31 protein-coding genes and 1 pseudogene are annotated in these 46,860 nt (G+C 29.2%); 8 read left to right on the top strand and 24 right to left on the bottom strand.

Annotated elements, in window-relative coordinates:
• Window positions 1-227: 227 nt before the first annotated feature.
• The gene (locus CLPUN_RS15975; protein ID WP_077848247.1) at window positions 228-1,982 is read right to left on the bottom strand and encodes an N-acetylmuramoyl-L-alanine amidase family protein; all 1,755 of its coding nucleotides are present in this window, start codon (window positions 1,980-1,982) and stop codon (window positions 228-230) included.
• Window positions 1,983-2,299: 317 nt separating this feature from the next.
• Here CLPUN_RS15975 and CLPUN_RS15970 point away from each other — a divergent pair, with 317 nt between their 5' ends.
• Both CLPUN_RS15970 and CLPUN_RS28795 read left to right on the top strand, forming a co-directional pair.
• A complete protein-coding gene (locus CLPUN_RS15970) occupies window positions 2,300-4,780 on the top strand; it encodes a GH39 family glycosyl hydrolase (RefSeq protein WP_077848246.1) in 2,481 nt (826 codons plus the stop codon).
• Between the two features lie 301 nt (window positions 4,781-5,081).
• Window positions 5,082-5,427: pseudogene (locus CLPUN_RS28795) on the top strand (substrate-binding domain-containing protein); the annotation flags it as partial.
• Between the two features lie 129 nt (window positions 5,428-5,556).
• Here CLPUN_RS28795 and CLPUN_RS15960 read toward each other — a convergent pair.
• Together CLPUN_RS15960 and CLPUN_RS15955 are read right to left on the bottom strand one after the other, a co-directional pair.
• Window positions 5,557-8,259 (bottom strand): alpha-L-rhamnosidase, encoded by a 2,703-nt coding sequence (locus tag CLPUN_RS15960; RefSeq protein WP_077848244.1) that lies wholly within the window; start codon window positions 8,257-8,259, stop codon window positions 5,557-5,559.
• A 342-nt stretch (window positions 8,260-8,601) separates the two neighbouring features.
• The gene (locus tag CLPUN_RS15955; protein ID WP_077848243.1) at window positions 8,602-9,963 is read right to left on the bottom strand and encodes an MFS transporter; all 1,362 of its coding nucleotides are present in this window, start codon (window positions 9,961-9,963) and stop codon (window positions 8,602-8,604) included.
• Window positions 9,964-10,326: 363 nt separating this feature from the next.
• On the opposite strand from CLPUN_RS15955, the gene CLPUN_RS15950 reads away from it, so the two are divergent.
• Complete coding sequence (locus tag CLPUN_RS15950) at window positions 10,327-11,409, top strand: AraC family transcriptional regulator (RefSeq protein ID WP_077848242.1); 1,083 nt, start codon at window positions 10,327-10,329, stop codon at window positions 11,407-11,409.
• Window positions 11,410-11,709: 300 nt separating this feature from the next.
• On the opposite strand, the gene CLPUN_RS15945 is transcribed toward CLPUN_RS15950, so the two are convergent.
• The 8 genes from CLPUN_RS15945 to CLPUN_RS15910 form a co-directional block, all read right to left on the bottom strand.
• Window positions 11,710-13,146 carry a DHA2 family efflux MFS transporter permease subunit gene (locus CLPUN_RS15945; RefSeq protein WP_077848241.1) on the bottom strand — a complete coding sequence of 479 codons (1,437 nt, stop codon included), beginning with the start codon at window positions 13,144-13,146 and terminating at the stop codon, window positions 11,710-11,712.
• Window positions 13,147-13,265: 119 nt separating this feature from the next.
• Window positions 13,266-13,835, bottom strand: coding sequence for a TetR/AcrR family transcriptional regulator (locus CLPUN_RS15940; RefSeq protein WP_077848240.1), 570 nt, complete (start codon window positions 13,833-13,835; stop codon window positions 13,266-13,268).
• A 298-nt stretch (window positions 13,836-14,133) separates the two neighbouring features.
• Window positions 14,134-16,131 carry a methyl-accepting chemotaxis protein gene (locus CLPUN_RS15935; RefSeq protein ID WP_077848239.1) on the bottom strand — a complete coding sequence of 666 codons (1,998 nt, stop codon included), beginning with the start codon at window positions 16,129-16,131 and terminating at the stop codon, window positions 14,134-14,136.
• A gap of 349 nt (window positions 16,132-16,480) precedes the next feature.
• Window positions 16,481-18,829 carry an immune inhibitor A domain-containing protein gene (locus CLPUN_RS15930; RefSeq protein ID WP_077848238.1) on the bottom strand — a complete coding sequence of 783 codons (2,349 nt, stop codon included), beginning with the start codon at window positions 18,827-18,829 and terminating at the stop codon, window positions 16,481-16,483.
• Window positions 18,830-19,504: 675 nt separating this feature from the next.
• A complete protein-coding gene (locus tag CLPUN_RS15925) occupies window positions 19,505-19,966 on the bottom strand; it encodes a MarR family winged helix-turn-helix transcriptional regulator (protein WP_077848237.1) in 462 nt (153 codons plus the stop codon).
• 228 nt (window positions 19,967-20,194) lie between these two features.
• Window positions 20,195-21,493 carry a TolC family protein gene (locus CLPUN_RS15920; protein WP_077848236.1) on the bottom strand — a complete coding sequence of 433 codons (1,299 nt, stop codon included), beginning with the start codon at window positions 21,491-21,493 and terminating at the stop codon, window positions 20,195-20,197.
• Window positions 21,494-21,723: 230 nt separating this feature from the next.
• Window positions 21,724-24,813, bottom strand: coding sequence for an efflux RND transporter permease subunit (locus CLPUN_RS15915; protein ID WP_077848235.1), 3,090 nt, complete (start codon window positions 24,811-24,813; stop codon window positions 21,724-21,726).
• A 12-nt stretch (window positions 24,814-24,825) separates the two neighbouring features.
• Window positions 24,826-26,076 (bottom strand): efflux RND transporter periplasmic adaptor subunit, encoded by a 1,251-nt coding sequence (locus tag CLPUN_RS15910; RefSeq protein ID WP_077848234.1) that lies wholly within the window; start codon window positions 26,074-26,076, stop codon window positions 24,826-24,828.
• Between the two features lie 360 nt (window positions 26,077-26,436).
• Between CLPUN_RS15910 and CLPUN_RS15905 the strand changes: the two genes are divergently transcribed.
• On the top strand, window positions 26,437-27,114 hold the full coding sequence (locus tag CLPUN_RS15905; RefSeq protein ID WP_077848233.1) for a response regulator transcription factor: 678 nt from the start codon (window positions 26,437-26,439) through the stop codon (window positions 27,112-27,114).
• Window positions 27,107-28,138 carry a sensor histidine kinase gene (locus tag CLPUN_RS15900; RefSeq protein ID WP_077848232.1) on the top strand — a complete coding sequence of 344 codons (1,032 nt, stop codon included), beginning with the start codon at window positions 27,107-27,109 and terminating at the stop codon, window positions 28,136-28,138. Before CLPUN_RS15905 ends, CLPUN_RS15900 begins: the two co-directional genes overlap by 8 nt.
• A 203-nt stretch (window positions 28,139-28,341) precedes the next feature.
• On the opposite strand, the gene CLPUN_RS15895 is transcribed toward CLPUN_RS15900, so the two are convergent.
• The 4 genes from CLPUN_RS15895 to CLPUN_RS15880 all read right to left on the bottom strand — a co-directional run bounded on the left by CLPUN_RS15895 (window position 28,342) and on the right by CLPUN_RS15880 (window position 34,757).
• A complete protein-coding gene (locus tag CLPUN_RS15895) occupies window positions 28,342-28,803 on the bottom strand; it encodes a MarR family winged helix-turn-helix transcriptional regulator (RefSeq protein WP_077848231.1) in 462 nt (153 codons plus the stop codon).
• 117 nt (window positions 28,804-28,920) lie between these two features.
• Window positions 28,921-30,201, bottom strand: a complete 1,281-nt coding sequence (locus CLPUN_RS15890) for a TolC family protein (RefSeq protein ID WP_077848230.1) — start codon at window positions 30,199-30,201, stop codon at window positions 28,921-28,923.
• Between the two features lie 212 nt (window positions 30,202-30,413).
• Window positions 30,414-33,494, bottom strand: coding sequence for an efflux RND transporter permease subunit (locus tag CLPUN_RS15885; RefSeq protein WP_077848229.1), 3,081 nt, complete (start codon window positions 33,492-33,494; stop codon window positions 30,414-30,416).
• A 12-nt stretch (window positions 33,495-33,506) separates the two neighbouring features.
• Window positions 33,507-34,757: an efflux RND transporter periplasmic adaptor subunit gene (locus CLPUN_RS15880; RefSeq protein WP_077848228.1), complete on the bottom strand. Its 1,251-nt coding sequence runs from the start codon at window positions 34,755-34,757 to the stop codon at window positions 33,507-33,509.
• Window positions 34,758-35,186: 429 nt separating this feature from the next.
• Here CLPUN_RS15880 and CLPUN_RS15875 point away from each other — a divergent pair, with 429 nt between their 5' ends.
• A complete protein-coding gene (locus CLPUN_RS15875) occupies window positions 35,187-36,155 on the top strand; it encodes a sensor histidine kinase (RefSeq protein ID WP_242954156.1) in 969 nt (322 codons plus the stop codon).
• A gap of 87 nt (window positions 36,156-36,242) precedes the next feature.
• Complete coding sequence (locus CLPUN_RS15870; RefSeq protein ID WP_077848226.1) at window positions 36,243-36,908, top strand: response regulator transcription factor; 666 nt, start codon at window positions 36,243-36,245, stop codon at window positions 36,906-36,908.
• Window positions 36,909-37,102: 194 nt separating this feature from the next.
• On the opposite strand, the gene CLPUN_RS15865 is transcribed toward CLPUN_RS15870, so the two are convergent.
• The 7 genes from CLPUN_RS15865 to CLPUN_RS15840 form a co-directional block, all read right to left on the bottom strand.
• The gene (locus CLPUN_RS15865) at window positions 37,103-37,726 is read right to left on the bottom strand and encodes a 4Fe-4S binding protein (protein WP_077848225.1); all 624 of its coding nucleotides are present in this window, start codon (window positions 37,724-37,726) and stop codon (window positions 37,103-37,105) included.
• A gap of 66 nt (window positions 37,727-37,792) precedes the next feature.
• Window positions 37,793-38,698 carry an SIR2 family NAD-dependent protein deacylase gene (locus tag CLPUN_RS15860; protein ID WP_077848224.1) on the bottom strand — a complete coding sequence of 302 codons (906 nt, stop codon included), beginning with the start codon at window positions 38,696-38,698 and terminating at the stop codon, window positions 37,793-37,795.
• Window positions 38,649-39,458: a protein-ADP-ribose hydrolase gene (locus tag CLPUN_RS15855; protein WP_077848223.1), complete on the bottom strand. Its 810-nt coding sequence runs from the start codon at window positions 39,456-39,458 to the stop codon at window positions 38,649-38,651. The genes CLPUN_RS15860 and CLPUN_RS15855 overlap by 50 nt, the downstream gene beginning before the upstream one ends.
• A 1-nt stretch (window position 39,459) precedes the next feature.
• Window positions 39,460-40,194, bottom strand: coding sequence for an ATP-binding cassette domain-containing protein (locus CLPUN_RS15850; RefSeq protein ID WP_077848222.1), 735 nt, complete (start codon window positions 40,192-40,194; stop codon window positions 39,460-39,462).
• 20 nt (window positions 40,195-40,214) lie between these two features.
• Window positions 40,215-41,123, bottom strand: a complete 909-nt coding sequence (locus CLPUN_RS27165) for a glycine betaine ABC transporter substrate-binding protein (protein ID WP_143329071.1) — start codon at window positions 41,121-41,123, stop codon at window positions 40,215-40,217.
• Entirely contained in the window at window positions 41,123-41,764 is a 642-nt protein-coding gene (locus tag CLPUN_RS27160) for an ABC transporter permease (protein WP_143329070.1), read from the bottom strand. Before CLPUN_RS27160 ends, CLPUN_RS27165 begins: the two co-directional genes overlap by 1 nt.
• A gap of 82 nt (window positions 41,765-41,846) precedes the next feature.
• Window positions 41,847-42,446 (bottom strand): pyridoxamine 5'-phosphate oxidase family protein, encoded by a 600-nt coding sequence (locus tag CLPUN_RS15840; protein ID WP_077848221.1) that lies wholly within the window; start codon window positions 42,444-42,446, stop codon window positions 41,847-41,849.
• Window positions 42,447-42,598: 152 nt separating this feature from the next.
• Between CLPUN_RS15840 and CLPUN_RS15835 the strand changes: the two genes are divergently transcribed.
• Window positions 42,599-42,931: a winged helix-turn-helix transcriptional regulator gene (locus tag CLPUN_RS15835; RefSeq protein WP_077848220.1), complete on the top strand. Its 333-nt coding sequence runs from the start codon at window positions 42,599-42,601 to the stop codon at window positions 42,929-42,931.
• A 187-nt stretch (window positions 42,932-43,118) separates the two neighbouring features.
• Here CLPUN_RS15835 and CLPUN_RS15830 read toward each other — a convergent pair whose 3' ends face one another.
• Together CLPUN_RS15830 and CLPUN_RS15825 are read right to left on the bottom strand one after the other, a co-directional pair.
• The gene (locus CLPUN_RS15830; protein ID WP_077848219.1) at window positions 43,119-44,042 is read right to left on the bottom strand and encodes a nuclear transport factor 2 family protein; all 924 of its coding nucleotides are present in this window, start codon (window positions 44,040-44,042) and stop codon (window positions 43,119-43,121) included.
• A 424-nt stretch (window positions 44,043-44,466) separates the two neighbouring features.
• The gene (locus CLPUN_RS15825; protein ID WP_077848218.1) at window positions 44,467-46,320 is read right to left on the bottom strand and encodes a beta-glucoside-specific PTS transporter subunit IIABC; all 1,854 of its coding nucleotides are present in this window, start codon (window positions 46,318-46,320) and stop codon (window positions 44,467-44,469) included.
• Between the last annotated feature and the right edge of the window lie 540 nt (window positions 46,321-46,860).

Here is a 46,860-nt window from a genome sequence, read left to right as displayed (position 1 = left end):
GGAATATATATTATTGTTTATAAGTATTAATTATCTTATAAGAGAACTAAACCATAAACTATAACTTATCCTTATAATTTATCTTTTAGTATTTATATTGCTCAATAACAAGGATTACTATTTCTCTTATAAAAATATTTATATGCTTTAGATTATTTTCTAATAAAAATAAGTTTTTAAATAACCAATTTTGAAATCGGTATTCAAAAACTTACTTTATATTATATTTAATTATTGCTTATCCAAGCTCCATTATTACCTAAAACATATCCATCAATAGTTGTGTTAGCGAGCATTGCCCCTGATGTATTGCAATAATACCAAGTCCCATTGTCATTAATCCATCCTGTCAACATTAGTCCCGATGCATTTAGGTAATACCAAGCTCCACCATCTTGTAGCCATCCTATAGCTTTATTTCCATCTGCGTTAATATAATTCCAAATTCCATTAATATCTTTATTCCAGCCAATTGCTTTAACTGTTGCTCCAGTTGTTGTGACTTCACTATCTGCATTTACTGCTACATCTTTGTTTTCTTCTGCTAAAGCTTTTGGAGCTATAATTGAATAGCCTTCTTCGCCTTCATCCCAAAGTACTACATCCGTTGGTAAACTAGGATTAAAACTTGTCATGCCACCATCTACTTTATATAATTTTTCAAATGCATTTTCCTTGCAGTTAAATCTTTTAACATATCTGTCTCCTAAAGTCCAAACATCTCCGCAACCTAGGGCAAAACCATCAGAATCTGCTTCGTCATAATCATCTACTTCTATATAATTATATCCATTCTTTGATTTATAATTAAGAGTTTCTGCATATACTTTTTTATTAATAAAATCATATAAAGCACTAACATTATACCCCTGAGTTCCACCAGTTATTACACGCACTCCCATCTTTGTATAAATTTCATCCGAACCATTTCCAAGCCCAAGTAAGTTTTGCTGATTACCGTCTTCATCTGTAATAAAATATGTTTTTACATCTTTAGGGTATCTAATTCCATCAATTGTATCTGATGCTTGTGCTTTAGAAATTTTTTGTAATACAGTTACACTATTTTCATCATTATTTGCTTGGTTATAATGATGAGCTTTTGAACCTAACTCAACTTGATTTGTTACATTTTTATAAGTATCATCAGGTGAACCTTTTTCTTTTTTCCATATTGTAAGTTCTGCAGTTCTAACTATATACTCTGGGCCTTCATCCCAAGTTCTAAGATTTTTAATTTTTGCTTTTAATTCATAAGCTTTGCTATCTTCCTTTATAATATAAGTACTATCCGTATTCTTAATAATTACACTGCTGCCAGTTGTAGTATTTACAGAAATATTTCCCAAGTTATAATCTACATCAATATAGTTTCCTTGATCGTCAAAATAAATTGTATCTTCCTCTTTACTATAGCCCTGAACAATAAAAGGTTTCTCTAAACTATAAAGGTATTGCCTCCACTTACCTGTAATTCCCCACATAGTTTCTTCACCGCTGCCATCACCTCTTACGGTCGTATCTGCTGTAACAAGATTATCATAATTTTCTTCTAAAAATCTTCCATCATCATCTTTTTTAATTTTCTTTCGCAATTCTCTTGCAATTTCTTCATTTTCGGCTTCTCGACTATATTCTTCTGATTCCTTACCAGTTATTATATCTACATAATATACAACTCCACTGCCAGACCTAGTCATTTCTAAATATTTGCCTTGGCATATATCTCCTATTTTATCACCAGTTTCTGCATCCTGTAATTTAGTATATTTACCATCTTTTAAAAGATAAATAGATCTATCCTCATCATCATTTATCTCTCCATCAATAACAAATACTCCACCTCCTTTTGATGATGCACTATAAATAGTTCCTTCCTGCACTTCAATGGCTTTATAGTCCGCTGCCATAGCTGGAACTATTGATATCGCAGATGTACCAGCTATTAACAAGCTGGTAACTTGTGTGGATCTTCTTAACATAATTATTTCCCCCTATTATTTTTCTATAGTTTTCTACTAAAACATTACTTGCTAGTGTATGTAAATGATATCAATCTATTAATTTCCCATAGTACCATATATAAATGTAAATGGTATCATTTTTCTATTTATTATTTGAAAATGTTTTTATATATTAAAAAATAAGACTTTTTTTCGATATTTTTATGCTATAATAAGACATATATTTATTATTTACGATTGTTGTATAATGTACATCTATTTATTGGCTTATTTAAGCAATAATAGTAATATTTATTATTATTTTATAATTTGCTACAGCGATATTGGGAGGAAAAATGAATTATAAACTAATACAACAGACTAGTGATTTACCTTTTAACATTTCAATTAATCCACTTAAAAGCGAAGAATATCATTATCATAAAGAAATAGAACTGATTTTTATCTTAAATGGAAATATATCATGCTTTGTTAACGGTCAAAAATTTAAGTTATCAGAACATGATTTGTTTTGGATAAACAGCCTAGATATGCATTCAATTTTTTCGGAATGTGAAGAAAGTATATTATTAACCCTTCATTTAGATCAGATTTTTTTTGATACATACTATGAAAATTTCTCTAATTTTTACTACAAATATACTGACTCTGTTAATGATAGAAACAACCCTCTTTATAATTCTATAAGCACAAATTTAGCAAAAATAATGCTTTGCATGATTAAATTAGAGTCTGATTATAAGTTAAAATCTATAAATTATGCCATTGATATTATTCTGATATTATTAAATCATTTTAAAATTGAAAATTTTAAAAATGTAAATTCATCCTTATATAAACAAACTAGATTGGCTGATATATTAAAATTCATAGAAAAAAATTATAATACTAATTTGACACTTTCCTCACTTTCTAACGAAATGCATATTAGTCCTCAATACATTTCAAAATTCTTTAAAGATAATTTAGGCATTGGCTTTGTTGATTATATTAATAAATTACGGATAACTAAATCTTTAAATGACTTATTAGAAAATGATAAGAGTATTTTAGATATTGCCTTAGAACATGGTTTTAATGATCATAAAGCTTATAATCGTGCTTTTAAGAAAGAATTTAATATGACTGCTACAGAATATAAAAAAGAAAATAGAATTGTCCGCTCAAATAAAGATCCTTCTAATTCTTACTTTTTTGACAACAATTCAAAAAGTTATTTTAAATACTTATTTGAATTTATTAATAAAGATAAAAATATTTCAAGTAATACACTAGCATCGTCAATTCCGACTAGCATTAATATTGATTTAAATAAATCATATGTTAATAAACTATCTAAATATTGGAGCCAAATTACTTCAATAGGTAGAGCTTCTTTATGTTTAAGACATGAAGTTAGACGTCAAATAGAACTAGCACAAGAAGATATAGGCTACGAATTTATTAGATTCCACGGAATATTTTCTGATGAAATGATGGTTTATAAAGAAGATGACACCGGAAACCCTATTTACAATTGGGTTTATGTTGATGAAATTTTTGATTTTTTTCAAAGAGTAAATTTAAGACCTTTTATTGAATTAGGTTTTATGCCTGAAGCCTTAGCCTCTAAAAGTCAACATGCCTTTCTTTGGAATGCAAATGTCAGTTATCCTAAGTCCTTAAAAAAATGGACTGATTTAGTATGTTCTTTTATAAAACATTGTATTGATAGATATGGTATAGATGAAGTTAAGATGTGGTATTTTCAAATTTGGAATGCCCCTGATTTACCTGAAGTTTTTTGGTTTGAAAGTAAAGATAAATTCTTTCAATTTTTCAAAGCAACCTATACTTCTATAAAAAATATATTTAAGGATGCTAAAATAGGCACTCCAAGCCTTCTTCCACTTAATAAATTTGAATGGATGAATGATTTCTTGAAATTTTGCGAAAGTAATTTTATAGAGCTAGATTTTATTGCTTGCAATATTTATGCTTACACTGACCCTAAAAATAATAGTCTTCCTCTTCAATTATTTAATAAATCAAATGACATAGTAGCTCTAAATCAAGAAAATTTCTTAATGGATTCAATTTTAATAGCAAAAAATTTATTAAAAAAATATTCTATAACTGTACCTATATTTGTAACCGAATGGAATTTAAGCCCATATACAAATGATTATAATAGAGACACTTGTTTTATAAGTTCCTATATCACTTATAATATCATCAATAATATAGATAATATTCCAATTCTATCTTTTTGGTCCTTAAGTGATATTATAGAAGAAGGCTTAACTGAAAGTAAAATTTTTCATGGTGGACTTGGTCTTTTAACTTATAATAGATTAAAAAAACCTTCATATAACGCTTTTTCTCTGTTAAGCAAATTAGGAGATGATATTATTGAAAGAGGAAATGATTATATAGTAACGTCTAAAAACAATAACTATCAAATTTTACTTTATAATTTTGTTTATTTTGATGAATTATTTATGAGCGGTGATAAATCGCTACTAGATTACCATAATAGATACAACATCTTCAAAAATTCAAATGTAAATAAAAATATAAATTTGATTTTATCGCTGCCAAGTGGTCATTATAGAATTAAGCGTTGGAGTTTAAATAGAAATTCAGGCTCTACCTTCGATGCTTGGCAAAACATGGGTTCTCCTGAACAAATTCAACCTGATATTTACGATTATTTAAAATCAAAGGAAATTCCTGAAATAAAAATAAATACAGAAGCTGTAAAAAACGAGTTAATAATATCAGATTCTGTGCCTCCTCATGGAGTAATGCTTATAGAAATAGATAAAATTAATTAAAATAGATGAAATGTTATAAAACTAATTTTTATAAATGAAAACCATGCATATAAGAGATTTTTTCTTTATGCATGGTTTTCAATTTTATATAAAATTTTAATACTGAATCAAAAATACCAAGTAATATATTTTTTTATAAAAACACATACTAAAAAATATACTTTATTATATAAATCTATGACTCTAATAATTATGGGGAGGAGTTAAAGTGAATTCATTAAAGAAATTAACAGCCCTTACTCTAATTTTAGCTGCAATAACCACTTCCATAAACTGTTACAATATAAAAATAATAAATGCTATAGATAAAAATGGTGATAATATAATACAATATATTATGCTAAAGGGTAATGCTGAAAGTTTAACTACTATTGCAAGAACAAAGTATTCTATTGAAACAATTAATAATGCGGGAATACAAACTGAGGAAATTGCAGCGATAAATTCTAACTGGGACGAGGAACTAGCTAAAAATTCTATTAATGCATTATTCTAATAAAATTGAAGCAATAATTGCAAATAATGATGTTATGGCAATAGGTGCTATTTAAGCCTTACAAAAATATGGCTATAACACAGGAGATAAATCAAGAACTATTCCTATTGTTGGTGTTGATGGAATACCAGAAGCTAAAAAGTTAATTAATTTTAAGCAATGAAGTTTGTACTTAACTCCATTGCTTTTGTTAATCAAAAATGAGCAAGCAAGCTAGATTTACAACTTAAGAGAAATACTAATTGCTTATCTACTGAATTTTAGTTATATATAAATATTATTAATTTATAGCGTATATAAATGTGTATTTCCCAGAACCAACCTCAAATGATAAACTACCATCTTTAGATAAACTAAATCCAAAATCTGTATCAATATAATTCTGTGAAAACCCATTACCTGCTAAATTAAATTGCAATTTTTTTTCACTATAACCTTCTATAATATCCTTCTTTACCTTTTCTGCATCCTTAACATTAGGAAGAGTAATAACAGCTGTTGTGTTATGAGGGATTTCTACTTTTAAATTAATATTTTTATCTACTACTTGCCACTTTACAGCTATTTTACCATACATTGTTTCTAGTGAAGCCTCTGTAAAGCTTAGACATTCTGATAACTTTGGAGCTATTTTAGATTTCTTATATCCAGGTTCTAACATATCAATACCACCAATGCTTTGATACATCCATGCTCCCACTGAACCATAAGCATAATGGTTAAATGAGTTCATTCCTATATCCCAGAAGGATCCATCAACTTTAATACCATCCCAATGTTCCCACATTGTTGTAGCTCCTCTTTCTACTTGGTATAACCATGATGGATAATCTTTATTAAACAACAGTTTATAAGCTACATCTTTATAACCATTATCAGATAAGACATGACAAAGATATGGTGTGCCTAAAAATCCAGTATCTAAATGCACATCCTTCTTTTCAATTAGCTGAACTAATTTTTTTACAACCTTTTCTTTATACTCTTCTGGTACTAAGTCAAAATATAAAGATATTACTTGTGCAGTTTGTGTTTCACTAGTTAAATTACCTTGTGAATCAAAAAAACTATTTATATAAGCTTCCTTAATAGAATCATATAAATGACTATATAACTTATAATCATCTAAATTGCCTAATATCTTGGCAACTTTTGCAAATATTCCTGTAGAATAAGCATAATAAGCAGTTGCAACTAAGTATCCATCTGTCGCTCCAAAGAAACCACCTTCTTCATTATCAAGTGCCAACCAATCTGCAAGTTGAAGTCCAGTATCCCAAAGATATTCATTATCTCCTTGGCATCTAATATAATTAATCCATTTTTTCATACTATCATACTGCTGTTTTAGTATATTGTCGTCTCCATAACACTGATAAATTGTCCAAGGACAAATTACAGCTGCATCGCCCCAGCCAGCAGTAGTTAGACCCATTCCGTCTGCAAAGGTACCTTTTAAAATATCTGGAACAACAAATGGCACTGCACCATCTGGCATTTGGTTATATGAAAGATCCTTTAACCATTTACTAAAAAATGGAGCCACATTCATATTAAAACAAGCAGTTCTTGCAAAGATTTGTGCATCGCCCGTCCATCCTAAACGTTCATCTCTTTGAGGACAATCCGTTGGTACATCAACAAAATTTCCTTTTTGACCCCATAAAATATTATGCTGAAGTTGATTAATTGTTTTATCAGAAGTTTCAAAAGTTCCTATTGACTTCATATCAGAATGCAATACAACACCTGTAAAATCAGAAGGTTTTATATCACCTTTAAATCCTTCAAGTTTTACATAGCGGAAACCTTGAAATGTGAAATGTGGCTGATAAACTTCTTCTCTATTACCATTACAAATATAAGTTATTTCCTGAGCTGCCGTTCTAATATTATCTCTGTAAAAATTTCCTTCCTTATCTAAAACCTCTCCATGAGTTAATGTTACCTTTTGTCCTTTATCTCCATTAACTTTAAAGCGAACAAAGCCTGCCATATTTTGACCCATATCTAAAATAAGTTCATCTTTTGGTGTTTTGAAAATTGATAGTGGTTTAAGTTCCTCTTGTATTCTAATCGGCTCATTTTCTTGAGCAACTAAGTGAGTTTTAGGATAAGACAAGGCTACTACATTGTTTGTTTCATTAACTTCCTCTTCTTTTCTTGCATCATATATCTCACCATTATATATGTCTGACATAAGAATATTACATTTTTCTTCTTTCCAGGATTCATCAGAACAAATAACTTCATAACTTCCATCTTCATAATAAATATACATTTGAAGAATTAGTGCATTTTTACTTCCATAGGTATCTTTTCTCTTAGTCCACCCAAGATAACCGCTATACCACCCTTCCCCAACTGTAGTATTAAGCTTATTTTCATCAGTTTTTATTAAATCTGATACATCATAGGTCTGATATTGGATACGATAATTGTAGTCTGTCCAACCTGGAGTTAAATAGTCTTCTCCAACTCTTTTTCCATTTAACTGCAACTCATATAAACCAAGACTAGTAACATAAATTGTGGCCTTTTTAATCGTCTTACTTATAGAAAAAGTCTTAAAGCAGCAAAAAGGTGCTCTTGTATTAAATTCAGTATTTATTTTCTGCTCTTTTACGGAAATCCACTTTGCCGTCCACTCAGAACTATTTAATAATCCCATTTCCCAAAAGTTAACTTCGCTCCATTCAGATTCTTCTTCAGCACTGATCCATACTTTTACTCGATAGAAATAACGTTCACTAGATTGAAGCGGTGCCCCTTTATAAGGAATATGAATAGACTTTTCTGAAAAGGTGTGAACATTCCAAACAATGTTATTAAATTCTCTATCTGTTGCAACTTGTATTTGAAATTGCTGCTGCTTTACATTTCTTTTATCAGAAATAATCTCCCAACTTAGCCTAGGATTTACTACATCTATTCCTATGGGATTTTTTAAATATTCACATTTTAAATTTTTAACAACTAACATGCTGAAACTCCTCCTAGCTATTTATATAAGTTTAATATTTTTCTTCTTTCTTTTACTATTTCCACTAATAATAGAACTTTTATAATATAATGCTTTTACCTCTAAACATAAATATTTACGTAATTTAATACAAGCTTTTATGATAAGACGCCATCACGACTTGATAAAAAATATTCATGGCATATTTGGACTTGTTATCTTATTTCATGTATCTAACATAATTAGGCATCGATTAAAATTTAATCTAATGCCTAATTTAAATACTAATCAAGTGAAACTTGATTTATATGAAATTTGATTCATATATTAATTTGAGAATTATGTTATATATCAAAATTGTTCCTAAGCTTTATTACTTCTTTCTTTTAATTCTGCAACAATTTTAGGATATATTTTATCTAAGTCATAAAAGTAAAGTAATACTGCTGTAATTATAGCTAGAATTATTGGTGCATAAGCAAATGAAACTTTCATTGCGAAAATTGCTGAAGCACTTTGAGTCGCTTGTCCACCAATATATCCACCAACTCCTAAAATTGCGCCTAACACTGCTCCACCTAAGCCTGTACCTACTTTTTCTGCAAAACCTTCTGCTGCAAAAGTTAAACCTTCAATACGAATCCCATGTTTCCATTGTCCATATTCAACAGTATCACCAAGCATAGCAAATGCTGCTACTAAAAAACCTGCTGATCCTAAGCCTTTAACAACTAAACCTACTATTATAACAGTAATAACAGTTGGCGCTATAGCCATAAATAATGAACCAACTACTGTTAATATCATTCCTCCTAAAGCAGTGTTTCTCTTTCCAAATTTCTTAAGAACTGGTGCCGCAAGGAATGATCCAACTATTATAGGTGCGAAAGATGCCGTTCCAATTAATCCAACCAAATTAGCATCTCCAAGTACATATTGAGCATAATAAACGTTCACTCCACCCAGTCCTGAAGATATAAATATTATTATTATACTTACAACAAGTATTGCCCAATATTTATTCTTAAACAAAGTTTTTAACCCATCTTTTATAGAAAAACTAGCATCTTCTACTGGTGCCGCTACTCTTTCTTTTGTGTTCTTAAAGCATATAAAATATAATAATGCAGATGCTATACCATATATAATTGCAAGAATAATCCAGCCTTTTTTTCCATCACCAAAGCTCTTTACTAAAGGCATTGTAATAATACTAAGTATTAATGCACCCAAAAATCCAAAAATACTTCTAAATGAACTTAATTGTGATCTGTCATTTTGATCTTGGCTTATTAAGGCGCTTAAGACATTATATGGAGTAGCTGTACCTGTGAACATAAGCATAGCAAAAATATATGTAACGAATGCATAAGCTATTTTACCATTGCTACTTAAATCTGGTGCTGTAAACATAAGCACTAATGAAGCAGCATAAGGTATTGCTAACCACAAAAGCCACGGACGAGCTTTTCCATGCTTAGTTTTTGTTTTATCAACAATTGCACCCATAGTTAAATCCGCAACTCCATCAAGAATTCTTCCAGCAAGTAAAATAAATCCAACTGTTGCCACTGCTATCCCAGCAATATCTGTATAGAAAAAACTTATAAACGTGTTTGCTGTTGTTAATAAAAGATTTCCTGCTAAATTTCCAAACCCATAAGATACTTTTTCTCCAAAACCTATTTTATCATTAGTATTGTTAGTCGAAGAATTATTATTCATATTTACTTTTATCCTCCTCTAAAATCTATTATTCATATGTTAATTATTCATCAGTTATCGATTACAAATTGAGCTCAATCTTTTCATTAATCAAATACCATACATATATAATATTTTAAATGCATATATAAACCAATAACATAACTTAATTAATATAACTGACATTTTTTAATCTTTCCATATTAATTATCTATATATATTTTTCCTTTAATTAGTATTTAAGCCTCTAAAACACATATTCTTTTCGTATTATCGAAAAAATACTAATATTTATTAACAAAACTTAATTAATATAATTGACATTTTTTAATCTAACTATTATAGTCTTTACATAATGATTTTTTAATAATTGTAGGTGAGAAAATGAAAATAAGTGAATTGGATAAACTATTAAAAGAATATACTGAAGATGAGCTGTATTATGAAAATTATTATCTTGCTAAGCAAAATCTACATACGTATAAAGCTTTTATGGAGCATTTAGATATCGACTATATTAAAAAGAAGCGTCTTCTTATTCCTGGAATTGATCATGGTGTTGATCCTTCTTTCATGCCAGAAGATATTCTTTTTGTAGAGAGAAAAAATCATAATGTTATAGCTTTGAAACATTATAGATATACTCCAGAATTCATTCATAAACATAGTTTTTTTGAAATGAGTTATGTATATTCTGGAAGATTCAAACAAAAAATTGCTGGAGATGAGATTGTTTTTAATGAAGGGGATATATGTATTCTGCCACCTAATGTAGAACATTCTGTTGGAATTTTTAATGATACAATTGTAATAAACTTTTTAATAAGAAGAAGTACCTTTAATGATACTTTTTTAGAAGTGCTTAGTGATGAAAATATTTTATCATCTTTCTTTACAAAAATTTTGTATACCAAAAATTACAATAACTATATTATATTTCGTACTAATAATAACCCTATAATTAAAAAAATTCTTTGTGACATAATTATTGAGGATATTGAAAATAAAAAGTATAGTAATAAAATTTTAGACAATCTTATAATGATTCTTTTTGCTAATTTGCTGAGAGATGATATTAATAAAGTAGAATTGCCACAAGAATTACAGAAAACTAATAAACAGCTTGCATCAATACTTTCATATATTCAAGGAAATTATAAAACTGTAACACTAGATGATTTATCAAAACAATTTCACTTTTCAATTCCATATCTAAGTAAACTTGTAAAAGTTACGACTGGACATACTTTTAAAGAAATGATTCAAACATTAAAACTAAATAAAGCTATTGAACTTTTATCTTCATCAGATTTAAAGATTTGTGATATAAGCGAAACTATTGGATATGAAAATGATACCCATTTTATTAGAACCTTTAAAAAAATCTATGGAGTGTCACCTAATCAATATAGATATCAATTAAATAATAATAATAATAATAATAATAATAATAATAATGTAGATTAAAAACATTCTCGATGTGGTTAATTTTAGTATATGAGTTGTAATTAATAAAATTCATAGTTTGTAAAATTAACTTGATTACATAGGTAAAATATACAGTGATTTTAAATTAATAAACTTTTTTAGAAGATATATACCTTGCAATTAGTTGATCAAATCATATATTTAGTCATTTATTGAGCGCATAACCTTTTTGAATGTAACTTTGTTATTGAAACATATATAAATAAAAGATGCACTAAATTTAAAACGGCTGCATCTTTTATTCAAATTATTTATCGAGTTTGTTTAAGTAATGATTTATTATAAAATTACTTCTTTGTTACTTTCTATTTCCTTACTTTCACGTCCAAAAGCAAAAGCTAAAATAAAACCAACAATAGCAATACTGCAGGCCACCATTACTGCACTTGAAAATCCTGTAGCTACTGCTGCTTCATTTACAACATTTCCTGCTGCTAAAGTTTTAAGTTGAACTGCTGACATTATTCCAATAAATAATGATGAACCTATTGCCGCAGAAATTTGCTGAAGTGTATTTACTATTGCTACTCCATGAGGATAATATTCTTTTGGCAACTGTTTTAATGAATGTGTTTGAGCTGGTGACATAGTGAATCCAACACCTATACAAACACATATATAAGTCATTATTATCTTAATTAATGATGTTTTATCATTAAAATTTGCTAAAATGAATACAAATACAGCTATTATAGCCATACCAATTGGCATTAACCATTTTACGCCATACTTATCATATATTTTTCCACCTATTGATGTAGCAATTGCCATGAATACTACAGCTGGCAATAATGCCATAGCTGCTATAAAACTTGTCTTTCCAAGTGATCCTTCGATAAACATTGGCAGCATTACATTCATATTAAAGCTTATCATCATTGATATCATTACCAATAATACTCCAACTACGAATTTAAAATATCTAAATGGTGATAAATTTAACATTGGTTCTCTCAAATTTAATTGACGTTTTATGAATATTGTCATACAAATTATTCCTATTATAAAGTTTAATAAAGTGATTTTAATATTACCTTCACTAATACTGCTTATTCCATATATTATAGTTCCTACACCTATTGTTGATAGAAAAATTGATAAATAGTCTATTTTAGGTTTTGTGATTTCACCTACATCTGCTAATACTAATTTTCCTACAATCATAGCTACTATTATAATTGGAATTAAAATTATAAATAATGCATGCCAGCTAAAATATTGTAATATAACACCTGCAAAGGTTGGACCAAATGCAGGTCCAAGAGAAATTGCACATCCACATATTGCCATTACTGAACCTATTTTATTTTTTGGAGCTACTAATAATACTGTATTCATCATAACTGGTATCATCATACCTGTTCCAGAAGCTTGTACCATTCTTGAAATTACTAAAATCATAAAAGAGCCTGAAAATGCTGCACATATTGTTCCAACTAATAACAGTCCTAATGCACCTAAAAACAATTGCTTAGTTCTAAATGTTTGAATAAGAAAGGCTGTAACAGGAACCATAACTGATGTTACTATCATATACGCTGTAATTAGCCATTGAGCAGTTCCTGCTGTAACATTCATTTCTTTCATTATTCCTGATAGCGCTACATTTAATATAGTTTCATTAAAAGTAGCTATAAATGCACTAAATACTAGTACCGCTATAATTGCTGTCCCGTTTATCTTCTTTGAAGTTTCTAATTTGTTCGTTTCTTTCATTTATTCTCCTCCATTTCCTAGACCAGTCTATATATAAAATCTTAAAAATTAGAGCACCTTAAAATAAGCTATAACTTCACCAGCCTTTGATTAATTTTAAGATAACTCAACTCATCACTCTATATATTAATTAATACTTTTACCTGCTTTCCAGCCTGCCTTAAAGCTTCGCCATTTTGTCTAGTTAAACTAAGAAGAATAGCTCCTTCTGTCATAGCAGAAATAGATACTGCTAATTCTTTTGCTTTATTCTTATTAAATCCATACTCAATTAATTTTTCAAAGTGTAAATCTTCTATTTCTTCAAAAACTTTTTCACAAGCCATTCTTAAAATTTCACTACAATCATATGTTTCTAAAGCTATTAAACTTATAGACATATCATGCATTTTTTTATTTTTATCTATTATTTCTGCAATATTATTAATGTTAGATACAATACCATCAATAGGATTATTAAATTTATCTAAGGTTCTTTTTAAATTAGCTATTATTTTTTCACCTGCTAACTTAATTGATTCTAAAGCAAGCTCCTCTTTTCCATTTGGAAAATGATAATATAATGAACCTTTTGGTGCCCCACTCTCTTTTAAAATTTCATTTAATCCAGTTCCATTATATCCTTTAACCTCAAAAAGCTTATATGCAGTTTCAATAAATTTCTCTTTTGCATTTGTATTATTTCCCATAAACTTATACCTTCCAATTTAATTATAGTGACTGGTCTACATTGATTATAAAGCTAATTTCTATTTAATTCAACACTAAATTAAAAATATTATCAATCATATATGTTCTAAAAAATTTTGTTCATTAAGATTTAATTTCTATATTAGAGTGATTGGATAAAACAACCAACTAAATTATGAACTTATATATTAATAAATAAGAGAATAGAATGCCAACTATATAAGATGCATTTTATTCCCTTTTAGCAAACAACTTGTCTTAATAAAGTTTTATAAACATCAATTTATCATTTATATACTATATTTTAAATCTATTAACATGTTCAATCATTTCTTTTGTTACATCATTTAAAACTTCTGCTGATAAAGCAACCTCTGATGACGCAGATTTCATTTCCCCAGTTGAAGCTGCGATTTCTTCTGATGAAGCTGAAACTTCTTCTGCTACAGCAGATGCATTTTCTATTTTTTCTGAAATCATATTTTTTTCAGAGTTTATTTCTGTAACTGCATGGTTTGCTGCTTTAATCTTTGTAACAATACCACTTACCTCAGATATTATGTTTTCATAAGATTTAAGTGCTGCATTTATTACTCCAACTTGACTATCTAATTCATTATTAAGTGTATCTGTATTTTTTATGATTCCATTTGCTTCATTGGATATTCCATTAATCAATATATCTATATTTTTTGAAGATTCTTGTGACTGCTCTGCAAGTGTTCTAATTTCATCAGCAACTACTGCAAAGCCTCTACCTGCTTCCCCTGCTCTTGCAGCTTCTATAGCTGCATTTAATGCCAATAAATTGGTTTGTTCTGATATATCATTTATTAATGTTGCTATTTCAGATATCTGAATTATATTACTATTTAAGGTTTCAATCTTCTTAATAAACTCTTTAAAAGAAGAACCTACTATGTTAACAGAATCTATTAGAATTTTCATATTTTCATTACTACTGCCAGCCATTGTATTAATACCATTTGATTTTAAATTTATATCTTCAATTTCTCGACCTACAGTATCTAACTTATTCCCAAATTCAGCTAATATATTTGTAATATCCATTAAATTCATTGCTTGATCACTCACTCCAGTTGCGGTTTCATGAGTTGCAATAGATATATTTTTAGCTGTATGAGTCAATTGTTCCGAAACATTGGATAAATTGTTAGCCTTTGAATCAATATTAATTGAATTTTCCTTTATAGTTGCAATAATATCCACTATGGATTCTTGCATGATTTTTATTGACTTAAACGCTTCCCCTATTTCATCATTATATTTTAATCCTTTTTCAGAAACTGGATTTGTAAAGTCTCCTTTTGAAATAACTTGCAAATGCGATGAAATATTACTAATTCCAGAAGAAATTAATCTAGATACCATATAAACTGATACTAATCCAATTAAAACAATAATTAGTGAAGCTATTAAAATAGATATTTTTAGTAAATTTAATTGAGACAAAACTTCACTCTTAGGTACAGCAATCCCTATAATCCAATTAGTACCCTTTATAGGAGCATATCCCATATATTTTGTATCGCCTTGGTATATATATTCTCCAGTACCAGCATTTCCTTTTATCATTTCTTTTTGAATATCTGCTAATGCTTGAAGTGATGGATCATTTTTAGCTTCTTCAATAACATTTTCACTTTTGGTTACTGACTCCTTATTATAATGTGCCACAGTAACCCCTGAATTATTAATAATAAAGCTCTTTCCTGTTTTTCCAACTGTAATATCACTTATAATTTTACTTATTTCATCCGCATCTCTGCTTCCAATTAATACACCAACGACTTTTCCATCCTTATCTTTAATCGGTACTGCCATGTTTATTATTAAGCTTCCATCTGCCTTACTAATTATCGGATCTGTAATCCCTCTTTTTCCTTTTGCAGCTTCTTGATAATAAGGCCTCTCCCCTAATTCAATATGAGCGAGTGTCATAGTATAGGCATCCCCATTTACATCTCCAAAGCCAATGTTTGTAAAACCTGTTCTCTTTGCTTCTGCTTGCAATAATTCTGCTTTCTTTTCAAACGAAAAATTGAAATCTCTTATTTCTTCCCTTTGACTTAGGGTTTCTAAAACATTATAGTCTGCATCAAGACGACTTTCCATTACCCTTGAAGACTCTAATGAAGTGCTAGCTAACATTTCCTTTGCATTATTTGACAATGCATAATTTGATGAATAGTATGCAATTCCCCCTAAAGCTAAGCATACAATAATAATTAAAATTCCAAAATACACAGATAATTTTATTTTAATACTCTTCATAACAAATTCCCTCTCCTCATAGTTATACTAAATAATTTTTATTACTGTAACCAACATTTGCCTTTACATAACAACTGTAAAATAATTATCTTTGGTTATTAATCACAAATTTTCTATAATTACATTATACTACATATTTTTTCTTCTCATATAATTTCACAGCAACAAATTTACATTTATAGGCATATAATTCTATTTACGAAATCAATTTTTTATTTTCTTACCTATATATGTTGTAATTTTGATTATTCAAGAAAATTAAGTCACATAACTAATTCTGATGAAGATTAATATATATAAATGCAGAATGGCTCGGACATTTATCCAAGCCATTTATATTTAAAAGGAATTATTTCAACTTAATTACTATATTTCCTTCTTTACTATCATCTGTTTGATCAATTACATTTACCTTTATATTGTATTGTGGTAAAACAACACCTGCATCTGGAATTTCCTTATTAATATAAGTTTTGCCATCCTCAAAGGTAGGATTTTTTGAATTTGCTTCATCTGTCAAAGTAAGTGGTTTTACTTCCGAACTATAATCGATGAACATATTTTCATCTTTATTTGTGCTAAAGGTTGCATCATGCATTTGATATTTAGTTGCTGCTACAGAGCCATCACTCCATTTTAACAATTTTTGATCTCCATCTATAATGCTTAAGTAACCATAGCCTGGATGAACTCCTGTCCAGTTATCGCTATATAACTCATCTGCATACCATATTAATAAACCTGGTTCATAAGACATAAAGCTTGAACCACGTTTAATATGATTAAGTCCTTTATCAACGCCTGAATGATTTCTAAGTTCAATTAAATAATAGTGATCTGTAAGCTTATTACCATCATTTTTATCGAAACCATCCATTTCAAGGTTAGTAGTAGTTTCAGCATCATCAAAGAATGAATCTTTTCCATCAATGTTAAGTCTTATATCATCTACATATAAACCAGGCATTTCTGCTGCCACATCCGTCCAATAGTTTATTTTTAATTTAATCTTTTTGCCAATGTATTCATTAAGATCAAAGCTTGCATCGACCCATCCATTAGATTTTCCCGTAATACCATTTCCAGGGTTTTGTTTATTGGGATTTGAAGTTGTAGTAATATTTCCTGGAATACTTGTCCAAGTATCACTGCCATCTACTTGTACTAAAACAGATCCATAGTCCCAATCTTTTTCTATATCATACCAAGCTTTGAAGCTAAAAGTTGCAGCAGCACCAGTTGTTAAATCTATTGCTGTTGAAATAGAATTATCTAAGTTATTACCTTTACCACTAAAGTATAAATACTTACCACTAAAAGGTTTAGTTATTACAGTAGATTTCTTTGGAAGCGTAACTTTAACCACATCATTATTTTCTGCTTTTATGCTAGACGCATCTAAAGTATATTTTTTACCTTTTGTAGTTAATTCTGATAAGTCTACTGTATTACCATGAAGCCAATTTCCACCATAAGTTTTTTGGAAAAATTGTTTTGCATATGGGCTAAAGCCTACTGGCTCTGTCCCCGGTATAGTTCCTGCCCAGCTTCCACTTGACATAATAGACCAGTAGCCTATTGGCTCACCTTGCCCAGTATATTCTGTATCATATTCATCAGGAAGTCCTAAATCATGGCCAAATTCATGGGCAAATACACCTGCTGCACCATCCTCTGGCATTACAGTATATGGATAAGCAGACATATTTGTATCTGGTATTTTCCATGGACTAGAAGAACCATTTACTATTTCAGTAACCTTTCCACTATGAGACCATATTGAATCAGTTCCTATTACTCCTCCTCCGGCTTCTTGACCCATTCCTGAATGAATAACCATAAGATGATCAATGATTCCATCAGGTTCATTAAGATCTCCATCACCATCTAAATCATAAGGATCCTTTAAATCATAATCCTTAAGATTTACATCTTTAGAAGCATCAATCAATCCTTCTTGAATAAGCTCCCGAATTTTCACATTTTTATTGCTTCCACTATCTGCACCATAATAAGCTGCTGGATGCTTAGCTTTGTACCAACCTAAGACATTTCCTTCAACATCATAGCTTTTTCCTGACTGCTCGTCATAATATTGTTTTAAAGAAACAAGGTTTTCACCATTAGGACCAACATAACCATTGTTTCCAAATATCATATCTTGAAAATGTGACGTGTTATAATCTTTATAATACATTTCTGTGTCTTTTGAAGTTAATGTATTATGCAGTAAATCTGGGAATTCTATTAAAAGTACAAGTGCTTTATCTTTAGTTACACTTCCATCCCAAGTAGTTTGAGGCTCATTTTTCTTCTTCTTTTTTTCCTTATTCGTACTATCCTGCAATAATCCCCTCTTAATTGCTTCTTTACCATACCCCTTTAATCCTTGAAGCGCTTTTACATCTGACTGAATAGTATTTTTAGTGTCTGGATTCTCATTTTCACTTAAATATTCCCTAAGAATTTTGTCAGCTTCCTCAGACGTTGCATCCTTTGGAATAGTTCCATTTTTCTTTAGCATCTCAAGTAATTTTTCATCGTTAGCAATTGCTAAGTCTATATTTGTCTGGATGCTTAGTATCTCCTCATTGCTTTGGGATGTAGAATCTGCTACATAAGCTTTAACACTTAAACCTGTTGTACTAAATGTTATTGCCGCAGCTGTTACTAATCCTATTAATTTTAATTTTGTCAAAATATTTGCCCCCTTTTTCGTCATTATTTTTAATATGCATTAGCTAGTGCAAAATGCATTCTATGTAGTAGAATTATTTCATTTGTCTACTGCATAGAATGCATTTTACTTCATTGTAAATTATAGATTATATATAAATTAATAAAGCAACTATTAAATTATGTATGTTTGTTTTCTGTATCATGGAGAATGAATCTAATAGCTACTTATAATTATATTTGCATAATATTTTATTTAAGTAAATATCAATTACCTAAGACACATAAATTGATTCCTAAATGTAAATTAATGTATATATTTTAAATAAAAATTTCTTTTATGTCAGAATTTATACTTTTTATGCTCAAAACGTTGACTTTTATTATATACACTTCTCTTACCTTCATATTTCTTGTAAATATATCTACATAATATTCTTTATATCAAAATTATCTATTTAGAACACACCTCCTTGCATCTTAGCTTTGTCGATAAACTTACTACTATTTTGCAATAACTATTTTTTCTCCTTATAGTTAAAAGCTTTTTATAATCACAGCTCTAATCCGTGACACAAAAAAACTGATAAAAATATTAATAAATTTGATATTTTTATCAGCAATATCTATTATATCCATTCACTAATTATCTAAAATTTAAATACTTGCATAACCTTATAACTATTAAATAAATAGTTTATACCTTGTTTTCCAGCTTTTCTTTTACTTTAATTATTAGGTTACATAAAAACTCTTTTTCGTCTTGTTGTATAAAATCTAACACACATATTTTAAAAATCCCATTATTTTGAAATATATCATTCATAATTTCATTTCCTTTTTTTGTTATAATAACATTCATGATTCTTCTATCGTCTAAGTCTGGACGTCTTTTAACTAATCCTGCCAATGATAGTTTATCAACTAAAACTGTTACTCCTGATTTTACAATTTCTAGCTCATCACTCAATAAAGACATTTTTACACCTTTATCTTTACTTATATAAATTAAATATAATGCTTGAAATTCTATTTCCTTCATCTTTAACTTTTTACATAATTTAATATAATACTTATTTGTTAACTTAAAGACACTAAATATGTCTTTAAGTATATCTAAATCATTTTTTAATTTATCATTGCTATTCTCTTTTTCCATAAAAACTAACTCCTAATAAACTTACTATAGTTTTACATAAAGTGAAAATTTGTTTCATCCTTACTGCCTAAACAATTGTCTATTATGCTGCTATCCAAAATTACTAAATTACTTTCACTTGATCTAATATCTTTCATAAATATTTAAAATTAATTTCAACTAACGTTTTATATCTATGTTTTTGAAGGTTTTCTTTTTTTTAATCTTATGAACAGCACTCTTCGACCGCTAATTAAGCAACCAAGGTTTTTGAATTTTATTTCTTAATGTATTATACTTATTAATTGAATTTCTTAATTCAGTTTCTAGATCCTTATTGTCTAAAACTAATGTATTATATTCATTTTCAATTATCAATCCTTCATCATACCTTAATCTGGCAATACTAAGTTCTTTATTCTTCACCTCAATATTAGATTTAGCAACAATAATACCATTTTCCATATCTAGCAGACTGGCATAACTTTCTTTTAATCCATTTTTAAGATTTTTCTTATTATCTTCCAATGAAACTTTACTACTTCTGTAGTCATATTTACTTTCTAAATAAGTTCCATAATCAGCCCACTCCTTTACATAAGCTACCTTTGCTGCTGCATATCCAGTCGAATCGAATTCCTTACTTGTAGTTCCATTTCCATTATCTACAGTATGTGTATAATCATCTTCATCAGGTTCGTCAGAAGTATTTGGTCTATCAACTTTATTATCTTCCAAGTTATCCTTAATTAGTTCAATAAGCTTTTTATCATATTTATAATATTTATCTATAATTTCATCAAAATATTTATCTTGAGACCCCTCTATCCTAAATGCTTTAAATTCTTCTTGTTGTTGTAATTCATAATTATTTAAGTCTTTGTCGGTTAATACTTTAAAGTAATCTTTAGCATTTTTTAGCTGATCTTCTTTTGCTTTTTCACTATTTTTTAATTTCTGAAATTCAACTTCAGCATTTTTTACTGCTATATCAGTTACTATTCCTAAATCTTTTTTTAGCTTCAAATATTCATTTTCTGTAGTTTTAATTTCAATTCGCTTTTTTATTTTACTTATTTCATTTTCTCTTGTAATCAAGTCATTATATTTATTAGTAATATCTTGTGCTATCTGATCTTCCATATATTTTTTCTGTTCTTTACTTTGGTCAACCATTAGTTCAATTTTATCGTAAGGAAAATCATTATCTTCATCATTAACCTCATCAATTTCATCTTGAATATCTAGTTTATCTTCATATAATTCTATTTCTTTAGCCTTTAAAGAAAATTTATCACTATTACTAATATCTGCATCAATAGATTCTTGCAAGGTAAGAACTGGCTTGTGCTTCACTTGACTTTGTGCATATATTGCACCAGTACTACCATCATTAGTAGTAGTAATAGTCACCGCTGATGTTGCTACATTTATAGTATTAGTACTATTATTTTGAACATTTTCTGCCGCAAATGCTGGTATAGCACTTCCGCTTATAACACTCATTCCAATTGCAAAAGCAATTAATTTATTTATATTTTTTCTCATATATATCCTCCTTAAATAATTAATAATTAATAGTTAATTATTAATAATGAATAATTGATGTTAAACTACCCTGTAATTTCTTAAATTTATATTATTTTTAAAATTCCGTTGGAAAAATGAATATTTAAATTCTATACTTTTCTATATATAATTTTAAAGGGACTATATCTAAAATTAACATTGTTTAAATTTTAGTATAGCCTCTTTAAATTCCTATAATATATTAATTTCTATAAATTTGAATTCAATTCACCATTAACTTTTGATGATTTTTTATGAGCTAATTTCTCAAATTTATTTTTCAAATCATCAAGTATTGTGTATGCAATTGGCACTACAAATAAGGTTAAAATTGTAGCAGTAATTAAGCCTCCAATTACAACTTGTGCCATTGGTGCAGTTATCTCTGCACCTAAGCTTGTAGAAACAGCTGAAGGTAACATACCAAATATCATAGCTAAAGTTGTCATAATTATTGGACGTAATCTTTTGAGTCCTGCTTCTTTTAAAGCTTCATTTCTAGGTATTCCTTCTTTAATCCTTTCCTTAGCTGCATCAATAAGCAATATTCCATTTTTCGAAACTAATCCCATAAGCATTACTATACCAAGTAATGCTGTCATACTTATTTCACTTCCGAAAACAAATAGTCCTAGCATTGCTCCAATAATTGCAAGTGGTAAAGCAAATAGTATAGATACTGGATCAATAAAGCTTTCAAATTGTGCTGCCATAACTAAATACAAGAAAATAATTGCTAACACTATTGCTTGCATTAAACTTGCCACACTTTTTTGCATCATCTGATTCATTCCACCAAGTGATAATGAAATTCCTTCTGGTAGCTCACTTTTGATTTTTTCAAGATATTGATTTTGGAAAGTACCTGTTGAAACTCCTGAAACATTACAAGAAATTTCAACTTGTGCTTGTTTACCATATCTGTGTAATTCTGATGAGGTTGTTCCAATAACTTTCTTAGTTACTTGTGTTAATGGAATTTGAGTATTATTCGAACCTGAAACGTAAATTCCATTAAGATCATTAAGATTTTTACGCTGATCTTCATCAAGAGACACTTTAACATCATATCTATCTTTTCCACCATCATATTTTGTTACAGTTGACCCATTAAATAGTGTATACAAAGTACTTGCAACATCTGAACTATTAACACCTAAATCTGCAGCTTTGTCACGATCTACATCTATCTTTGCTTCAGGTGCACCAGATTTATTATTGCTGCTTACATCTCTTGCATTAGGATCCTCCGCCATTTCTTTCTTTATTTTTTCTGCGAATACTTGAAGCTTTTCTCTATCTTCACTTACAAGATTATAAGTTATATCTTTTGAGGCTCCTCCTCCGCCTCCCATTGAAGCAGCTGATACTGTAACCTCAGTTCCTGGAATTCCGCTTAAATCTGTTCTAAGCTTTTCAGCTATTTCTCTTGAACTATTCTTACGCTCTTTTTTATCTACTAACTCAAGTTTAATTGATGTTTTGCTTTTACTTACAGTTGAATACATTCCTTCTACTTCTGGATACTTACTTTTAATTATTTCCTCAAGTTGTTTATTTTTTTGCGATGCTGCATCTAAAGTCATTCCAGAATCAAAATCTGCACTAACTGTTACTTGACCTTTATCACTGGAAGGCAGCATAGAAAAACCTAAATTTGTACCTACTCCAATACTACCTATAAACATAACTGCACAAATAATTAAAACTAGTAATCTGTAATTAAGAGTCTTCAGTAACAAATGTGAATATTTTTCAGCCAAGCTATCAAATTTCTCATTGAACCACTCAAAAAACTTACCAACAAATGTTTTACTTTCCTTTTTCCCCTCTTTAAGCATTTTAGATGACATCATAGGCACAAGGGTAAAAGATACAAACAATGAAACTACCATACTAAAAACAATAGTCAAAGCAAATTCAATAAAGTATTTTCCAAGCATTCCTTCTATCATTGCTATAGGTAAGAATACTGCAATAACAGCTGAAGTTGTTGCTATTACTGCAAATCCAATTTCAGAGGTAGCTTCTCTTGCTGCTTCTATTGGACCTTTTCCCATATGCAAATGTGTTACAATATTTTCAATAACAACTATGGCATCATCAATTAAAAGCCCTACGGCCAGTGATAACCCTGTTAAAGACATTGTATTTAATGAAAAGTTCGTCATTTTCATACAAATGAAAGTAGTTACAATTGATATTGGTAGAGATAATGCACTTATAAGAGTACTTTCCCATTCATGTAAGAACAAGAATACAATAATAACTGCGAGTACACATCCCTCTATAATAGTATGATTAACGCCTTCTACTGTGGCTTGAATTGATTCTGAATTATCACTAACAATATCAACATGTACACCATCTGGTAAAGATGCTTTAATCTCATTTAATTTTGATTTAACACCTTCTGCTACTTCAACAGTATTAGCACCAGATTGCTTAACTACATCTATACCAATTGATTGTTTCCCTTGATAAAAAGCAAGACTTGTCTTATCTTCAACTGTATCTTCAACTTTTGCGATATCTTTTAATCTGATTTCTGTTCCATTTTTCTTAGTTATTAAAATATTCTTAAAGTCTTCAATTTTTTGTATCTTACTATTTGTAGTAATAGAAATCTCATTATCTGCATCAGTAACTTTTCCGCTTGATTGGTCAATATTATCAATTCTAATACTGTTTACTACTTGACTTGATGTAAGACCGTACTGTAATAATTTATTATTATCTAGCTTTATATGAATTTCTCTTGTATCCTGACCAGATACGTCTACTGATCCAATACCAGAAACTGTATATAGCTTTGGTTTTATAGTTTCATCTACAATGTCTGATAATTCTTGATTATCATCCAATCCATAAACAGCAATAGATACTATAGATGATGCTGACATATCAAATTTAGAAATAACCGGATCATTAGCATCAGTTGGTAATTCCCCTCTAATACTTGAAACCTTATCTCTAACCTCTTGTGCTGCCACATCAGAATCTTTACTTAATTCAAATCCTATAGTAGTTTGTGAAACCCCTTCTGTTACAGTAGATGTTATAGTGTCAACTCCTGAAATTTTTTGAACTGCATCTTCAACTTTTTTTGTTACCTTTGTTTCAAGTTCTTGTGGTGTTGCCCCTTGTTGTGTAACAACAACTGAAACATAAGGCATATCTGCATCTGGCATATCATTAAGTACTAACTTTTGATAATTTGTATAACCTAAAATAGTGAGGGCAATCATTATAACTGTTATAAATACTGGTCTTTTAATACTAATATTTGCTATATTCATTTGTTATCCCTCCTATTTAGAAACTTCTTCTGCAGAATCACCATTTTGTTTAGTATTTGTTTCTAATGAATTTTCATCTTTGCTAGAAGCTACGTCTATTTCATTACCATCTTGTAATGTACTTGTATTAGTACAGATTATTTGCTCCCCATCCTTTATACCCTCTGTTATTTCTATATTTTTTTCATCAGTTTCTCCAATTTTTACTTTTTGCTTTTTAGCTTTTCCATTATCATTTATGAAAACTGAATAATCACCCTCATTTCCAACTAAAACATTAATTGGCACAGCTATCACTTGAGTTTTTTCTGAGTTTAAAAGTTTCGCTTTTGCATAAATACCTGGATACAGTGATTTATCACTGTTATCTATTTTTATCTTGCAACTAAATACTCTAGCCGCAGTATCAGCTGACAAATCTATTTTTTGAACAGTTCCATCATAGACTCTGTCACTTCCCTCAACAGTGGCTGTAGCTGCTTGTCCAATTTTTGTGCTACTTATTTTTTCTTGCGGTATTTGTATTGTTGCATATACAGCTGATATATCATTAACCTTTGCAAGTGCTGCACTAGGAGCTGCCATTTGTCCTATATTTATAGCCTTATCACTTATTACGCCACTTATGGGAGCTGTAATTACTGTATTCTTCAAATTATCTTGTAGATTAGCTATACTTACTTTTTGTGCTTCTATATTTGCTTGGGCTGATTGAATACTCACGTTTCCTGCCTCATAATCAGCTTCTGCTGTATTTACAGCCTTCTCAGCAGCTTCAAAATCAGCCTTTGATATACCACCCTTTTCATAAAGATTTTTTTGTCTGTCATAGTTGCGCTTAGCATCATCTAAATTAAGCTTAAGCTTTTTAAGAGTTACTTGTGCAGAATTTAATTGCTCTTCAATTACCTTTAATTGACTTTCTGAAGATCTTATATTATTTTCTATATCTTGAGCATCTAGAGTAGCTATTGTGTCACCTGCATTTACATATTGCCCATTTTCAATTGATACGGATATAATTCTTGCTGATATCTTACTGTTTATAATCCCTTGCTCAGTTGCTTCTAAAGTAGCTTTATATGTATCACCAGAATTTTTTTGTGTTGCCTTTGCACTTTGTACTTCAACTGCAGTTTTCTTCACAACAACTGCAACATTTTCATTTTTTTTGTTTGCTGATAAGTTATTTTTAACTACTATCACTCCTATTACTGCTACAATAACAACTGCAAATATAACTATTTTTTTTATATTTTTCATTTTTGCCCTCCTATTTTTTAACACAAAATATTTCTTCTATTAATCCGATAATTATAAAATACCATTCTATTTCTAGAGTGATACTTCCTACTTATAACCTTAATCGGATACTATTTCATTTTTGACTCATATCTACCATTAACAAATATTTAATACGGAGTTTAGCATAGAATTATTAACTCAATTTAAACTTTTTAGTTAATTTTCATTTTAATAATTGAATCTTTTTCAAAAATCCTACAAGTATGAGTTTATATTCAATTTATATTTGTTAGTTATAATTGATGTAAGCTTTATATTATGGCGCAAAAAAACAGTTAAAATATTATATAATTAATACAATTGAAGGAGGTTGTTGAAATGTTTCATATTTTAATCGTAGAGGATGATGTAGAACTTTGTGAATTATTCAGTACTGTCTTGGTCAAAAATGGATATAAAACTACTAGTGCAAAGGATGGTGTTGAAGCACTTAATGTTTTAGATAGAGAATATATTGACTTAATTCTTTCTGACATTATGATGCCTAATATGGATGGTTTTGAACTAATTCAATCTATTCGAGATGCACAATTTAATCTTCCGGTATTAATGATTACAGCTAAGGAAAGCTTTCAAGATATTAAGCGTGGTTTTCTACTTGGAATTGATGATTATATGATCAAGCCCATTAATGTTAATGAAATGGTGCTAAGAGTTGGAGCATTGCTAAGAAGAGCACAAATTATTAATGAAAAAAAACAATGTATTGGCGAAACTTTATTGGAATACGATTCTTTGTCCGTATATCAAAATAGTGAAGCAACAGTACTTCCACAAAAAGAATTCTATATTTTATATAAACTTGCCTCTTACCCTAATCGTATATTTACCAGACAAGAACTTATGGATGAATTTTGGGGCCTTGATTCAGAGACAGATATCCGAACTGTAGATGTACATATTAATCGTCTGAGAGATCGTTTTAAAAGTAATAATGATTTTGAAATAATAACTGTAAGAGGACTTGGATATAAGGTGGTAAAGAAACATGAATAAAAATAATACCTTAAAACCAATATTTTTTTCTTCATTAATCATTTTTTTTATTATGTTAGTATCAGCAGTAATTTCTTTCACTATAAATATCTACTTTAATATAGTTCCTATACCAACTTCAAGCTCCATACTCTTTCCACTTATTAATTTATATATTATTAGTTTGCTTGTAGGAACAATTATTGCAGCTATCATAGGAAAGATAATATTACCTCCAATTATAAAAATTAGTGAAGCGTTAATTGAAGTCGCAAAAGGTAATTTTAATATTAAAATAAATCAAGAAAAGCATCCTGTCAAAGAACTAGAAAAAATGTTACACAATTTTAATATTATGGTGAATGAACTCAATAATATTGAAACTTTTCGTAATGACTTTATTGACAATGTTTCTCATGAATTCAAAACGCCTATTGCCTCTATAGATGGATATACAATGCTGCTTCAGGACAGTAATCTGACAGAAGAAGAAAGAAATAAATATATTGAAAAAATACTTAACAATACAAAAAGATTGTCTAATTTGATCCATACTATTCTACAAATTTCAAAACTTGAAAATCAAGGAATCATAGCAGAAAAAAGAAACTTTAAACTAGATGAGCAATTTAGACAAACTTTATTATTTCTTGAACCAAAATGGTCTGACAAAAATATTGACTTAGATATTAATTTAGATGAAATTACTTTCTATGGAAGTGAAGAATTATTATCACAAGTATGGGTAAATATATTAGATAACGCAATAAAATTCACACCAGATAATGGAATAATTGCATGCACCTTAAAACAATCTTCTGGCTGGATTACAGCAATCATTTCGGATACTGGTGTTGGTATCACCGAAGATGTGCAAAAACATATCTTTGACAAGTTTTATCAGGGAGATAAATCCCATTCTTCTGAAGGCAATGGCTTAGGACTAGCCCTTGTAAAAAGAATTATCAATTTATGTGGAGGGATAATAGAAGTGGATAGCCAGTTAGGGAAAGGATCTATTTTTACTATTAAATTACCATGTTAAACAGAGAGGTGCTTAGCGAGGTCACTGATAAACTGAAAATATTTAATATTTTATATCTAAAAATATTAAAGAGAGCCTTTAGAAATGGTTCTAATGGCTCTCTTATTTTACCAATTCAAACAGTGAAAATTTAAGGGTGCTTTTTCAGTGGCCTCGTGCTTAGCCCCCCTGTTTAACATATAAATTATAAATATATTTATAATTTATATGTTACTTTCCAGCTTTTCTTTCACTTTAATTATTAAGTTACATAAAAGCTCTTTTTCGTCTTGTTGTATAAAATCTAACACAGACACTTTAAAAATTCCATTATTTCGAAATACATCATTCATAATTTCATTTCCTTTTTCTGTTATAATCACATTCATGATTCTTCTATCTTCTAAATCTGGACGTCTTTTAACTAATCCTGCCAATGATAGTCTATCAACTAAAACTGTTACTCCTGATTTTACAATTTCTAGCTCATCACCCAATAAAGACATTTTTACACCTTTATCTTTACTTATATAAATTAAATATAATGCTTGAAATTCTATTTCCTTCATATTTAACTTTTTACATAATTTAATATAATACTTATTTGTTAACTTAAAGACACTAAATATGTCTTTAAGTATATTAAAATCATTTTGGAATTTATTATTAAGATTCTCTTTTTTCATAAAAACTAACTCCTAAGAAACACACTGCAATTTGAAAAAATTTAAACCATGTCTTTAAATTTTTTCAAATTTTATTTTTTTAAATCTTATCCATCATCAATACTTTAGCTTAGGCCACTAACTAAGCAGCCAAGGCTTTTGAATTTGATTTTTTAATGTATTGTAGTCATTAATGGAAGTTCTTAAATCTGTTTCTAAAGTATCGTTATCTATAACTTGTTTATCATATGCTATTTTAGTTATTAACCCTTGATCATATTTTAGCTTTGCAATACTAAGTTCATTATTCTTTACCTCTATGTTAGATTTGGCTACATTGATACTATTTTCCATATCTATGAGCTTCGCATAACTTTCCTTTAATCCTTTTTTAAGATTTTTTTTGTTTTCCTCTAAAGAAACTTTACTACTGCTTAAATTATATTTATTTTGTAGATAGGTTCCATAATCAGTAAATGAATTTTCATATTCTCGTTCTGCTTTTGCATATCCCTCTGAATCAAAAACTTGATTTCCATTTTCATCAGATGATTTAAAATCATCTTTATCAGGTTTATCACTGCTACTTGGTCGATGTACTTTATTATCATCTAAATTGTCCTTAGTTAATTCAAAAATCTTCTTGTCATATTTGTAATATTTATCTATAACATTATCAAAATATTCATCTTGAGATTTATTTATCTTAAATGCTTCAAACTCTTGCTCCTCTTGTAAAGAATAATTATTTAAGTCTTTTTCCGTTAATATTTTAAAATAATCTTGAGCATTTTTTAATTGATCTTCTTTAGCTTTTTCACTATTTTTTAGCTTTTGAAACTCAACGTCTGCATTTTTTATTTCTATTTCAGTTGCTAATCCTAAGTCTTTTTTTAGCTTCACATATCCATTTTCTATAGTCTTAATTTCTAACTGCTTTTTTATCTGATCAATTTCATTGTTCCTTGTAATTAAATCATTATATTTATTTGTGATATCTTGTGCTATTTGATCTTCCATATAATCTTTTTGTTCTTTAGTTTGATCAACTGTTAATTCAAGTTTATCATAAGGAAAGTCGTTATCATCATTATCTTGAATATCATCAAGTTCATCTTGAATATCTAGTTTATCCTCATATAATTTTATCTCTTTAGACTTTAAAGCAAGTTTATCACTATTGTTAATGGCTGCATCTATAGATTCCTGTAAAGTAAGAACTGGCTTTTGCGTTACCTGATCTTTTTTCACTTGATTTTGTACATATATAACTCCAGTATTAGTAGTATCCGCTGTTGTTTCATTAATAGTAGTAGTGTTATTTTGTACATCCTCTTCTCCAAATGCTGTGATAGCATTTCCGCTTATAACACTTATTCCAATTGCAAAGGCAATTAATTTATTAATATTTTTTCTCATATGTATCCTCCTCTTAAATGCTTATTTAAAAACTAGCTCTTTTTATAATTAATGTAGGTTTTGCTTTTATTTTTTTAATAAATAATCTATACTATCAAATTAAAATTCATTTCATTAATTAAAATATATTCCAGTTAAATAAAAGGACTATATCTAAAATTAAATCCAACTAAATTAAATTTTAGTATAGTCTCTTTAACTGTCTATAATATCTATAAATTTGAGTTTAATTCATCATCAATTTTTGATGATTTTTTATGAACTAACTTATTAAATTTATTTTTCAAATCATCAAGTATTGTATATGCGATTGGTACTACAAATAGCGTTAAAACTGAAGATGTAATTAATCCACCAATTATTGCCTGCGCCATAGGTGCACGTGATTCTGAACCTGATCCTGTTGCTATAGCCGCTGGAATCATACCAAATATCATGGCCAAAGTAGTCATTACTATAGGACGCAATCTTACATATCCTGCTTCTCTTAAAGCTTCTTTTATAGGAATACCCTCTTTCATTTTTTCCTTTGCAGAGTCAATAAGAAGAATTCCATTTTTTGCAACTAATCCCATAAGCATAATAATACCTACCATACAAATCATACTTATAGAGCTTCCAAAAACGAATAATCCAATTACAGCTCCAATAATTGCAAGTGGCAAGGCAAACATTATAGAAATAGGATCAATAAAACTTTCAAATTGCGCTGCCATAACTAAATACAAGAAAAGTATTGCTAGAAATATAGCTTGCATTAAGCTCTGCATACCTTCCGCCATCATCCCACTAGTTCCTCCTACAGATAATGAAACTCCATCTGGAAGTTGACTTTGAATCTTTGCCTTGTAATTACTTTCAAAAGTACCTGAAGATATTCCTGTAACATTAGCAGAAACCTCAACTTGTGGCTGCTTATTATATCTGTGTAACGATGAAGAAGTTGTTTCAACGACCTTTTTAGTTACTTGACTTAAAGGAACTTGTTGACCTTTTGTTCCTAAAACATAAATATTGTTAAGATCATTAAGGTTTTTACGTTCGCTATCATCTATAGATATTTTTACATCATATCTATCTTTCCCACCATCATATTTACTTACAGTTGAACCATTAAATAATGTTGATAGCATACTTGCAACATCTGAACTACTAACCCCTAAATCTGCTGCTTTATCACGATCCACCTCGATCCTTACTTGTGGTGTCCCAGATTTACTATTTGTACTAACATCTCTTGCGTTAGGATCTTTAGACATTTCTTCTGCCATCTTATTTGCAAAGGCTTGAAGCTTTGTTCTATCATCTCCAACAATATTGTAAGCTACATCTTTTGAACCTCCACCAGCACCTGATGCAGCAGTTACTGTGACTTGAGCCCCTGAAATACCTTGCAGATCGCTTCTAAGCTTTTCTGCTATTGCTTTTGAACTATCCTTACGCTGCTTTTTATCAACTAACGAAATCTTAATTGATGTTTTACTCTTACTTACTGTTGAATACATAAACTTTACTTCTGGATATTTACTAATAACAGCTTCAAACTGCTTAGTTTTTTCTGATGCATTATCTAGCGTTATTCCTGAATCAAATGCTGCACTAACATTAACCTGACCATTATCAGTGGCAACCTGTGATTCAAAGCCTAATGTTGAACCTAATCCTATACTTCCTACAAACATGGCGCCTGAAATACCTAAAACTAGTAATCTTTTATTAAGGCTTAAAACTAATAACTGTGAATATTTCTCAGCAAAAATATCAAATTTCTCATTAAACCATTTGAAAAACTTCCCAATAAATGTTTTACTTTCTTTTTTTTCTCCCTTAAGCATTTTAGATGACATCATAGGTACAAGGGTAAAGGATACAAACAATGAAACTATCATACTAAACACAACTGTAAGTGCAAATTCAATAATGAATTTTCCTACCATTCCTTCTACCATTGCCATAGGGAAAAATACTGATATAACAGCTAAAGTTGTTGCTATTACTGCAAATCCAATTTCTGATGTAGCTTCCTTTGCTGCTTCTACAGCAGATTTACCCATATGCAGATGCCGTACAATATTTTCTATAACAACTATAGCATCATCAATTAGCAGACCAACGGCCAGTGATAGTGCCATTAATGACATTGAGTTTAATGAAAAGTTCATAAATTTCATACATATAAAAGTACTTATAACTGAAATTGGAAGAGATAGTGCACTTATAAGTGTACTTTCCCATTCATTTAAGAACAGGAACACTATAATAACTGCTAATATACATCCTTCAATAATTGTTTTCATAACCTCATCAACACTTTCTTCTATTGATGTGGAATTATCACTAACAATATCAACCTGTATACCTTCTGGTAAAGAAGCTTTAATTTCATTTATTATTTGTTTAACATCTTTTGCTACTTCAACAGTATTAGCACCTGATTGCTTAACTATGTCAATACCAATTGCTTGATTTCCTTGATAGTATGCAATACTGCTTTTTTCCTCAAATCCGTCTTCTATTTTTGCAACATCTTTTACCCTGATTTCTGCATCATTCTTTTTAGTTACTAAAATATTTTTAAAGTCTTCTATTTTTTTTATCTTACTATTTGTTGTAATAGAAATTTCATTATTTCCATCAACAACCTTTCCAGTTGATTGATCTATATTATCTTTTTTTATGCTATTTATAACATCACCTGGTGATAAGCCATAAGATAATAGCTTATCGTTATCAAGCTTTATATGAATTTCTCGTGTATCCTCACCAGATACATCTACTGATCCAACTCCTGATACTGTATATAGTTTCTTATTTAAAGTGTTATCTATAAAATCTGTCATTTTTTGAGTGTCATTTGAACCATAAACAGCAATAGATAAAATTGATGAAGCCGACATATCAAATTTAGATATAATTGGATCATTAATGTCAGTTGGTAATTCTCCTCTAACAGTAGAAATTTTATCTCTAACTTCTTGTGCCGCTACTTCACCATCTTTGCTTAACTCAAATGCTATAGTTGTTTGCGAAGAGCCTTCGCTTACAGTAGAAGTTATAGTATCAATTCCAGAAATTTTTCCTACTGCATCTTCTATTTTTTTTGTCACCTTTGATTCAATTTGTTCAGGTGTTGCCCCTGGCTCTATAATCATAACTGAAACATAAGGCATGTCTACATTAGGCATATCATTAAGTACTAATTTTTGATAACTAGTATAACCTAAAATAGTGAGGGCAATCATTATAACTGTTATAAATACAGGTTTTTTAATACTCAAATTAGCTATATTCATTTGTAATCCCTCCTATTTAGAAACTGCTTCTGCATTGTCACCATTTTGTTTAGAACTTTCTTCTGAATCATTGCTATTTTCATTAGAAACTATTTCCACTTCATCACCATCTTGCAACGTACTCGTATTTGTACAGATTATTTCATCTCCATCTTTTATACCAGAGGTTATTTGTACATTATTTTCCTCAGTTTCTCCAATTGTAGCTTTTTGTTTTCTAGCTACGCCATTATCATTTATAAAAACAGAATAATCCCCTTCACTTCCAACTAAAGCATTTATTGGAACAGTAATAATTTCAGTTTTTTGATCACTAAAGAGCTCTACCTTTGCAAAAGTTCCTGGATACAGTGTATTATCACTATTATCTAGTTTTATTTTACACTCAAAAACTCTTGCAGTAGTATCAGCTGATAAATTTATATTTTGTACAGCTCCACTATAAGATTGATCACTTCCTTCAAAGGTAACTGTAGCTGCTTGTCCTACTTTTACATTGTTTATTTTATCTTGTGGAATTTGTATTGTTGCATATACAGCTGCTATATTATTAACCTTTGCAAGGGCTGTCCCCTGAGATGCCATTTGTCCTATATTTACGCTTTTGTCACTTATAACACCGCTTATAGGTGCTTTAATCACAGTATTATTTAAACTGTCCTGTAAATTAGCTATACTTACTTTTTGTACTTCTATATTAGCTTTTGATGTTTCAATACTTACATTTCCTGCTTCATAATCAGCTTGTGCATTGGTTAAAGTTTTTTCTGCTGCTTCATAATCAGCCTTTGATATGCCTCCCTTTTCATAAAGAGCTTTTTGTCTTTCATAGTTACGATTAGCATCATCCAAACTAGTCTTAAACTTTTTTAGAGATACTTGCGCAGAATTTAATTGTTGCTCAGTTACCTTTAATTGACTTTGTGAAGCTTCTATATTATTTTGTATGTCCTGAGCATCTAGAGTGACTATTACGTCACCAGCTTTTACATGTTGTCCATTTTCAACTGATACCGAAATAACTCTTGCTGATATCTTACTATTTATAATACCTTGCTCAGATGCTTCCAAAGTTGCTTTATATGTATCACTTGAATTTTTTTGCACTGCCTTTGCACTTTGTACTTCAACTGCTGTTTTACTTACAGTAACTGCAACATTTGCTTTTTTGGCACTTGATGATAAGTTATTTTTAACTACTATAGCACCTATTACTGCTACAATAACAACTGCAAATATAACTATTTTTTTTATTTTTTTCATTTTCACACCCCTATTTATATATATAAGTATTATTGGATTAATCATTTTTAATGTTTGTTATTTAATATATTTGGGTACACTACCATAAATAGATTTTATATTTAAATCTTTTTCAGTCATAGTTACTTTAGTTATCAAACAATATATGACTTTAGTCATATATGTATATATAGGAACAATGATATAATAAAAACAAATAATTTATAAAGAATTGAGTGATAATAAATGTTAAAAGTAAAGAATTATTTTTCAACTATTAAATTCATGATATTTATTATAATCTTTATATCTATATACATAAGTATTTATTTTGAATATACAAATCACTATTTCTTGATGATTTTATATTTTTGTTTAATTACCATAATAATGATTAATTCATATTTAATAAATATAAAAAACAAAACCTCAGGGAGACTTTTCCATATAATGTTGCTTATTAATATTTGCACTGTATCAGTGCTTCAAAATGCTGTGCCAAGTGTAAGTATTTTTACCTATGGTTATGCTTTGTTAGATGATATCTTTAAAGAAAAAAAAGAGAAAATAAAGTTATTTATTTCAATGCATTTTTTTCTATTTTTTTTACTTCTTTATTTAACTCTCATAAAAAGGTATGATATTAACACTTCAATAATAATGATTGTCATGGGGATTAGTTTATTAGCTTACGTAGGCCTAGCTGGTATGTTATACAGCATAAGAACTCTAGAAATAGAAAAAGAAGAAATAAAACATCTAAATGAAAAATTAAAGATAGCTAACATAAAACTTCAGGAATATGCACTGGAAGTAGAAGAAGTAACTATTTCTAAGGAAAGAACAAGAGTTGCACAAGAGCTTCATGATTCATTAGGTCATTCCCTAATGGCTCTTGCCATGCATTTAGAATTTGCTAAAAAGATATGCACTACTAAACCTCAAAAGGTAGAGGAAGTATTATCCCAATCTGAGAAAATAGCAAAATCAAGTATTAATGACCTTAGAACCGTAGTCACTCTTCTTAATTCAGAGCTTGAAATAAAAGATTTTAATGGTTCAATAGAAAAACTTATTACTAATTTTTATCTTTTTAGCAATCTAAAAATTACTTTCAATAAGAATAGAACCCTTGATGAATTAAGTCCAGGAATTAAAACTTCACTATATCGAACAATACAAGAATCTATAACTAATAGCTTAAAGCATGGCAGTGCAACAGAAATTAATATAAAAATTACAATGACTAGTGAAAATGTTGAGCTTGTTATTACTGATAATGGAATAGGCTGTGAAAATATTGTTAAATCAAATGGATTGAATGGAATTGAAAATAGAATAAAGTTGTTAAGTGGTACAACATATTACTTTAGTCATAATAACTTAGGCTTTGGAGTAAAAATATCTATTCCAATATAAATATAGTTACTTCCTAGTTATTAATTACTAGGTATCCCTGTATTCTGTATTTGTTCAAGTATAAATGAAATGAGGTGAATATAAATTATGATAAATGTCATATTAGTTGATGATCAGGAAATTGTGCGAGAAGGAATAAAAATGATTTTAAGCTTAGATGATGACATAACTATTATAAAAGAAGCCCAAAATGGAAAGCAGTTATTAGAAATTCTCAGTGAGGGGCAATTTCCTGATGTAATTCTTATGGATGTCAGAATGCCAATAATGGATGGAGTTGAGGCAGCCAAGATTGTTAAAGAAAAATATAAAGATATAAAGGTGATAATATTAACTACCTTTAATGAAGATGAATATATATTTGAAGGAATTAAACATGGTGTTGATGGATACATCTTGAAAGATGCAGGCTCTGATTATATAATCAAAGCTATTAAAACAGCTTATAACGGAAATATGCTTCTAGATCCTGAAGTAGCTACTAAAATTGTTAGAGCTTATAATTCAATGTCTACGGATAAGCAGACTCCTGCTCAAATAAATGAGTATAAAAAGAAATTAGAATTGCTTACCCAAAGAGAACTAGAGGTTGCAAAACTTGTTGCTCAAGGTAAAAGTAATAAAGATATTTGTCTTCTACTTTTTCTAACAGAAGGTACAGTAAAAAATTATTTAACCAAGATATTTGAAAAATTAGAATTAAGTAGTAGAACTGAATTAGCATTATTTATTAATCAGGCTGATTTGAAATAGCAGGTATTTTAATTCATCTGCTATTTTAATAAAGCTATTTATTTTTTCTATACTTACTCTGAAAAATTCCACATTTCTTCCGAAAAGTTACCTTTTTCCATATAAGCTGCAATGACATATTTTTTTCCCTCATGTCTTTACAATGTCATATAGTCTTGTCATTTGAATATTTGTATGTTCTCTATTAACTCTAATTATCTTTTTTCAACTGCACTGAATGGACAAACTGACATACAATTTCCACAATGTAAGCAATTTTCTTGCTTAATTACCACTGGTTTTACAGATATATCAATACATTTTTGTGGACACTTTGAATAACATATTTTACACCCTCTGCACTTATCTGTGACAAAATACCCTCCTTTTACTTCCACTGCTTCTCCGAGTGTAAAAGCTTCTCTTGTGATAGGCTTTGTAGATAAATCAAAATATTCTCCTTGTCCTTCATATAATTGAAAGACTTCCAAAGCCATTCTACTTTCTTTTTCTGGATATATGTCACACATATATGTATTTACTTCAAATACTTTATCTAATAATTCTTGACCTACATTTTTGACCTTTCCACGAAGAGAAATTGCTTTCTTATTTAAAGAGCCTTTGCCACCAGTCATTCCACTTATGGCTACATATTTTTTATTCATTAGTTGATGATAAAATTCTTTTCCCTTAGCCGTAATAAAATACAAACTCTTATCATCTACAAGCATAATATCAATAACTCTAGCCTGTGGAAGCCCATTTTCATCAACCGTTGCAAATACTGTTGAATGAATTTCCTCTTTTAAAATTTTTAAATACTCTTTTATTTCCATACTTATCCTCCACACTAATTTCTTTGTTCTTATATAGATAATGTTTCCTCTATATAAGTTTATATCTTATTCTATCTTTTCACATGAGTAATTAAGAATGTCACTCAATGCTTTTCCTATATCATCTGATATGCTTATTGATTTCTTCTCAATTTCTGTAGGTACCTCTGCACAATTCAAGTTAATTCTTATTAAGTTAGCATATGGATAATGATTAGTTATGTTTTCAAATGGATATCTTATAATTCCTGGTGTGTTATATCCTACCCCTAATTCTAATAATACAAGCCTTTTATCTTTAGCTTCTCTAACAAATTTTTCATATTTAGATATGTTAGTAAAATGCGGTTTTTGCACAAAAGAATTATCTACACGAAGATTAGGCACTAAAAACTTACCACATTTAGGGCATCTTGGAATATCTTCTTCCTTAATCTTTATAGAATCCCTCATATTATTAATCATCTTATCTATCATTTCCTTGTTGTCATAAACATCTTGAGTGCAAGGTTTTGAACATTGAAATAAAGCATAATCACCTTGTGGTGCAAAAATCTTTTCCTTTGGGAATCCTGCTTTTTCAAATTGCCCATCTACATTAGTTGAACAAATAAAGTACTCTTTATCTTTTAACAGTTCAAATAATATTTCGTAAGGTTTAATAACAGGAGTATTGTAACGAATATTTTGAATATGATTAGACCAATATCCCCAATATGAAAGTATATTTTTCTCGCTTATCTCCCAAAATACTGATTGTATTTCAAGAATACTCTTAAGTCCCATTTCATAATATTTAGGAAACCATTTTTGTGCTAGTTCTGAACATGCATAGTTTATACCTCCAGAAGCTGAAAGTCCTGATCCAGCTCCAATCAATATACAATCAGCATTTTTAATTAGTTCTACCACTTCTCCAATATTATCCGAATAAGTTTTTGTAAATTTGAAAGTCTTCTTCTTTGAAAACATTTATAACAACCCTTTCTATTTTTTCATTATTATCATCTAAAAAATCACATATTGTTTTTATAGCCATTTCTGCTGCCTTTTCTTTTGGAAAATGAAATTCCCCTGTTGATATACAGCAAAAAGCAATTGATTTTATATTATTTTCTACAGCTACTTCTAAGCATGATTTATAGCAAGATTCAAGCTTCCTGCAATCCTCATCAGTTAATTTTCCACTTATAATCGGACCTACTGTATGAATTACATGTTTACATGGAAGATTATAAGCACCAGTAACTTTAGCACTTCCTGTTGGCTCTAAAACCCCTTGCTTATTCATTATTTCATTACACTCCAGACGAAGCTGAATTCCTGCTGCTGAATGGATTGCATTGTCAATACATGCATGACATGGCACAAAGCATCCTAGCATTTGATTATTAGCTGCATTTACAATTGCATCTACTTTCAAGCTTATAATATCACCTTGCCATAGCGTTATTTCATCTCCATGTTTGTTATTCTTATCTGGAAACATCTCATTTAACGTTGCTAAATCTTTCAACTCTACAGTTCCCTTTTCTTTGGATTCATTTATTAAAAATTCATCTTGCACTTTAATAAATTCATCACTAGCCTCATAAGGTTCTCTAATATTCATTAACGAACGTAATAATTTGCGTTTCCCTTCATAATCTTTTGGAATGCTAATGCCTTTATATTTTTCCTCTTCATTTATTAATTCTTTTATTAAAAAGTCAATCTGTTCTATTTTATTCATGTTACTTCACTCCTACAAGTTCTTTCACAAAATCAGTTTTCGGTTGGCCTACAATTTCTGAAGGTGTTCCTGCTTGAATAATTTTCCCTTTATCCATAACCAAAACTCTAGTTCCAAGCTTTAAAGCTTCTTTAATGTCATGAGTAATAAATACAATTGTTACTCCAAGTTTCTCATAGATATTTAAAATCTCTTCTTGCAGTAGTCTCCTAGTTATTTCATCCACAGCTCCAAAAGGTTCATCCATAAGCAATATTTTAGGTGAAGCCGCTAATGCTCTTGCAATGCCAATTCTTTGACGTTGCCCTCCTGAAAGTTCACTTGGATAACGCTCTAAAATATCTTCACTCATTCCAACTACTTTTATTAAATTACTAACATTGTTTAATATTTTATTCTTATCCTCTTTTTTTATTAAGTTAGGCACATATGCTATATTTTTCTTTATATTCATATGTGGAAATAATCCTACGCCTTGAATAACATATCCTATATTTCTTCTTAGTTGGATTTGATCAACTGTAGCAATATCGTTTCCATCTACATATACCTTTCCACTGTCTGGCGCGAGCAATCCGTTAATAAGCTTTAGGGCTGTAGTTTTGCCACATCCTGAGCTACCAATTATAGTTATGAATTCACCTTTATTTATCTTCAAATTAAAATTATCTAATATTAAGTTTCCATTATATCCTTTTGAAACATTATCAAAGTGAATAGTTGCATCATTATTCATATTTTACTCACCCACTTATATTATTTTTTCAATAAGCCTTTACTTTCTAAAAATTCTTTTGCAACATCTTTTTCGTCGCGTTTATTAGTTTCAACTTCATAATTTAATTTAGCCATTTCACTATCAGTTATTATATCTTGCATCTTCATTAAAACCTCTTTAAGTTCTGGATATTTCTTAAGTGTATCTTCACGTACCACAGTTCCACAGTAGTATGTTTGGAAAAAGTTTTTATTATCTTTAAGAGCCACTACATCAGATGCACTAAGTTGTCCATCTGTTGTAAATACATTCATTACATCAATTTCTTTAGAATTTATAGCTTTATATTTCAATCCTATATCCATATCTGATGTTTTCTTGAAATCAAATTCATAATCATTGCAAAGTGCCTTATATCCATCTTCTCTTTCATAGAAATCATATTCAGCTCCAAAAGTAAGCTCTGGTGCATATTTTGCTAAATCAGAATAACTTTTTATATTATATTTTTCTGCAATATCCTTTCTAACTGCAAGTCCATATGTATTATTAAATCCATATAACCCAACCCATGTTAATTTGTATTGCTCTTCATACTTTTCTTTAAGTTGTTTATAAAGCGTATCATTATCTGGAAGGCCCTTTTCCCTCAAAACTTCACTCCAGCCTGTTCCTGTATATTCGGGATATAAATCAAAGTCGCCTTTTACAATGGCAGAGTGAATATTACTTGTTCCCCCACCAATACCTTTTGTGATTTCTACATTAAGATTGGTGTTATCTTTAATAAGTAATGATAACATCTCACTTAGTATTAATTGTTCTGTCATTGGCTTTGTGGCAATCTTAATTGTTCCACTGTTTTTTGAACATCCCGTTAAGAAAACTGTCACAGTTAAGACAACAGCTGTAAAAGCTGTAAATATTTTAGTTTTTAAATTTTTCATTATATTAATCTCCATTTCTTTTTTATCACTTTTTCAATTATTCCAATAAGAAAATCAAGTATCAATGCTAATAATGCAATTAACAAACTACCGGCCATTGTCATGACACCATTATTTGTTGTAATTCCTCTATATATAGCTACTCCAAGACCTCCTGCTCCAACAAATGATGCAATACCTGCAAGAGCAATTGTCATAACTACCATATTCCTAAGTCCTGATAATATGACTGTTAGTGCAAGAGGTATTTTTATTTTGTATAAAACCTGAAAAGGTGTGCTTCCCATTCCCTTTGCAGCTTCTATAATTGAAGAATCTATATTCTCTATTCCTGTATGAGTACTTCTAACCATAGGCAGCAAGGCATATACCGTAAGTGCTATTATGGCTGTCATATTTCCAATTCCTGAAAAAGGAATAAGAAATCCAAGTAGAGATATAGATGGTATTGTGTAAATAAAATTTGTTATTCCTAAGACAATAGGTGATGTTTTCTTATATTCACTAATAATAATTCCTAGTAATAACCCCAATATAGCTGCTATTAAAATTGAAATAGCTGAAAGTTCTAAATGCTGCAATATAAGATTAAGGAAAAAGTCCCATCTATCAACATACAACTTAAATATATTTTTAATCATTGATTCCTCCTAATACATGTTAAAGCAAATTATATTTTTAACTTGCTATATTTAATAATATTATTAAATATTATTAAATATATTAAATTCTTTTTATTGCCTTAACTGGACATCTTTCAAAACATAATCCACAATGCAAGCAATTGAGTTGGTTTATTACATATGGAGACCCCTTCGTTATACATTGTTGCGGACAATCTTTTGCACAAGAATTGCAGCCAATACATTCTTCTGAAATAATAAACCCTTTTTTCTCAATCTCACAATTTCCAAAAGAAAAAGATTCTCTAAAAATTGGGCTTACAGATAAATCAAAAAATTCACCATGACCTTCATATAAGCAAAATGCTTCTAATATATATCTGCTCTTGCCAGGATAAACATTATTCATTGAAAGATTTTCATCAAAAACTCTATCTACCCAGCCCTTTTCTAATTTTTTAACCTTACCATTTAAACGAACAGTTTGATATTTTTTGTTTACACCTGTTATTGCTACTTCCTGTTTTTCTTCCAATTGCTTATAAAAATCTTTACCTCTTGCAGTAACAAAATATAATTTTTTATTTTCTATTATCATTACATCTATAATACGAACTTGTGGATGTCCATCCTCATCAACTGTTGCAAAAGAAACATCCTTTATTTCCCTTAATATCTTAAAATAATCTTTAGTTTTCATTAAAAATTCCCCCTAAGTTATAGCAATTTAATTTTTATTGCTTTTTTTAATCTTTAATCTTATAATAATTTCTATAATATCTAATGTAAAGTAAGCACTTTAAAGTGCTATAGTATCCCAAAGTATACTATTAAGAAAGGAAGTGTGTTTAGATGGCTAAAGAATTACCTGCTTGTCCTGTTGAAATGACTTTGCAGCTTATGGGTAATAGATGGAAAGTGTTAATAATTAGAGATTTGCTTGAAGGAACAAAACGCTTTGGTGAACTAAAAAAATCAATTGGTTCAATAACCCAAAAAGTTCTTACTCAAAATTTAAGAGAGATGGAGGAATCTGGACTAGTTATTCGTAAAGTTTATGCTGAAGTCCCTCCGAGAGTTGACTATACATTAACTGAAACTGGATATAGTTTAAGACCTATCCTTAATTCTATGGTTGAATGGGGAACTTCTTATAAAGTGAAACTTAATTCAGATGGGCTTTAATGCTCATCTGAATTTTAGAATAACGTTTCTACTTTAAAAAGAACCACCTCAATTTAATTTTTGAAGGTGGTTCATATTACATCCCTTGTTTTAAATGTATTGAAATATTCCTTAATTATATTACTAATATCTTCACGTTAATAAATTTAATAATACTAATGATTACATTACTAAATCTTCAATGCTATTAATTTTGATAAATAGCACTCTTATAGAACTTACCATTGTTATTCTTCCAAGTTGACTTATCAGCTATAGTTTCCATAACATCCCAATGTTCTGCTATCTTACCATTTTCTACTCTGAATAAATCATAGTATGATGTAGGCTTTCCACCAAATGTTCCTTCACTTACAGCTAATACAAAGTTACCTTGCCCAAGAACATAATGAGTTTTATTATAAACCATTGAAATTCCTTGTTTAGATAAACTTTCTAATGCTGTACTTAATCCAGAAAGTCCGTCAGCTATATCTGTATTATGCTGGATATATTTATCTCCATCAAAGTAATTAGTTATTGTATTTGGATCTTGACCTCCTAATACATCTCTTACAAAGTTACTAACTAATAATTTATTTTCTTCAGTTTTATTTAACTCTTTAATTGCTGTTGCTCCATCAAATTGTGTATGTCCACTTGGGTTAGGTTTTGCTACTGCAGTAAGGTTGTCCCAATGTTCTACAATTACACCATCTTTAAATCTAAATACATCAAATCCAGCTTGTTCTCCTGCTCCAAATAAATTGTATTCAGATTGTAAAAATACATAATTACCATCTTGAAATGCTCTTACGATTTTAACTGTTGTTCCAGCTGCCTTTAGAGCTGGAAGTACATCTAGCATAGTTTGTCTACCATCTGCAAATGCTAAATTATGTTGTATATAACCATCTTTGCTAACATAATCTATTATAGCTTTAGGATCTCCTGATTCAAGACTGTTCAATACTGCTTTTGCTTTATTGATATTACTTACTTGTGATTTTTTCTCCCCATTAGAAGTTGCTGTTATAGCTTTTGTCTCTGCACTTGCAGCACTTGAAGTATACTGTGCAATCCCTCCAGTTGCAATACAAGCTAATAATAATAATGACATTATTTTTTTCATAAAATTCACCTCTTTCCGTTATTGAATTATACAAACAATGTTTTGCCTGCCTTCTGATATCATAATAATTTATATATTATTATTTGCAAAGTAAGTACTTTAAAGTACTATAGTTTCTTAAATTATACTATTGCATAAATGCTTAGCTTGCTTACAGTTCCAATAATTGGTTTAGAAGATTAGATAATTTAATAACAACTTCACGAAAAGTGAATCTTATAACTCCATATGCATATCATCATTTAATAGAATCATTAATTTTAAATGATAGAAAATAAAAAGCCTTAGAATGTATGAGAAGCTATTTGGGTAAAGTGGTAAACAATGTAATAAAAAAATTCTCCAGTCATATTATAGTGTCTGGAGAATTTTTCATATTAGGCTTAACAATTATTATTTCTAATCAATTTTAATGAATATTTCATTATTTTATTATAGTAATAATATTTTCACCAATTTTTTTTGTTGTATCATTAGTTTGAATTATACTGCTAAATTCACTATAATTTGTTATTAAAACTGGTGTTGTAATTTCATATCCAGCTGCTTTAATTTTATCAATATCAAATTCTACAAGTAAATCACCCTTTTTAATAGTTTGACCACTTTGAACCTTAACATTAAAATATTGTCCATTTAATTCTACTGTATTAAATCCAATATGAATTAATATTTCTACACCTGAATTCGATTTTAATCCAAAAGCATGACCTGTTGGAAATGCTGCTTCAACTGTTCCATCTACTGGTGAATATATTTTTCCTTCCTCCGGAACAATAGCAATACCTTTTCCTAATTGTTCACTTGCAAAAGCTTTATCTGAAACGTCTGATAGAATCATTACTGTTCCATTTGCTGGACTTGCTACTTCTATCTCTTTCAAGTCTGCATCTGTTATTTCTTTAGATTCTTGTGTTTCTTCATTAATAATCATACTATCATTAAATCCAAATAAATATGTTCCAATTGCACCTCCAAAATAAGCTATTACACAAGCAATTAAAAATCCTACAAAACCTTGACCTATAAATGCTGGTAAAGTTAAAATACTTGCTCCTACAAGAGCACTTGCCCCTGCTCCTACGTAACCTGTTATTCCACCTGCTATTCCAGATGATATACATGCAATTATAAATGGCTTCTTATACTTTAATGTTACACCATATATTGCTGGTTCAGTTATTCCAAAAAGTCCTGTTCCTGCTGCTGATCCTGCGATAGCTTTTAACTTTGTATCCTTTGTTTTTAAGAAAACACCAAGTGCTGCTCCTGCTTGAGCAAAGTTATTTGGACCTGTTATTGTAAATAAAGTATCACGTCCATAAATTGCAAGATTGTTTGTTACAACAGGTACAAATCCCCAATGAAGACCAAAAATTATAAGTATTGGCCAAACTGTTGCAACTATCGCTCCACCAACCATTGGATTTATATTATAAAGATAAGTATATCCACTTGCTAATAATCTACCTAATGTATCCCCTACTGGTCCAATTACTAAAAATGTTAATGGTACTATTACAGCTAAACAAACTGTTGGGGTGATAAAGTTCTTACAAACTGTTGGAAGAGTTTTATTTAAAAGCTTTTCTAACCTTGATAAAACATATACTGCTAGAATTATAGGTACAACTGTTGATGGATAACTAATTAATACAACAGGAATTCCTAAAAAGTTAATGCTTTCTTTAGCAGAAAATAATGCTGTCATACTAGGATATAAAAGCGCACCTGCTACAGATACTGCTACAAAAGGATTCGCATTAAATTTCTTAGCTGATGTATAAGCTAACACTATAGGCAAGTAATAGAAAACACTATCACATGCGGCATATAAGACTTTATATGTACCACTTGAATCTGCTAACCACCCCATTGTTGTAAAAAGCATAAGTAATCCTTTTAAAATACCAGCACCACACATAGCTGCGAGTATTGGTGTAAATATTCCTGAAATTGTATCTATTGCAGCACTTATAAAGCCGTTTTTATCATTTGAACCTTCTTCATTATTAGAATTAAGTACAACTCCAGTAACATTACCAATAGTGTTATATACTTCTCCTACTGAATTACCAATTACAACTTGATACTGTCCAGCACTTTCTACAACTGTAATAACTCCTTCTAATCTCTCAAGCGCTGATTTATTAGCCTTTTCTTTATCCTTTAATTTAAATCTTAATCTTGTAGCACAATGTACTAATGATAATACGTTTTCTTTTCCACCAATATTTTTTACAATGTCCTTTGCTAATTGGTCATAATTTTTAGCCATTAATAACATCCCCTTCATATATTTATTGTAGACATTAATTATTAAAATATCTCATAAATATTTATTTTTAATTTACAAACTAAACGAATCCTTATTTTTATATTTTAGTTACTTACTAAAATATAATTTAGTTACTTAATTTTCTATTAACTATATAATCGTATAATTCCTGCATTTATATCTAAAGCTTTTCAAACACTTTATTAATTACTTCACCTTAGTTATCAACCCCTCTTACAAGCTATATTCTTCTACTAATTTTATCTAATTACTTTAATAGATATTTAAATAATTCTTCATTTAGCATGTATTTATTATATATCGTTTTCATAAATATTTCAATATATTTTTAGTAAATTTTTTGTTTTATTTTTATAAATTTTTAGTAGTTTCTTTGTTTTTTTATTTTATTTACTAATGTAAAAAAGCAAAAAGATGATTAAACACAAATGTATTTAATCATCTTCCTATAAAGTTATAATATATATTTTGCAATTAAATTTATATAATAAAGTTAGTTCCATATGCTAATACTAATAT

Source organism: Clostridium puniceum (genome assembly GCF_002006345.1).
Lineage (GTDB): Bacteria > Bacillota > Clostridia > Clostridiales > Clostridiaceae > Clostridium > Clostridium puniceum.
The sequence above is the reverse complement of the archived record's forward strand: the minus strand, read 5'-3'. Positions and strand labels throughout refer to the sequence as shown.

Coding starts and splice junctions, on each gene's coding strand:
- CLPUN_RS15975 (WP_077848247.1), bottom strand. CDS start 1,982: ATGTTAAGAAGATCCACACAAGTTACCAGCTTGTTAATAGCTGGTACA.
- CLPUN_RS15970 (WP_077848246.1), top strand. CDS start 2,300: ATGAATTATAAACTAATACAACAGACTAGTGATTTACCTTTTAACATT.
- CLPUN_RS15960 (WP_077848244.1), bottom strand. CDS start 8,259: ATGTTAGTTGTTAAAAATTTAAAATGTGAATATTTAAAAAATCCCATA.
- CLPUN_RS15955 (WP_077848243.1), bottom strand. CDS start 9,963: ATGAATAATAATTCTTCGACTAACAATACTAATGATAAAATAGGTTTT.
- CLPUN_RS15950 (WP_077848242.1), top strand. CDS start 10,327: ATGAAAATAAGTGAATTGGATAAACTATTAAAAGAATATACTGAAGAT.
- CLPUN_RS15945 (WP_077848241.1), bottom strand. CDS start 13,146: ATGAAAGAAACGAACAAATTAGAAACTTCAAAGAAGATAAACGGGACA.
- CLPUN_RS15940 (WP_077848240.1), bottom strand. CDS start 13,835: ATGGGAAATAATACAAATGCAAAAGAGAAATTTATTGAAACTGCATAT.
- CLPUN_RS15935 (WP_077848239.1), bottom strand. CDS start 16,131: ATGAAGAGTATTAAAATAAAATTATCTGTGTATTTTGGAATTTTAATT.
- CLPUN_RS15925 (WP_077848237.1), bottom strand. CDS start 19,966: ATGGAAAAAGAGAATAGCAATGATAAATTAAAAAATGATTTAGATATA.
- CLPUN_RS15920 (WP_077848236.1), bottom strand. CDS start 21,493: ATGAGAAAAAATATAAATAAATTAATTGCTTTTGCAATTGGAATGAGT.
- CLPUN_RS15915 (WP_077848235.1), bottom strand. CDS start 24,813: ATGAATATAGCAAATATTAGTATTAAAAGACCAGTATTTATAACAGTT.
- CLPUN_RS15910 (WP_077848234.1), bottom strand. CDS start 26,076: ATGAAAAATATAAAAAAAATAGTTATATTTGCAGTTGTTATTGTAGCA.
- CLPUN_RS15905 (WP_077848233.1), top strand. CDS start 26,437: ATGTTTCATATTTTAATCGTAGAGGATGATGTAGAACTTTGTGAATTA.
- CLPUN_RS15900 (WP_077848232.1), top strand. CDS start 27,107: ATGAATAAAAATAATACCTTAAAACCAATATTTTTTTCTTCATTAATC.
- CLPUN_RS15895 (WP_077848231.1), bottom strand. CDS start 28,803: ATGAAAAAAGAGAATCTTAATAATAAATTCCAAAATGATTTTAATATA.
- CLPUN_RS15890 (WP_077848230.1), bottom strand. CDS start 30,201: ATGAGAAAAAATATTAATAAATTAATTGCCTTTGCAATTGGAATAAGT.
- CLPUN_RS15885 (WP_077848229.1), bottom strand. CDS start 33,494: ATGAATATAGCTAATTTGAGTATTAAAAAACCTGTATTTATAACAGTT.
- CLPUN_RS15880 (WP_077848228.1), bottom strand. CDS start 34,757: ATGAAAAAAATAAAAAAAATAGTTATATTTGCAGTTGTTATTGTAGCA.
- CLPUN_RS15875 (WP_242954156.1), top strand. CDS start 35,187: ATGTTGCTTATTAATATTTGCACTGTATCAGTGCTTCAAAATGCTGTG.
- CLPUN_RS15870 (WP_077848226.1), top strand. CDS start 36,243: ATGATAAATGTCATATTAGTTGATGATCAGGAAATTGTGCGAGAAGGA.
- CLPUN_RS15865 (WP_077848225.1), bottom strand. CDS start 37,726: ATGGAAATAAAAGAGTATTTAAAAATTTTAAAAGAGGAAATTCATTCA.
- CLPUN_RS15860 (WP_077848224.1), bottom strand. CDS start 38,698: ATGTTTTCAAAGAAGAAGACTTTCAAATTTACAAAAACTTATTCGGAT.
- CLPUN_RS15855 (WP_077848223.1), bottom strand. CDS start 39,458: ATGAATAAAATAGAACAGATTGACTTTTTAATAAAAGAATTAATAAAT.
- CLPUN_RS15850 (WP_077848222.1), bottom strand. CDS start 40,194: ATGAATAATGATGCAACTATTCACTTTGATAATGTTTCAAAAGGATAT.
- CLPUN_RS27165 (WP_143329071.1), bottom strand. CDS start 41,123: ATGAAAAATTTAAAAACTAAAATATTTACAGCTTTTACAGCTGTTGTC.
- CLPUN_RS27160 (WP_143329070.1), bottom strand. CDS start 41,764: ATGATTAAAAATATATTTAAGTTGTATGTTGATAGATGGGACTTTTTC.
- CLPUN_RS15840 (WP_077848221.1), bottom strand. CDS start 42,446: ATGAAAACTAAAGATTATTTTAAGATATTAAGGGAAATAAAGGATGTT.
- CLPUN_RS15835 (WP_077848220.1), top strand. CDS start 42,599: ATGGCTAAAGAATTACCTGCTTGTCCTGTTGAAATGACTTTGCAGCTT.
- CLPUN_RS15830 (WP_077848219.1), bottom strand. CDS start 44,042: ATGAAAAAAATAATGTCATTATTATTATTAGCTTGTATTGCAACTGGA.
- CLPUN_RS15825 (WP_077848218.1), bottom strand. CDS start 46,320: ATGGCTAAAAATTATGACCAATTAGCAAAGGACATTGTAAAAAATATT.